The 57671-nt window shown below is 71.2% G+C and carries 47 protein-coding genes and 1 other RNA gene (2 of these 48 running past the window's edge); 16 read left to right on the forward strand and 32 right to left on the reverse strand.

From position 1 onward, the window contains the following. The 6 genes from ACWD4O_RS17810 to ACWD4O_RS17835 all read right to left on the reverse strand — a co-directional run. Window positions 1–858 carry the 5' portion of a beta-N-acetylhexosaminidase gene (locus tag ACWD4O_RS17810; protein ID WP_451280767.1) on the reverse strand. 786 nt of this gene lie to the left of the window's left edge, so the window shows 858 of its 1644 coding nt (coding positions 1–858); the start codon lies at window positions 856–858; the stop codon falls past the left edge of the window. A gap of 1 nt (window position 859) precedes the next feature. Continuing rightward, complete coding sequence (locus ACWD4O_RS17815; RefSeq protein ID WP_450945603.1) at window positions 860–1684, reverse strand: carbohydrate ABC transporter permease; 825 nt, start codon at window positions 1682–1684, stop codon at window positions 860–862. After that, window positions 1681–2625, reverse strand: coding sequence for a carbohydrate ABC transporter permease (locus ACWD4O_RS17820; RefSeq protein WP_451280879.1), 945 nt, complete (start codon window positions 2623–2625; stop codon window positions 1681–1683). The genes ACWD4O_RS17815 and ACWD4O_RS17820 overlap by 4 nt, the downstream gene beginning before the upstream one ends. Window positions 2626–2669: 44 nt before the next feature. Then, on the reverse strand, window positions 2670–3980 hold the full coding sequence (locus tag ACWD4O_RS17825; RefSeq protein ID WP_451280769.1) for an extracellular solute-binding protein: 1311 nt from the start codon (window positions 3978–3980) through the stop codon (window positions 2670–2672). A gap of 262 nt (window positions 3981–4242) precedes the next feature. Beyond that, window positions 4243–4530, reverse strand: a complete 288-nt coding sequence (locus ACWD4O_RS17830; protein ID WP_351911809.1) for a DUF3039 domain-containing protein — start codon at window positions 4528–4530, stop codon at window positions 4243–4245. Between the two features lie 53 nt (window positions 4531–4583). Next, on the reverse strand, window positions 4584–5156 hold the full coding sequence (locus ACWD4O_RS17835) for a YqgE/AlgH family protein (protein ID WP_451280771.1): 573 nt from the start codon (window positions 5154–5156) through the stop codon (window positions 4584–4586). 295 nt (window positions 5157–5451) lie between these two features. On the opposite strand from ACWD4O_RS17835, the gene murA reads away from it, so the two are divergent. Beyond that, window positions 5452–6798, forward strand: a complete 1347-nt coding sequence (gene murA, locus ACWD4O_RS17840; protein ID WP_451280773.1) for a UDP-N-acetylglucosamine 1-carboxyvinyltransferase — start codon at window positions 5452–5454, stop codon at window positions 6796–6798. A gap of 136 nt (window positions 6799–6934) precedes the next feature. On the opposite strand, the gene ACWD4O_RS17845 is transcribed toward murA, so the two are convergent. From ACWD4O_RS17845 to ftsE, 18 genes are all read right to left on the reverse strand, one after another. Beyond that, the gene (locus ACWD4O_RS17845) at window positions 6935–7216 is read right to left on the reverse strand and encodes an HU family DNA-binding protein (RefSeq protein WP_004000874.1); all 282 of its coding nucleotides are present in this window, start codon (window positions 7214–7216) and stop codon (window positions 6935–6937) included. 311 nt (window positions 7217–7527) lie between these two features. Beyond that, window positions 7528–8946: a malic enzyme-like NAD(P)-binding protein gene (locus ACWD4O_RS17850; RefSeq protein WP_451280776.1), complete on the reverse strand. Its 1419-nt coding sequence runs from the start codon at window positions 8944–8946 to the stop codon at window positions 7528–7530. A 307-nt stretch (window positions 8947–9253) separates the two neighbouring features. After that, window positions 9254–11638: a HelD family protein gene (locus tag ACWD4O_RS17855; protein ID WP_451280778.1), complete on the reverse strand. Its 2385-nt coding sequence runs from the start codon at window positions 11636–11638 to the stop codon at window positions 9254–9256. Window positions 11639–11707: 69 nt separating this feature from the next. Beyond that, window positions 11708–12490: an anti-sigma factor family protein gene (locus ACWD4O_RS17860; protein ID WP_358805318.1), complete on the reverse strand. Its 783-nt coding sequence runs from the start codon at window positions 12488–12490 to the stop codon at window positions 11708–11710. 50 nt (window positions 12491–12540) lie between these two features. Next, window positions 12541–13062, reverse strand: coding sequence for a sigma-70 family RNA polymerase sigma factor (locus tag ACWD4O_RS17865; protein ID WP_010039908.1), 522 nt, complete (start codon window positions 13060–13062; stop codon window positions 12541–12543). A gap of 318 nt (window positions 13063–13380) precedes the next feature. Next, entirely contained in the window at window positions 13381–13959 is a 579-nt protein-coding gene (locus tag ACWD4O_RS17870) for a CGNR zinc finger domain-containing protein (RefSeq protein ID WP_451280780.1), read from the reverse strand. 175 nt (window positions 13960–14134) lie between these two features. Then, on the reverse strand, window positions 14135–15310 hold the full coding sequence (locus tag ACWD4O_RS17875; RefSeq protein WP_451280782.1) for a uroporphyrinogen-III synthase: 1176 nt from the start codon (window positions 15308–15310) through the stop codon (window positions 14135–14137). A gap of 101 nt (window positions 15311–15411) precedes the next feature. Then, window positions 15412–16809 (reverse strand): nitrate/nitrite transporter, encoded by a 1398-nt coding sequence (locus tag ACWD4O_RS17880; RefSeq protein WP_451280784.1) that lies wholly within the window; start codon window positions 16807–16809, stop codon window positions 15412–15414. Window positions 16810–16971: 162 nt separating this feature from the next. After that, window positions 16972–17850, reverse strand: coding sequence for a hypothetical protein (locus ACWD4O_RS17885; protein WP_451280786.1), 879 nt, complete (start codon window positions 17848–17850; stop codon window positions 16972–16974). Window positions 17851–18025: 175 nt separating this feature from the next. Then, entirely contained in the window at window positions 18026–19198 is a 1173-nt protein-coding gene (locus tag ACWD4O_RS17890) for an acyltransferase family protein (RefSeq protein WP_451280881.1), read from the reverse strand. 80 nt (window positions 19199–19278) lie between these two features. After that, on the reverse strand, window positions 19279–21408 hold the full coding sequence (locus ACWD4O_RS17895; RefSeq protein WP_451280788.1) for a bifunctional polysaccharide deacetylase/glycosyltransferase family 2 protein: 2130 nt from the start codon (window positions 21406–21408) through the stop codon (window positions 19279–19281). Between the two features lie 596 nt (window positions 21409–22004). Continuing rightward, the gene (locus ACWD4O_RS17900) at window positions 22005–22679 is read right to left on the reverse strand and encodes a hypothetical protein (RefSeq protein ID WP_451280790.1); all 675 of its coding nucleotides are present in this window, start codon (window positions 22677–22679) and stop codon (window positions 22005–22007) included. Window positions 22680–23385: 706 nt separating this feature from the next. Beyond that, on the reverse strand, window positions 23386–23745 hold the full coding sequence (locus ACWD4O_RS17905) for a hypothetical protein (RefSeq protein WP_451280792.1): 360 nt from the start codon (window positions 23743–23745) through the stop codon (window positions 23386–23388). A gap of 69 nt (window positions 23746–23814) precedes the next feature. Further along, window positions 23815–24202, reverse strand: a transfer-messenger RNA (tmRNA) gene (gene ssrA, locus ACWD4O_RS17910). 123 nt (window positions 24203–24325) lie between these two features. Next, window positions 24326–24874, reverse strand: coding sequence for an SsrA-binding protein SmpB (gene smpB / locus ACWD4O_RS17915; RefSeq protein ID WP_451280793.1), 549 nt, complete (start codon window positions 24872–24874; stop codon window positions 24326–24328). 62 nt (window positions 24875–24936) lie between these two features. After that, the gene (locus ACWD4O_RS17920; protein ID WP_451280795.1) at window positions 24937–26127 is read right to left on the reverse strand and encodes a S41 family peptidase; all 1191 of its coding nucleotides are present in this window, start codon (window positions 26125–26127) and stop codon (window positions 24937–24939) included. 67 nt (window positions 26128–26194) lie between these two features. Further along, the gene (gene ftsX, locus ACWD4O_RS17925) at window positions 26195–27112 is read right to left on the reverse strand and encodes a permease-like cell division protein FtsX (protein WP_351917128.1); all 918 of its coding nucleotides are present in this window, start codon (window positions 27110–27112) and stop codon (window positions 26195–26197) included. A gap of 30 nt (window positions 27113–27142) precedes the next feature. Continuing rightward, a complete protein-coding gene (gene ftsE, locus ACWD4O_RS17930; protein ID WP_451280797.1) occupies window positions 27143–27832 on the reverse strand; it encodes a cell division ATP-binding protein FtsE in 690 nt (229 codons plus the stop codon). Window positions 27833–28112: 280 nt separating this feature from the next. Between ftsE and ACWD4O_RS17935 the strand changes: the two genes are divergently transcribed. Further along, window positions 28113–28304 (forward strand): hypothetical protein, encoded by a 192-nt coding sequence (locus tag ACWD4O_RS17935; RefSeq protein WP_351917132.1) that lies wholly within the window; start codon window positions 28113–28115, stop codon window positions 28302–28304. 87 nt (window positions 28305–28391) lie between these two features. Here ACWD4O_RS17935 and ACWD4O_RS17940 read toward each other — a convergent pair whose 3' ends face one another. Beyond that, window positions 28392–28586, reverse strand: a complete 195-nt coding sequence (locus ACWD4O_RS17940; protein WP_451280799.1) for an LPXTG cell wall anchor domain-containing protein — start codon at window positions 28584–28586, stop codon at window positions 28392–28394. Window positions 28587–28608: 22 nt separating this feature from the next. Here ACWD4O_RS17940 and ACWD4O_RS17945 point away from each other — a divergent pair, with 22 nt between their 5' ends. Beyond that, window positions 28609–29346, forward strand: coding sequence for a hypothetical protein (locus tag ACWD4O_RS17945; RefSeq protein ID WP_451280801.1), 738 nt, complete (start codon window positions 28609–28611; stop codon window positions 29344–29346). A gap of 241 nt (window positions 29347–29587) precedes the next feature. Here the strand turns inward: ACWD4O_RS17945 and prfB are convergent, their stop codons facing one another. The 3 genes from prfB to ACWD4O_RS17960 all read right to left on the reverse strand — a co-directional run bounded on the left by prfB (window position 29588) and on the right by ACWD4O_RS17960 (window position 33889). After that, window positions 29588–30694, reverse strand: coding sequence for a peptide chain release factor 2 (gene prfB, locus ACWD4O_RS17950; RefSeq protein WP_451280803.1), 1107 nt, complete (start codon window positions 30692–30694; stop codon window positions 29588–29590). Between the two features lie 78 nt (window positions 30695–30772). Continuing rightward, on the reverse strand, window positions 30773–32014 hold the full coding sequence (locus tag ACWD4O_RS17955; RefSeq protein WP_451280804.1) for a serine/threonine-protein kinase: 1242 nt from the start codon (window positions 32012–32014) through the stop codon (window positions 30773–30775). A 168-nt stretch (window positions 32015–32182) separates the two neighbouring features. Continuing rightward, entirely contained in the window at window positions 32183–33889 is a 1707-nt protein-coding gene (locus ACWD4O_RS17960; protein ID WP_451280806.1) for a serine/threonine-protein kinase, read from the reverse strand. A 338-nt stretch (window positions 33890–34227) separates the two neighbouring features. Here ACWD4O_RS17960 and ACWD4O_RS17965 point away from each other — a divergent pair, with 338 nt between their 5' ends. The 8 genes from ACWD4O_RS17965 to ACWD4O_RS18000 all read left to right on the forward strand — a co-directional run bounded on the left by ACWD4O_RS17965 (window position 34228) and on the right by ACWD4O_RS18000 (window position 49202). Further along, entirely contained in the window at window positions 34228–37698 is a 3471-nt protein-coding gene (locus ACWD4O_RS17965; protein ID WP_451280882.1) for an FHA domain-containing protein, read from the forward strand. A 244-nt stretch (window positions 37699–37942) separates the two neighbouring features. Next, entirely contained in the window at window positions 37943–39325 is a 1383-nt protein-coding gene (locus tag ACWD4O_RS17970; RefSeq protein WP_451280808.1) for an ABC transporter substrate-binding protein, read from the forward strand. 7 nt (window positions 39326–39332) lie between these two features. Continuing rightward, window positions 39333–40685: a carbohydrate ABC transporter permease gene (locus ACWD4O_RS17975; protein ID WP_451280810.1), complete on the forward strand. Its 1353-nt coding sequence runs from the start codon at window positions 39333–39335 to the stop codon at window positions 40683–40685. Further along, on the forward strand, window positions 40682–41554 hold the full coding sequence (locus ACWD4O_RS17980) for a carbohydrate ABC transporter permease (protein ID WP_451280812.1): 873 nt from the start codon (window positions 40682–40684) through the stop codon (window positions 41552–41554). The genes ACWD4O_RS17975 and ACWD4O_RS17980 overlap by 4 nt, the downstream gene beginning before the upstream one ends. 174 nt (window positions 41555–41728) lie before the next feature. After that, complete coding sequence (locus ACWD4O_RS17985) at window positions 41729–43984, forward strand: bifunctional glycosyltransferase/CDP-glycerol:glycerophosphate glycerophosphotransferase (RefSeq protein ID WP_451280814.1); 2256 nt, start codon at window positions 41729–41731, stop codon at window positions 43982–43984. Between the two features lie 17 nt (window positions 43985–44001). After that, window positions 44002–46185 (forward strand): bifunctional glycosyltransferase/CDP-glycerol:glycerophosphate glycerophosphotransferase, encoded by a 2184-nt coding sequence (locus tag ACWD4O_RS17990; RefSeq protein WP_451280815.1) that lies wholly within the window; start codon window positions 44002–44004, stop codon window positions 46183–46185. A 5-nt stretch (window positions 46186–46190) separates the two neighbouring features. Next, window positions 46191–48455 carry a bifunctional glycosyltransferase/CDP-glycerol:glycerophosphate glycerophosphotransferase gene (locus ACWD4O_RS17995; protein WP_451280817.1) on the forward strand — a complete coding sequence of 755 codons (2265 nt, stop codon included), beginning with the start codon at window positions 46191–46193 and terminating at the stop codon, window positions 48453–48455. A gap of 54 nt (window positions 48456–48509) precedes the next feature. Continuing rightward, on the forward strand, window positions 48510–49202 hold the full coding sequence (locus ACWD4O_RS18000; RefSeq protein WP_451280819.1) for a hypothetical protein: 693 nt from the start codon (window positions 48510–48512) through the stop codon (window positions 49200–49202). Between the two features lie 121 nt (window positions 49203–49323). Here ACWD4O_RS18000 and ACWD4O_RS18005 read toward each other — a convergent pair whose 3' ends face one another. Continuing rightward, window positions 49324–49737 (reverse strand): organic hydroperoxide resistance protein, encoded by a 414-nt coding sequence (locus ACWD4O_RS18005; protein ID WP_450945576.1) that lies wholly within the window; start codon window positions 49735–49737, stop codon window positions 49324–49326. 118 nt (window positions 49738–49855) lie between these two features. Here ACWD4O_RS18005 and ACWD4O_RS18010 point away from each other — a divergent pair, with 118 nt between their 5' ends. The 3 genes from ACWD4O_RS18010 (at window position 49856) to ACWD4O_RS18020 (ending at window position 52507) form a co-directional block, all read left to right on the forward strand. Next, window positions 49856–50353 carry a MarR family winged helix-turn-helix transcriptional regulator gene (locus ACWD4O_RS18010; RefSeq protein ID WP_451280820.1) on the forward strand — a complete coding sequence of 166 codons (498 nt, stop codon included), beginning with the start codon at window positions 49856–49858 and terminating at the stop codon, window positions 50351–50353. Window positions 50354–50465: 112 nt separating this feature from the next. Next, the gene (gene galE, locus ACWD4O_RS18015) at window positions 50466–51488 is read left to right on the forward strand and encodes a UDP-glucose 4-epimerase GalE (protein ID WP_451280822.1); all 1023 of its coding nucleotides are present in this window, start codon (window positions 50466–50468) and stop codon (window positions 51486–51488) included. 32 nt (window positions 51489–51520) lie between these two features. Beyond that, window positions 51521–52507: an ADP-ribosylglycohydrolase family protein gene (locus ACWD4O_RS18020; protein ID WP_451280823.1), complete on the forward strand. Its 987-nt coding sequence runs from the start codon at window positions 51521–51523 to the stop codon at window positions 52505–52507. On the opposite strand, the gene ACWD4O_RS18025 is transcribed toward ACWD4O_RS18020, so the two are convergent. Further along, window positions 52489–53133 carry a LuxR C-terminal-related transcriptional regulator gene (locus ACWD4O_RS18025; RefSeq protein ID WP_450945572.1) on the reverse strand — a complete coding sequence of 215 codons (645 nt, stop codon included), beginning with the start codon at window positions 53131–53133 and terminating at the stop codon, window positions 52489–52491. The two genes, ACWD4O_RS18020 and ACWD4O_RS18025, sit on opposite strands and share 19 nt — an antisense overlap. Window positions 53134–53150: 17 nt before the next feature. Continuing rightward, on the reverse strand, window positions 53151–53798 hold the full coding sequence (locus ACWD4O_RS18030) for a TetR/AcrR family transcriptional regulator (protein ID WP_451280825.1): 648 nt from the start codon (window positions 53796–53798) through the stop codon (window positions 53151–53153). Between the two features lie 173 nt (window positions 53799–53971). Here ACWD4O_RS18030 and ACWD4O_RS18035 point away from each other — a divergent pair, with 173 nt between their 5' ends. Together ACWD4O_RS18035 and ACWD4O_RS18040 are read left to right on the forward strand one after the other, a co-directional pair. Next, window positions 53972–54892, forward strand: coding sequence for an ABC transporter permease (locus ACWD4O_RS18035; protein ID WP_450945570.1), 921 nt, complete (start codon window positions 53972–53974; stop codon window positions 54890–54892). Continuing rightward, window positions 54885–55739 (forward strand): ABC transporter ATP-binding protein, encoded by an 855-nt coding sequence (locus tag ACWD4O_RS18040; protein ID WP_451280827.1) that lies wholly within the window; start codon window positions 54885–54887, stop codon window positions 55737–55739. Before ACWD4O_RS18035 ends, ACWD4O_RS18040 begins: the two co-directional genes overlap by 8 nt. A 124-nt stretch (window positions 55740–55863) precedes the next feature. Here the strand turns inward: ACWD4O_RS18040 and ACWD4O_RS18045 are convergent, their stop codons facing one another. Further along, window positions 55864–57671, reverse strand: the 3' portion of a protein-coding gene (locus ACWD4O_RS18045; protein ID WP_451280829.1) for an NAD-glutamate dehydrogenase. The gene runs 3175 nt beyond the window's last position; the window shows 1808 of its 4983 coding nt (coding positions 3176–4983); its start codon lies off the right edge, out of view; its stop codon occupies window positions 55864–55866.

The raw sequence follows: 57671 nt of genomic DNA on the forward strand, positions 1-57671 counted from the left end.
GGGATTGATCCCCCAGGTGTCCCACACGGAGAGGACCGAGGTGTCGATGACGTCGGTGTTGCCGAGTTCCGGGTACGCGGCGATCGCGGCCTGCGAGTGGCCGGGCAGATCGATTTCGGGGACGACGGTGATATGCCGCTCGGCGGCGTAGGCGACGATCTCCCGGATGTCGTCCTGCGTGTAGTAGCCACCGTGCGGCTTGTCGTCCCACAGCGGTGAGGCGCGATGGCCGAATTTCGTGCGCGCCCGCCAGGAACCGACCTCGGCCAGCCGGGGGTGCCTCCTGATCTCGATCCGCCAGCCCTGATCGTCCGTCAGATGGAAGTGGAAGACGTTGAGTTTGTGCGCCGCCATCAGATCCAGGTAGCGCAGAACGCCTTCCTTGGGCATGAAGTGGCGGGCCACGTCGAGCATGAGGCCGCGCCAGCCGAAACGGGGCGTGTCCTCGACGAAAGTCCCGGGTACGAGCCACTGCCGGCCGGGGGCCACGGGGGCACGCCGGAAGGCGTCGGGGCCGAGCAGTTGACGGAGCGTCTGGGCGGCCCAGAACACTCCTGCGGGACCGCCCCCGTGCAGGGTGATGTCGTCGCTGTCGACGTACAGCTTGTAGCCCTCCGGGCCGAGGTGGCCGGCGTCCTCCGGCCGGATCCGCAGCCGGACGGTCCCGCCGTCGTCCCCCGCGCCCGGCGGCAGCGCGAGGCCCGTCGCCGCGCCGAGGGCGCCGCGCAGCCAGCGGGCGGTCGCCTCCGTGCCGGGCCCGGCGTCGATCACCGTGGCCTCGTCGAGCACGAAGCCGCCCGCGGAGGGCAGGTCCCGCAGTGTCGCGGGCGCCGGAATCAGTCCGGTCGTCGAAGTCACGTCAGTCCTTAACCGCTCCGCCCAGCCCGGAGACCAGTCGTCGCTGTACGAGTACGAAGAACACCAGCACCGGAATCGTCATCACCGTGGAGCCGGCCATCACGCCGCCCCAGTCGGGATCGTCCGGCTTGTAGAAGACCAGCAGGGCCATCGGCAGCGTCGACTGCGAGGTGTCGCTGATGATGAAGGACTTGGCGAAGAGGAAGTCGTTCCACGCGGAGATGAAGGAAAACACGCTCGTGGCCACCAGCCCCGGCAGGACGAGCGGAAAAAGGATCTGCCACAGAAAGCGCGTACGGCTCGCCCCGTCGAGGTACGCGGCCTCCTCCAGCGCCTCCGGAACCGCTTTCACGAACCCCCTCAGCATCCAGATCGCGAAGGGCAGCGAGAAGGCGATGTGCGGCAGGATCAGCGACCCCAGGGTGTTCAACTGGCCGAAGTCCCGCATGAGGAAGAACAAGGGGATCGTCAGCGCCTCCACGGGCACCATCTGGGCCACCAGGAACATGATCAGCAAGGTGGTCCGGAAGCGGAACCGGAATCGGGTCACGGCGGTCGCGGCGAGAAACGCGATCACCCCGGAGACGATCACCACCGCGCACGCCACGACAAGACTGTTGAGGAAGTAACGACCGAATTCCTGCTGTCCGAACACGCGCCGGAAAGAATCCAGAGAGGGTGTCAGGGTCCATGGCCGGGGCTCGCTGGACTCGATCTCCCCGGCCGGTTTGAAGGCGCTCAGCACCATCCAGTAGAGCGGGAAGGCGACCACGACGGCGACGAGCAGGGCCACCGCGTCGGAAAGCCATCGCCGGGAACGGTTCACAGTTCCTCCCCCTGCCGCCGCAGCAGCCGCAGGTAGACCAGGGTGACGGCGAGCAGGATCAGCAGCATCACGACGCCGATCGCCGCGCCGAGGCCGTACTGCGAGGACGCGAAGGCCTGTTGGTAGGCGTAGACGTTCAGGACGAGGTTCTGCCCGGCGATGCCGCCGCCGTTCGTCATCACATAGATCTGGGTGAAGACCTTGAAGTCCCAGATGACCGACTGGATGGTGACGACCACGAGGATCGGCCGGAGCATCGGGGCCAGCACGGACCGCCAGACCCGCCACTGCGAGGCGCCGTCCAGTTCGGCGGCCTCCAGCACCTCCGACGGGACGGCGCGGATCCCGGCGTAGACGGTGACCATCACGAACGGAAAGGAGCACCACACCACTTCGAGGAGCACCAGGAGGAAGGCGCTGTAGCGGCCGTACGTCCAGGAGTGGTCGCCGAGTCCCAACAGCCGGTTGACCGGACCGAAGTCGGGGTCGAACAGCAGCAGCCACACCGTGGATCCGGTGACCGCCGGCGTCGCCCAGGCGCCCAGCGCGGCCAGCATCAGCGCGAGCCGGGGCACGGCACGCACGCGCGTGAGCAGCACGGCGAGCGCGCAGCCGACGGCGAGCGTGGAGACGACACAGGCGGCCGCGAACACGACCGTCGAGAGAAGCACCTGCCAGAACTGATCGTCCGAGAACACGTCGGCGTAGTTCCCGAACCCCCGGAACACGGTCGGCTGCCCACCGCTGACCTGCGCCTGGGTGTAACGGAAGAGCGAGATCAGCCCGAGCTGATAGACGGGGTAGGCGAGAAGCGCGGCGAGGACGACGAGAGCGGGGGCGAGATAAAGCCAAGGAGTGCTGGAGCCCGCCAAGGGGCGCGGGGCCGTACTGAACGTGCGGCTGCCGCCGCGTGGGCGCGAGCGGCCCCCACCGGCCCGCAGCCGCAAACGCTCCGCGCCCCCCGAGCTATGAGGCGTACCCGGCGTCACCCGATGGAGCCGAACGCCGCGTCCATCTTCTTCGCCGCCTCCGTCGAAGCCCCCGCCACGTCCTTCTTGCCGCTGATGACCTCCTGGAACATGGTCGGCACGACCAGCTGGGAGTCGATCTGCGACCAGGCGGGCGACGCGGGCACGAACTTGGTGCCGGCGGCCAGCGTCTGCACGAACGGCTTCACGAACGGCTCCTTCGCGGCGGCCGCGTCCCGGACGTCCGTGAAGGTGGGCAGGAAGCCCATCGCGTCGAACAGCGAGGCCTGCGTCTTCTTGCCGGCGAGGGCCTCCATCAGCTGCACCGCGAGCGTGCGGTGCGTCGTGCTCTTCAGCACGCCGATGTTGTTGCCGCCCGCGAACGCCGGAGCGATCGAGCCGGACGTCACACCCGGCAGCGGCACGACGGCGTACTTGCCCTTCACCGCGCCCGCCTCCACGGCCGTGTGGCTGAAGTCGCCGCCGATCACCATGCCCGCCTTGCCGGCCGCGAACGCGGTGACGCTGTCGTTGCCGCCCATGCCCGCGCACTTGGCGGCGGGGCAGTTGTCGTCGGAGAAGAGCGAGGTGTACGCCGTGATGCCCTTCTGGGCGGCCGCGCTGTCGATGGCGGAGGCGTACGAGCCGCTCTTGCCGTTGGCGAGCTCCCCGCCGTTGGCCCAGACGAAGGGCATCGCGCCGTAGGTGTAGGCCCCGCCGACGACCAGGCCGTACAGGTCGGGCTCGGCGGCGCGGATCTTGCGGGCGGTCGTCGCCAGCTCGGCCATGGTCTTCGGGACCGTGAGGCCGAGTTCCTCGAAGACGTCCGTGCGGTAGTAGAGGGCGCGGACGCCCACGTAGAAGGGGGCGCCGTAGAGCTTGCCGTCGACGGTGACGGACTGTTTGGCGGTGGGGTCGGTGTCCTTGGTCTCGCTCCAGTCGCCGAAGTCCTTCGTGACGTCGAGGAGTCCGCCGTCGTGGACGTATCCGGCCGTGTCGGTGTTGCCGTACTCCATGACGTCGGGGGCCGACTTGGGGTCGTTGAAGGCGGCCTTGACGCGCTGGGCGCGGGTGTCGATCGGGATGTACTCGACGGCGACCTTCGTGCCCTTGTGGGCCTTCTCGAAGGCGGTGACGACGGAGTCGACGACCTGTTCCTTCGGCTTGTTGCCGACCTCCTGGAAGAGCCAGACACGCAGGGTGCCCGTCTTCGCGTCCGTGTCGGAAGAGGAGTTGTCGGACGTCTGGGGGGCACATGCGGTGGCGACCAGGGCGGCGGCCGCGAGCACGGCCAGTCTGGTGGGGAGCAGTCTGGTGGGGAGCTTCATGGAGCGATCCTCCGAGCGTTGCAACATATGCAATGGCTGTTTTGCTCTGCACAACACACCGGAGGCTAGGGACTACATGAACACGTCGACAAGAGGTCTCAACCACTCTGTGACCACTTGACGCATCCCGTGCAACGGCAAGCGCCACACCAAACACGCCAAAGGCCCCCGAAGCGCGCCGAAACGCGCCCGAGGGCCTCCGGAAAGGTGAGCCGAGCCAGCCGAGGTGAGCCGACTGCTTCAGGCCGACTACTGAGGTCGACTACTTCTTGTCGCCGCCCTTGCCCTTGTCGTCGCCGCCGCCGGCCATGGACTCGAAGATCTCCTTGCACATGGGGCACACGGGGTACTTCTTCGGGTCGCGGCCGGGCACCCAGACCTTGCCGCACAGCGCCACGACGGGCGTCCCGTCGAGGGCGCTCGCCATGATCTTGTCCTTCTGGACGTAGTGGGCGTAGCGCTCGTGGTCCCCGTCGCCGTGCGACACCTGCGGCGTCGGCTCTACGAGGGTCCCCGTACCAGTCCCGCGCTCGGGCTCAAGAGTGCTCATACCGCCAAGGGTACTGAAGCCGCGCAGCGAAGCTCACGCGCATCACCTGCGCGTCAGTTGAGCGAGGCGTCGTCCGGATACGTCGCCACCATCGCCAGCTCGCTGCGCTGGCGGCGCAGCACCTCGCGCCAGAGTCTCTGCGGGGACGGCGAGGAGACGTCGCCCGGCTCGGACTCCACGACGTACCAGGCGCCCTCCACCAGCTCGTCCTCCAGCTGGCCGGGACCCCAGCCGGCGTACCCGGCGAAGATCCGCAGGGAGCCGAGGGCCGAGGCGAGGAGCTCCGGCGGGGCCTCCAGGTCGACGAGGCCGATGGCGCCGTGCACCCGGCGCCAGCCGAGCGGGGCGCCGTCGAGGCCCGTGCCGCCCGGGATGACGGCGACCCCGAGGGCGGAGTCGAGGGACACCGGGCCGCCCTGGAAGACGACGCCGGGCTCACCGGTGAGGTCCGCCCAGCCCTCCAGGATGTCGCTCACGCCCACCGGGGTGGGCCGGTTGAGGACGACACCTAGGGAGCCCTCCTCGTCGTGGTCGAGAAGGAGCACCACCGCACGGTCGAAGTTCGGGTCCGCCAGGGCGGGCGTTGCCACGAGCAGCCGCCCTGTGAGCGAGGACACCTCGGTCATGCCAGACATGATCCCGCATCTTCCCGTGAATGGGGGAGGCAATCGGAGCTCGGAGAGCAGGCGCAGGTCGGGCACACGGATGCGGTGCGGGCGCACGAACGGAACGGGCCCTGATGGTGACCCCATGTGCCCGGCGGGAAACCGTTCGTGTTGTGACACAGCTATGACGTTGCTGAGCGGTCCTTGGGCTTACGGGACAGGGGTCGACGGCGATTACTCTGTCTCCTCTGGCCCCTTGCCCCGACCCGATGGCCGCTGTCCCCACCCAATCCACCATCCATGGAACGCGAGATACATGACCGTCAACGGCTCTGACGACGTACTGCTTGTCCACGGCGGAACCCCGCTCGAGGGCGAGATCCGTGTCCGCGGTGCGAAGAACCTCGTACCCAAGGCCATGGTCGCCGCCCTGCTGGGCAGTGAGCCGAGTCGGCTGCGCAACGTTCCGGACATCCGAGACGTGCGGGTCGTACGCGGCCTGCTGCAACTGCACGGGGTGACGGTCCGTCCGGGCGAGGAGCCGGGCGAGCTGGTGCTCGACCCGACCTATGTGGAGAGCGCCAACGTCGCCGACATCGACGCCCACGCGGGCTCGAGCCGCATCCCGATCCTGCTGTGCGGTCCGCTGCTGCACCGTCTCGGCCACGCCTTCATCCCCGGCCTCGGCGGCTGCGACATCGGCGGCCGGCCCATCGACTTCCACTTCGAGGTGCTGCGGCAGTTCGGCGCGACGATCGAGAAGCGGGCGGACGGGCAGTACCTGGAGGCGCCGCGGCGGCTGCGCGGCACGAAGATCCGGCTGCCGTACCCGTCCGTCGGCGCGACCGAGCAGGTGCTGCTGACGGCGGTCCTGGCGGAGGGCGTCACCGAGCTCTCGAACGCGGCCGTGGAGCCGGAGATCGAGGACCTCATCTGCGTGCTGCAGAAGATGGGCGCCATCATCGCGATGGACACCGACCGCACGATCCGCGTCACCGGTGTGGACAAGCTCGGCGGTTACAACCACGCGGCCCTGTCGGACCGTCTGGAGGCCGCCTCCTGGGCGAGCGCGGCGCTGGCGACGGAAGGCAACATCTACGTCCGCGGCGCCCAGCAGCGCTCGATGATGACGTTCCTGAACACCTACCGCAAGGTGGGCGGCGCGTTCGAGATCGACGACGAGGGCATCCGCTTCTGGCACCCGGGCGGCCAGTTGAAGTCCATCGCCCTCGAGACGGATGTGCACCCCGGTTTCCAGACGGACTGGCAGCAGCCACTGGTCGTCGCCCTCACGCAGGCCACGGGCCTGTCGATCGTCCACGAGACGGTCTACGAGTCCCGGCTGGGCTTCACCTCGGCGCTCAACCAGATGGGCGCGCACATCCAGCTCTACCGCGAGTGCCTCGGCAGCTCCGACTGCCGCTTCGGACAGCGCAACTTCCTGCACTCCGCGGTCGTGTCGGGCCCCACCAAGCTCCAGGGCGCCGATCTGGTCATCCCCGACCTCCGCGGCGGCTTCTCGTACCTGATCGCCGCCCTCGCGGCCCAGGGCACCTCCCGCGTCCACGGCATCGACCTCATCAACCGCGGCTACGAGAACTTCATGGACAAGCTCATGGAACTGGGCGCAAAGGTCGAACTCCCAGGCAAGGCACTCGGCTAACACCCGTCAGCCAGGGCCGGCCACATCAGCCCGGCCGGCGTTTGAGGCCATTCTTGACGTCAACCACGAGGGGGCGGCACCCGGAGTCCCGGGTGCCGCCCCCTCGTCGTTGACCACGGCGCTCGCAGCGGAGCGCTTACTTACCCTTGGCCGCTTCCTTGAGCTTCGAGCCCGCGGAGACCTTCACGCTGTAGCCGGCCGGGATCTGGATCGGGTCGCCGGTCTGCGGGTTGCGCGCGGTGCGAGCGGCACGGTGGGTGCGCTCGAAGGTCAGGAAGCCGGGGATGGTGACCTTCTCGTCGCCCTTGGAGACGATGTCGCCGACGACCTCGGCGAACGCGGCCAGCACTGCGTCGGCGTCCTTGCGGGTCACCTCGGCGCGGTCGGCCAGCGCGGCCACCAGCTCACTGCGGTTCATGTTGTTACTCCCGTGTTCTTCTTGCCGTTGAGGCGTGCCACGCGGCGGAGCCGCATGTGGGGCACAGCGAAGTCGTTGTGCTCGCGCCCAGAGACGCATCCTGCCCCTACCTGCGGCGGGAAAGCCAATCCGGCACCCGCACGGAGGCGTGAGACAACCCATGTGTGTCACATGGGTGCCACACGAAGGACGCTTAGCTCGGCGCAACCCTAAAGGGCCGCGATCGGCACGAGGTTCCGCGACGCGCCGTTGCGGGGGCCACCGTGGCGATCCTCACAGCCGCACAGCCCCCGCACCTTACGCGACAGAGCCTACGAGGCCGACGCGCCCGCCGCCTTCGCGGCGTCCCGCACCGCGCCCGCCACCGCGCCCGCGACCTTGTCGTTGAAGACGCTCGGGATGATGTAGTTCGCGTTCAGCTCGTCGTCGCTCACGACCTCGGCGAGGGCCTTCGCGGCCGCGAGCATCATCTCGGTGTTGACCGTGCGGGACTGCGCGTCCAGCAGGCCGCGGAAGACACCCGGGAAGACCAGCACGTTGTTGATCTGGTTGGGGAAGTCGGAGCGGCCGGTGGCCACGACGGCGGCCGTCTGACGGGCGATCGTCGGGTCCACCTCGGGGTCCGGGTTCGCGAGCGCGAACACGATCGCGTCCTCGGCCATCGCGGCCACGTCGGTGCCGTCGAGCACGTTCGGGGCGGAGACGCCGATGAAGACGTCGGCGCCGCGCACGGCCTCCTTCAGGGTGCCGGTGAGGCCCTCGGGGTTGGTGTTGTCGGCGATCCAGCGCAGCGCCGAGTCCTGGGCCGCGTCGACGAGGTCGGCGCGGTCCGCGTGGACGACGCCGTGGATGTCGGCGACGACCGCGTTCTTCACGCCGGCCGCGAGCAGCAGCTTGAGGATGGCCGTGCCGGCTGCGCCGGCGCCGGACATGACGACCCGTACGTCCCCTATGCCCTTGCCCACGACACGCAGGGCGTTCGTGAGGGAGGCGAGGACGACGATCGCGGTGCCGTGCTGGTCGTCGTGGAAGACCGGGATGTCGAGGGCCTCGCGCAGCCGGGCCTCGATCTCGAAGCAGCGGGGGGCGGAGATGTCCTCGAGGTTGATGCCCGCGAAGCCGGGGGCGATGGCCTTGACGATCTCGACGATCGCGTCGGTGTCCTGGGTGTCCAGGCACAGCGGCCAGGCGTCGATGCCGGCGAACCGCTTGAAGAGGGCCGCCTTGCCCTCCATGACCGGCAGCGCGGCCTTCGGGCCGATGTTGCCGAGGCCCAGCACGGCCGAGCCGTCCGTCACGACCGCAACGGAGTTGCGCTTGATGGTGAGGCGGCGGGCGTCCTCGGGGTTCTCGGCGATCGCCATGCAGACCCGGGCCACACCCGGGGTGTAGATCATCGAGAGGTCGTCACGGTTGCGGATGGGGTGCTTGGACTGCATCTCGATCTTGCCGCCGAGGTGCATCAGGAACGTACGGTCGGAGACCTTGCCGAGGGTGACGCCCTCGATGCCGCGCAGCTGCTCGACGATCTCGTCGGCGTGCGCGGTGGAGGTGGCGGCGATGGTGACGTCGATGCGGAGCTTCTCGTGGCCGGAGGCGGTGACGTCGAGGCCGGTCACCGAGCCTCCGTGGGACTCCACGGCCGTGGTGATCTGGGAGACCGCCGTTCCGCTCGCGGGCACCTCCAGACGGACCGTGATCGAGTAGGAGACGCTGGGCGCCGTTGCCATGGCCGACTTCCTCTGCACTGCTGGGTGGCGGGATTGCCGTCCGATCGTCGCACCTACCGACGAGTACGTGAAAGCCGCCCTGGATTGCGATCGTTTTGTTCTCAATGACTTCATGGGAGAGGCCCACATCACTGGGTGATGTGGGCCTCTCCGACGTTCATGACACCGACCCGCCATGCTCGCCTCGCGGCAAGTGGTCGCTCGTAGCGACGAAGGTTGGGCCCGGGGGCTTGGATCGAGCCGGTGTCACGACCAGGCTAACAAACGGATGCCCGAACACCATTCCCGTCCGGGGACTTCACAGGAATCAGTCTCTGAGGAGGTCGGGCACTCCGTTCGCGTCCGGGTCGTCGCGGTCCGCCGAGACCACCGTCAGCTGCTGGGTGGCCCGGGTCAGGGCCACGTACAGCACGCGCAGCCCTGCCGGGGACTCGTCCGCGATCTCCGCCGGGGAGACGACGACCGTCGCGTCGTACTCCAGGCCCTTGGCCTCCAGGCTGCCGAGGGCCACCACGCGGTCGCCGAGGCCGGTGAGCCAGCGGCGGGCCTCCTCGCGGCGGTTCATGGCGACGACGACGCCGACGGTGCCGTCGACCCGCTGCAGCAGCCGCTCGGCCTCCGCGCGGACAGTCGCGCCCAGGGTGCCGTGCAGGGCGGTGAAGCGGGGCACGACGCCCGTGGAGCGGACCGCCGACGGGGACTCGGCGCCGGGCATGGCCAGCGCGAGCACCTTGGCGGCCAGCTCGGCGATCTCGGCCGGGTTGCGGTAGTTCACGGTCAGCTGGAAGCGGCGGCGGGGGCGGCTGCCGAGGGCCTCGTCACGGGCCTCGGCCGCCTCGTCGGGGTCGGACCAGGAGGACTGGGCCGGGTCGCCGACCACCGTCCAGGTGGCGTGCCGGCCGCGGCGGCCGACCATCCGCCACTGCATCGGCGTGAGGTCCTGGGCCTCGTCCACGATGACGTGCGCGTACTCGACGCGCTCCTGGGCGAGCCGCTCGGCGCGCTCGCGCTGGGTCTCCTCGCGCACCGGCATCAGCTCCTCCAGGCCGGTGAGCTGGTCCAGCGGGTCCAGCTCGCGCCGTTTGCGCGGGCGGGCCGGGGTGCCGACGATCGCCTGGAGCTCGTCGAGCATGGCGATGTCGTGCACGGAGCGGCCGTCCCGCTTGAGGGAGCGGGCGACCCGGCGGACCTCGCCGGGGTTGAGGATCCGCCGGGCCCAGCGGCCGAGCCGCCGCTCGTCGGCCATGGCGGTGAGGACGGCCTGCGGGGTCAGCTCGGGCCACCAGGCGTCGAGGAAGGCGATGAACGCGTCCTCGGTGGTCACGTCCTCGTCGAAGGACGAGCGCAGTTCGGCGGCGAGCTCGGCGTCGGTGTGCCGGCCCGCCGCGCCGGAGCGCTCCCACAGGGCGTCCAGGAGGAGCTTGCGGGCGCGGGGGCGCAGCAGGTTGACGGGGGCGGTGCCGCTGAGGGCGCTCTGCCGGACGCGGTCCAGGTCGGCGGCCTCCAGCTCCAGCCGGCGGCCGAAGGCGACGACCCGCAGGCGGGTGGGGGTGCCGGCGGGGGCGGCGGGCTCGTCGGGCTCGCCGAAGGACAGCTGCCCGTGGCCACCGCCCCTGCCGCTGCTGCTGCCACTGCCACTGCCGCCGGACTCCAGCGCTCCGCGCGCGGCCTTCCGCAGCACCTTCAGCATCCGGTACGAGCCCTTGGCCCGGGCCACCGCCGGGGAGTCGTACAGGGTGGCCTCGGCGCCGTCGACGAGGGAGCCGATGGCGCGGATGGCGACCTGGCCCTCCTCGCCGAGGGAGGGCAGCACGCCCTCGGTGTAGGCGACCAGCAGGGGTGTGGGCGAGACGATCAGGATGCCGCCCGCGTACCGGCGTCGGTCCTGGTAGAGCAGATAGGCGGCCCGGTGCAGCGCGACGGCGGTCTTCCCGGTGCCCGGGCCGCCCTCGACGTAGGTGACGGAGGCGGCGGGGGCGCGGATGACCAGGTCCTGCTCGGCCTGGATGGAGGCGACGATGTCGCGCATGGTGTGGCTGCGGGCCTGCCCGAGGGCGGCCATGAGAGCGCCGTCGCCGATGACGGCCAGTTCCTCGCCGTCGAGGAGGGCCGTCAGCTCGGGGCGCATCAGGTCGTCCTCGACGCCCAGGACGCGACGTCCCTTGGAGCGGATCACCCGACGGCGCACCACGCGCCCCGGGTCGACCGGGGTGGAGCGGTAGAAGGGCGCGGCGGCGGGCGCCCGCCAGTCGATGACGAGCGGGGCGTACTCGGAGTCGAGGACGCCGATCCGGCCGATGTGGAGGGTTTCGGCGATGTCTGCGGTGTTGTCGGTCCTGACGGTCCCCTCCGCAGGCTCCACGGCGGTGTAGGCGCCGTCCGGGCCCTTCTTGCCGTCCTTCCCGAGGAGGAGGTCGATCCGCCCGAACAAGAAGTCCTCGAACTCGTTGTTGAGCCGGTTGAGATGTACTCCTGCGCGGAAGACCTGCGCGTCCCGTTCGGCGAGCGCGCCGGGTGTGCCGACCTGGCCACGCTTGGCCGCGTCGTTCATGAGGAACTCCGCCTCGTGGATCTTCTCCTCGAGACGCCGGTACACCCGGTCTAGGTGTTCCTGTTCGACGCTGATCTCGCGCTCTCGGACCGAGTCGGACGCGGCGCCGACCGCGGTTTCCTGCTGAGCCTGTGCGGCCACCGGGCCCCCTTCTGACGTGCTGGGCAGCCGTCAACCGTACGCGAAGGGGACCCGGCAAAGCTACGTACGCTACGCCTCGATCTGGACGAGCTTCTTGCCGTCGAAGGTCATGACCTCGAAGTGATCGATCTCATTGGCGCTGAATGCGGCGCCGCCGACGACGTAGAGCGGGTTCTTGGCCTGCTCGGTCTTGGCGTTGGCGATGCCGTAGCCCCACTCCGGAACGGACCAGGAGGAGACCGTCTCGCGCTCGCCGTTCTTGCCGACGGCGATGAGCGAGCACTTCTCCGGACCGGTCACGTTCTTCAGTTCGACGCCGATCTCCGTGCCCCACGCCTTCTCGCCCATGGCGACGGTCGCCGTGACCTTGGAGGCGGAGTCGGTCGCGGAGACCCGGTCGGTGAGGGTCGCGAAGGTGTCCTTGGCGGAGTTGGCCGACTTGGTGGCGCTCGCCTCGGTGCCCTTGGTGCCGTTGTCGCCGCCGGTCGCCGCCAGCACGGTGAGCGGGCCGCCGATGATCAGCGCGGCCGCGGCCGCGACCAGGAAGAAGGAGCGGCGACGTTTCTGCGCGCGGCGGTCCGACACCTCGTCGACCAGCCGTTCCGCGAGGCGCGGGCTGGGACGGGCGGACAGGGACTCGCCGATCGCGGGCGTGCCGGTGCCCGGCAGGTCCGCGAGGGCGGCCAGCATGGGCTCCATGCCGGCGAGCTCGTCGAGTTGCTGAGCGCACCACTCGCAGCCGGCGAGGTGCATCTCGAAGGCGGTCGCCTCGGCGTCGTCGAGGATGCCGAGGGCGTAGGCGCCGACGGTCTCGTGCTCGCTCGGGCTCGGAGATCCCATTGATCCCTGCATGGGGCCAGACATACCCGAACCACCTGCTCCGAATCCCCCGTATACGCTCATCACGCCGTCACCCCCCGCTCCTCCAGAGCCAGCTTCATCGACCGCAGGGCGTAGAACACCCGTGAGCGCACGGTGCCGCTGGGTATGCCCAGCGTCTCGGCCGCCTCGTTGACGGTACGCCCCTTGAAGTACGTCTCGACGAGCACCTCCCGGTGGGCCGGGGTCAGGTCGTCGAGCGCGTCGGACAGCGTCATCAGCCACAGCGCCTTGTCGATCTCGTCCTCCGCAGGAATGACCTCCAGCGGCGACGGGTCGACCTCCTGCGGCCGGGCCTGCCGGCTGCGGTGGCCGTCGATGACGATGCGGCGTGCGACCGTCACCAGCCAGGGGCGTACCGATCCGGTCGCTCGATTGAGCTGACCGGCGTTCTTCCAGGCACGGATGAGCGTCTCCTGCACGACGTCCTCGGCACGCTGCCGATCTCCGGCAACCAGGCGCAGGACATACGCAAGCAGGGGTCCGGCATGCTCCCGATACAGAGCACGCATCAGCTCCTCGTCAGGTTCCGAGGGCTGGGACATGCGATGTCGGGCCCTCGATCCACGTTCATTGGCCACGGCCGCATCCTTGCGCACGCCCACCTCCGGTGTCCGGGGGTTCCCCCAGTCGGTCGCTCGACGACGGGTACGCAAGCGGGGTGTTGAGTGTTCAAACCGCGGGGACACTTTTCTTCCGGGTGTCATGACGAGGGGGACATGGGGGCACATTCCCCCCTTGTTTTCTTTACATTTCCGCCACACAGGCAAGATCGCGACGACTGCCCGACGGGCGACACGAGTAAACGATGTGTAATCGAAATCACTTCGACGCCCGCTCCACAGAAGGGACATAACGCCCCCTCACCTGGGTGTGAGCGCTGCCCTCCGCCGGTGCCGAGCCACCCTTTCCCGGTTCCCGCAGACCTCGCTGGAGCACCAGCGCCGCCGACGTCCCCGGGAGGTGTCGAGGTACACGATCGGGCAGTTGTCCCCCGCACACTGCCTCAGGTCCGCCCGGGCGACGGGATCCGTGAGCAGCTCCACCGTGTCCCGTGCGACGGCCGCGAGCAAGGCGGCGCACCCGGGCGGACGGTCCAAAGCCCGCACGAGCGCCCCGTCTTCGCCGCGCACGGCACGGGGGGTCGGGGGCGCGACCCGGGCGAGGTCGTTGATCCGGGCCAGCGCGAGGTCGTACGGCCCGACGGCATGGTGCACGACCCACCCGTGCACCAACTGCCCGATGTTCCGCCGCAGTTCCCGAAACGCCACCGGCCACGACCCGTCGGCGTGCCCGAGCGGGGTGTCCGGCGGCACCAGCCCGGACCCGTGGATCCAGGCGCACAACGGCGCTACGGCGTCCAGGTGTTCATGGGGATGACTGGTCGCCAGCAGGTCGAGACAACTCCGCCCGGCATCGAACCGCAGCTCATGGAACTCCATACGCCACCACCTCGGGCGTCGTCCGGGAGAACAGTTCCCCTAACAGTGCCAGCGCACGGTGGTTACAACTAGCCCGTCCGGCGATTGAGGACAAGGCCCTTTCGGGGCCGAACGGGGGCCTGGGGGCAGAGCCCCCAGAGACGGCACGGCAAGCGGCGGCGAGGCGAGACCCCGCCTAACCGTCGGAGTACTTCGCGTCGGCCGCCGGATCCAACGCCAGCCGATACCCCCGCTTCACCACCGTCTGGATCAGCTTCGGCGCGCCAAGGGCCGTCCGCAGCCGGGCCATCGCCGTCTCGACGGCATGCTCGTCCCGCCCGGCCCCCGGCAGCGCCCGCAGCAGATCGGACCGCGGCACCACCCACCCCGGCCGCCGCGACAGCGCCCGCAGCAGCGACATCCCCGCCGGAGGCACCGGCTTCAGACAGCCGTCCACCAGTACCGCATGCCCCCGGATCTCCACCCGGTGCCCGGCGACCGGCAGCGCCCGGGCCCGCCCCGGCAGCTCCTTGCACAGCAGCTGCACGAGCGGCCCGAGCCGGAACCGCTCCGGCTGGACGGTGTCCACGCCCCGCGCCTGCAGCGGCAGCGCGGTGACCGGGCCGACGCAGGCCGGCACGACGTCGTGGTGCAGGGCGGCGAGCAGCTCGGACAGCAGCCCGCGCTCCTCCGCCCGGGACAGGAGCGAGGCGGCCGCGGGGGCGCTGGTGAAGGTGATCGCGTCCAGTCCGCGGGTGACGGCGGCGTCGAGGAGCCGGTCGAGCGGCGCGATGTCCTCCGGCGGCATCCACCGGTAGACGGGCACCCCGACGACCTCCGCGCCGGCGGCCCTGAGCGACTCCACGAACCCCGGCAGCGGCTCGCCGTGCAACTGGACGGCGACCCGGCGCCCGTCGACGCCCTCCTCCAGGAGCCGGTCGAGCACCTCGGCCATGGACTCGCTGGACGGCGACCACTCCTCCGTCAGTCCGGCGGCCCGTACCGCGCCCTTGACCTTGGGGCCGCGGGCCAGCAGCTCGACGCCGCCGAGCCGGGCGAGCAGCTGTTCGCCGAGCCCCCAGCCGTCGGCGGCCTCGACCCAGCCGCGGAAGCCGATGGCGGTGGTGGCGACGACGACGTCCGGAGCCTGGTCGATGAGGTCCTTGGTGGCGGCGAGCAGCTCACCGTCGTCCGCGAGCGGCACGATCCGCAGGGCGGGCGCGTGCAGCACCGCCGCCCCGCGCCGCTGGAGCAGCACGCCGAGCTCCTCGGCCCGGCGCGCGGCCGTCACGCCCACGGTGAAACCCGCGAGGGGTCCGTGTTCGACGGCGCTCTGGGGGCTGACGGCCGGTTGTTGCTGTTCCTCGTACATAGCTCTCGTTCCGCACTCGAGTCGCATTAACACCTACATGCCGACGAGCCTGTCAACGGTCCGTGACAGGCTCGGTTCGGCTTCATGTCGCCAGTGTTACGTCACACCTCGGCATAGCTGAGCTGCGGCTTCGCCTCGGAGGAGGAATTCGATGCCGTCACTCGTCCCGCCGGGCGGCGAAGGTATACGGCCCAGGTGACCGCGAAGCAGGCCGCGTAGAAGGCGAGGAAGGCGACGAACGCGCCGGTTCCGGAGCCGTAGGAGAGGAAGGACTGCCGGAAGGCCAGGTTGATGCCGACGCCGCCGAGCGCGCCGACCGCCCCGATGAGCCCCATGGAGGCCCCGGAGAGCCGCCGCCCGTACGCGGCCGCTTCCTCGCCCTCCAGCCCCTTGGCGACGGCCTTCGCCTGGAAGATGCCGGGGATCATCTTGTACGTCGACCCGTTGCCGAGGCCGGTGAGCACGAACAGCACCACGAAGACGGAGACGAACAGCGGCAGCGACTTCTGCATGCTGGCGAAGACCAGGACCGCGGTGGCGGCGGCCATGCCGACGTAGTTGTAGAGCGTGATGCGGGCGCCGCCGTAGCGGTCGGCCAGCCAGCCGCCGACGGGGCGGATCAGCGAGCCGAGCAGCGGGCCGATGAAGGTGAGGTAGGCCGCCTGGAGGGGCGTCCGGCCGAACTGGTTCGTCAGGACCTGGCCGAAGGCGAAGCTGTAGCCGATGAACGACCCGAACGTGCCGATGTAGAGGAAGGACATGATCCAGGTGTGGGCGTCCTTCGCGGAGTCGATCGCCGCGCCGGTGTCGTTCTTCACGGACGCCAGGTTGTCCATGTACAGCGCGGCGAGGGTCGCGGCGATCACGATCAGCGGGATGTAGATCCCGAGGAGCACGCGCGGACCGCCGCTCGCGCCGATGACGGCCAGGCCGGCGATCTGGAGGACCGGCACACCGATGTTGCCGCCGCCCGCGTTCAGGCCGAGCGCCCAGCCCTTCTTACGGAGGGGGAAGAACGCGTTGATGTTGGTCATGGAGGAGGCGAAGTTGCCGCCGCCGATGCCCGCGAGCAGGCCGACCAGCAGGAACGTGTTGAAGGATGTCCCCGGCTCCATCACCGTGAACGCGGCGATCGTGGGGACCAGGAGCAGCGCGGCGGAGACGATCGTCCAGTTCCGGCCGCCGAAGACCGCGACGGCGAAGGTGTACGGCACCCGGACGACCGCTCCGACCAGCGTCACCATCGACGTCAGCAGGAACTTGTCGGCCGGGGTGAGGCCGTACTCCGGGCCCATGAAGAGCACCAGCACGGACCACATGGTCCAGATCGAGAATCCGATGTGCTCGGAGAGGACGGAGAAGAGGAGGTTACGACGGGCGATCTTCTCGCCCTTGTCGTTCCAGAAGGCCTCGTTCTCCGGGTCCCACTCCTCGATCCAGCGGCTCCCCTTTTTCGTCGGGGACGACGCGGGTGCGGGGGCTGTACTCGGGGCTGTCATGACGCCTCCACGGTGCTCCGGGGCTCGGGTGGTTCGGGGGGATGAGCGGTGATGAGTCCCGAAGGTAGGGAGGGCGCGTTTCCGGGCTGTGGCTGTGGGTGACCGGAAAGGAACGTTGCTCTCACCTTGCGTGGGGGCCCGGTGAGAGGTTTTGGGGAGAGCTCAGCGCTGGGGCGCCTGGCCGTAGGGGTTGGGGGGCTGCGGCGGGTACTGGGCCGGGGGCTGCTGAGGATACGGCTGAGCCTGCGGTTGAGGGTACTGCTGGGGATACGCCTGGGGCTGAGCGTACGGCCCGGGCTGACCGTACGGTCCGGGCTGGTGGGGCTGCTGAGGCTGGTGGGGCTGCGGCTGGGGCTGCGGCTGTGCGTAGCCGCCGGGGCCCGCGGGGGCAGCGCCGTAGGGTCCGTACGGGCCCGCGGCCTGCCCCGGGAGACCCCCGCCGTAGGCGCTCGCGCCCGGCGGCAGATACCGCAGCCGGCCCGTCCCGTCCGTCAGCGGGGTGAACCCGGCGGCCTGGAGACGGGCGGCGAACTTGGCGTTGCGGTGCCGGGTGACGACGAGGCCGATGCCGAGAGCGCCCATGAGGACGGCCCAGATGACACCGGCGACGACGAAGTCCGTTCCGGTGGCGCCGAGCCGGATGCCGATGATCGCGCAGCCCGCGGTGGCGCCCAGCGCGCCGTACCCGATCCTCTTCTCGGCGTGTCTGCCGGTGAGGTCGAAGTTGATCCGGGCCTTGAGCAGCTCGAAGGCGTCCGGCACGACGGGCGGCAGGGAGACGCCGTCGGAGGCGTTCGGATACTGCGCCCAGTTCTGCGCGGCACGCGCGCGTGCCTGCGGGCTCGGGTCCGGGAGGATCAGCATCACCAGCGCGGTGTTGCGGCCGCCGCCCTGCCGTACGTCCGCGTACTCGTACCCGAACTGCTGGGCCACGAAGGCCAGTCGGGCCAGCTTCTTCACCGAGGCCATGGCGCTGGTGAGCTCGACGGGCTCGCCTCCCGCCATCAGCCGAAGCATCTTCTGTATCTGCCGCTTGCTCACCGGCACTCACTCCCCCGTCGCCCGTCGCCCGTCGCCCGGACCGCTGTTCACTTACGCAACGCGAGGCAGTCTTCCACACGCTCCCGGCACCAGGAATCGAGGACCGACCCGCTTTGACCTGCCCTTTACGGGCGTCACCTCGGGCAGGTCAGGGGCTTCGGGCAGGTCAGGAGCATCAGGTGCTTCGGGCGCTCCGGGCGCGGTGCGAGGCCTTCGTCGCCCGTCCGTCCGGCCACAGGCGGGGCTTGCGGCGGGCCGCCAGGTCCTCCACCCAGCCGAAGCAGACGACGCAGGCCGCCGTGAGCAGCCAGACCGCCGGCAGTTGCGGCCACGGGCTCTCCAGGAGCCAGCGGGCGTCGGCTTCCAGCCACGCGATGTTCCACAGGTGGTCCCACAGCGCCGACACGACTCCGATGCACACGCTGTGCCACAGGTAGATCGTCACGGCACGGGAGTTGAGCAGGGTGATCAACCGGTCCCAGCGGCGCAGCCGGGCGGGCCACTCGGTCCAGGACGGGCTGAGGTGCAGGAGCAGCAGCACCGCCGCGAAGGACCACAGGGACTGGGCGAACGGCATGTCGTCCAGGTCGTGGCCCTCCCGCAGGTTCTGGCTCAGCGCGTACCAGAGGCCGATCCCGGCGACCGCCGGGGCCAGCGACGGGACGACGTAACGGGGCAGCCGGCGCAGGATGCCCTCCTGGTGCGCCATGCCCAGCAGCCAGCACGCGCCGAACGCGCCGAAGTCGACGACGCCGGACTCCAGCCGCCAGCCCGGCACCGACAGCGCGCCGAACTCCAGGGCGGCGGACAGCGCGATCGGCGCGAGGATCGTCGGCCAGGGCAGTCGGCGCAGGGCGCGCAGCAGGAGCGGGGAGAGCAGGACGAACCAGAGGTAGGCGCGCAGGTACCAGAGGGGCACGCCCATGTCGGCGGCCCAGTCGTCGCCGATCAGCCCGTGCACGCCGGGCACGCTGTCGCCGTAGGGCGGGTCACCCAGCGGCACGATCCAGAAGGCGAGCTGGAGCCACCACCACGTCGAGTTCCCGTCGTCGTCCGGGCCCCAGCCCCCGGCCAGCATGCCCGTGAGGCCGACGGCGCCCAGCAGCCACAGCGGGGGCAGCAGCCGGCGCAGCCGGCCTCGGGCGACCTCCAGCGCGGGGCGCCTGGCCAGCGAGCGGGCCATGAGGTTGCCGGCGAGCGCGAACATCACGCCCATGGAGGGGAAGACGACGGGGAGCCAGGCCCAGCCCATCAGGTGGTAGAAGACGACGCGGAAGAGGGCGATCGCACGGAGCAGATCGAAGTAGCGGTCACGCCCACCGCCCTTCTTCGCCTTCTTGGCCTTCATTTCGAGGCCGGAGAGGTCAAGGGCGGCCGTCGTCTCCGTCGGCTCGGTCGATTCCGTCGGCTCGGTGCTCTGGGTGCTCATCAGGCCGCGCCTCCGTCCGCGCTCGCCGCTGCCGGTGCGCCCGGCGGCGCCGCCACCTGCCCCTTGCGGCGCAGCTTCTGCCAGCGCAGGCGGCCGCCGGTGAGGGCGGTGATCCAGGACTGGAGCAGGACCATGTACATCAACTGTCGGTAGAGGAGTTGCTGGAGCGGGAGCGAGATGAGCGGGGTGAGGCGTTCACGGTCCAGGACGAAGGCGTAGGCCGCGCAGCCCGCCTGGACGGCGAGGACGCCGAACCAGGCCGCGATCGTCTTGCCGATCGGGCCGAAGAGCAGGCCGTAGACGAGGAAGAGGTCGATGAGCGGGGCGAGGAGCGGCGCGACGACCATGAAGAGGGAGACGAGCGGCAGCCCGACACGGCCGAAGCGCCCGGAGGGACCGCTCTCGACCAGCGCCCGGCGGTGCTTCCAGATCGCCTGCATGGTGCCGTAGCACCAGCGGTAGCGCTGGGACCACAGCTGCTGGACGGACTCGGGCGCCTCGGTCCAGGCCCGCGCCTTCTCCGCGTACACGACGTGCCAGCCGTCGCGGTGGATGGCCATGGTGATGTCGGTGTCCTCGGCGAGGGTGTCGTCGCTCATGCCGCCGACCCGGTCCAGCGCGGAGCGGCGGAAGGCCCCCACCGCGCCGGGGATGGTCGGCATGCAGCGCAGGACGTCGTACATACGGCGGTCCAGGTTGAAGCCCATCACGTACTCGATGTGCTGCCAGGCGCCGATGAGGGTGTCCTTGTTGCCGACCTTGGCGTTGCCGGCGACGGCCCCGACCTTCGGGTCGGCGAAGGGCTGGACGAGCTCGCCGACCGTGGAGGGCTCGAAGACCGTGTCGCCGTCCATCATCACGATGAGGTCGTGCCTGGCGTTGGCGATGCCCCGGTTGAGGGCGGCGGGCTTGCCCGCGTTGAGCTGCCGGACGACGCGCACGCCGGGCAGTCCGAGGTCCTCGACGATCCGGGCGGTGCCGTCGCTGGAGCCGTCGTCGATGACGAGGATCTCGATCGGGTGCTCGCTCTTCATCAGCGAACGCACCGTGTTCTCGATGCACTTGGCCTCGTTGTAGGCCGGGACCAGCACCGAGGCCGGTTCGGTGACCGGCGCGTCGGGACCCCAGACGAAGCCTTTGCGGCGGGTACGGCGGGTGTGCATCGCGGAGAGCAGCAGCATCAGGCCGAAGCGGGCGAAGACGAGGACGCCGATCACGGCGAGGCCGACGACCAGGACGGCGGTGATGTCGTCGGAGGCCGCGACCAGGAAGACCCAGGCCTTGCCCTTCCACAGGTCGAGCCCGCCGACCGGGGTGTGCGCGCTCGGCGCGTTCAGGGCCTCGGTGAGGTTCTCGAACTCGTAGCCCTTCTGGCGGAGTTCGGGCAGATAGACGTCGAGGGCCTTGACGGTCTGGGACCGGTCGCCGCCGGAGTCGTGCATCAGGACGATCGCGCCCTTGCCCTCCGCCGGAGTGGAGTTGCGGATGATCTCCCGCACGCCCGGCCTGCGCCAGTCCTCGCTGTCGGCGGTGGTGAAGACGGTGAGGTAGCCGCGGCTGCCGACGAACTCGGTGACCGGCCAGGTCTCGTCGTCGAGGGCGTCCGTGCTGGAGGAGTAGGGCGGCCGGAAGAGGGAGGTGCGGATGCCCGCCGCGCCCTCCAGGGCCAGCTGGTTCTGGGTGAGCTCCCAGTCGATGCGCTTGTTCGACTGGTAGGAGAGGTCGGGGTGGTTGAAGGTGTGCAGCCCGATCTCGTGGCCCTCGTCCACCATCCGCCGGACCAGGTCCGGGTAGCGGGAGGCCATGGTGCCGGTGATGAAGAAGACGGCGTGCGCGTGGTGCTTCTTGAGGACGTCGAGGACCACGGGGGTCCACTTCGGGTCGGGCCCGTCGTCGAAGGTGAGCACGATCCGGCCGTCGGGCACGTCCAGGCTGGTCTGCCGTCCGCCGCGGGTGTCGACGACCGGCCCGCCCTCGCGGATCAGCTCCGGCACCTTCTCGGCGGCGGCCTCGGGGCGGACGCGGTGGTCGGCGAGGATCTCGCTGTGCACGTAGCCGCGCAGCATCAGCATCGCCATCATCGCGAGCAGCACGAGCATCGGCAGCAGATGCCGCAGCCGCAGAGGCATCGACCGGCGGCGTTCAGGGGGCGGCGCCGATCCGTGCCCGGAACCGCCGGCGGCGTGCCCCGGGGCCCGGCCCCGCCCCTGTCGCCGGCCGGACCGCCGCCCGTGGCTGTGCACTGTGCCGGCCGGCTCACCTCCCGATGCCCCTCCCGAGGAGCCTCCCGATGAGCCTCCCGACGACGAGGAGGACGACGAGTGCGCGGGCTGCCCGACGGCGGACCGTCGGGCCGAACGCCGGCTGGTGTGTGGTGCCATGAGAGGTGGTTTCTCCGGGGACGAGGTTGGACGAAAGGGACCCACGCCGCGGGATCGGGCGGCGCGGAGTGAAGAGCGTGATGATGAGCGAGAAGTGATGAGCGATGAGCGTGGCGCGCAGAGCGCGCGCTGAAAGGGCGCGGAACGAACGGGCATAGAGCCAACGGGTCAGAGCCGATCCGGTCGCCGCGGCAATGCGGAGGTCGGCCGTGAAGGGCGGACATCCGGTCCGACACCGACCGCCGGCATCGGCCGGCATCGATACGTCGGCCTACGCGGGCCCGGCCCCCTCAGGGGCCGGCAGACCGGGCGCCGCTGTCGGCGACCCGCACGCGAAGGCCCGTTCAGGCCGCCGGGCTCGAGGCGGCCGGGGCCGGTTCCGGCGGGCCGTCGGCGACCGTGTTGGAGGCTCCTCCGGCCGGGGACGGCGAGGAGACGGCCGACGGCGACGCGGCGGGCGAGGACGGCGCGGGCGGCGGCGAGGACGCCGGCGGCACGACCGGCGCGCTCGGGCCGGGCACCGAAGGAGCCGAGGCCGTCGGCCCGGTACTGGGCCGGGCGCTGACGCTCGCCGAGGGCGGGGCCGCGGCGGACGGCCCGCCCGACGGAGCCGCGCTCCCCGAAGCACCCGGCGCCATGCTCACACCCGGCTTGCCCGGTACCGCGCCCGGCGTGGACGCGGTGATCCCCGCGCCGCCCGGAAGCAGCTCCCCCGGCGCCCCGGGTCGCGAGGTCGCGGAGTCCTCGGGCGTCTCGGAGTCGTCCACCTTGCCGGCCGCCGGCTTGTCGTCGGCCTTGCCCGGCACCGGTACCGGCAGCCAGGGCGCACCGGCGTTGCCCGACAGCAGCGTGGCCACGATGACGACGGCGTAGGCCCCGCACGCGGTGCCCACGAGGATGCCGATGCGGCGGAACGTCCGGCTGCGGCGGCCCGACTCGTCGACGAACACCGGGACGTCGGAGGCGGCGTCCGGGCCGTCGGCCCGTCCCTTCTTCAGGGGGTCGAGCTGGACGGTCACCTCGCCCGGATCGTTGCCCTTGGCGTCAGCACCGCCGGGCTCCTCTCCCCAGGGATCCCGGAGATCGCTCGACCGTTCGTTTTCGGAAAGGCTGTTCGAGGCGTTCGAGGTCGCCGATGAACCGCTTTCCGGCAGTACGTCCAGCAATGATCGGTACCTCTGGGATCCTGCTCCCACGACCGGAACATCCCTGGTCGGCGGTGCCGCCTCCGGCCACTCCGGTTGGGCGTCTTCTCGCCAATTCTTCACGTGTGCTCTTCCCCCCACGGAACTGTTCTGGGTGCACCTACGACCCCGAGCACACGTCGACGGAACCGGGCCCCCACCCAGTTCTCGCGCCCCATTTACCCCATTGTGCTCAGGTCGACGAATCTAGCGCAGGCGTGGGCCCTGTGTTTGCGATGTGTCATATATGGACAGAAGTCATGTTCATGCCTATGTCCGAAAACAGCCCCTTGACGCAGCGCCGAGGAGCGGGGAGGCAGGCATCTTTCGCCACACCAGTGACACAGGAGGACCCAGGAAGCGGGCCCGGAGGGGCGCGGAGCGCGGCCTCAGGCATGGCCGGAAATTTCACCGACACGACCTGCGAGTTGCCCTACTTTGTCCGCGATTGAATAAAACTTTCAGCGCGGGTGAATTCCGGCACGCCAAGTTGACGCACGCCGCACGCCGCACGGCGCACGGCAGCCACCGGGTCAGCGGGTCACGGGGTCACCGGATTGGTGAGCCGGGTCCCGTAGACCCCACAGGACACCCCCTGGACGCCCTCATAGCTCACGGTCCGGCCGGGGCCGAGCTCGCCGGCGAGGCGTTCGGCCAGCGTCTCGCCCGCCTCGTGGAGACGCCGGAACGCGGTGTCCTGGCGGTCGTCGTCGCGGTCGCGCAGCCAGGCGTCCATCGCCGCGTCGATGTCCCTCGCCCAGACGGAGAGGTCGGCGACCAGAGCGCCGGACAGCCCGAGGGCGGCCGCGGGGTCGTCCGGGGCGAAGTCGTCATAGGCACCCGTGCGGAGCGGGTGGGCGCGGTACTCGCCGAGCAGGGTGATGTGCAGCGGGCGGTTCATGAAGACCCTCCGAAACGGCAGAGAACCCCGCCCCTCGAAAGGGGCGGGGTTCTCTGTCACATGGGATATGAGTGGAGATGGCGGGAATCGAACCCGCGTCCAACGGTGCAGAATCAGGGCTTCTCCGTGTGCAGTTCGCTGTGATTTTCTCGGCCCCGGTGATCACGCGAACAAGTCGCCGACGGGCCCAGTCACTGTTTGTTTTCCCTCTTCACCCCGTGACCGAGATCAAGGTTTAGTTCCCTAGATTATGCCAGGATCCGGATCGGGAACACTCCCGGGCTGACACCCAATAAGGGTCCTACACTCACTGCTTATTAGGCAGCGAGGGCGTAGGACTGGGAATCGCTCTTGGTATTGGCGATTATTTTTTGCGACATATGGTTTACGAGATCATTGCCGCTTCCTCGACACGCTTCCCCTGCTTCGACAGCCGCTGTCGAAACCGATCATCCCCATGTTGATTTTTCAATGCGCACACCGGTTGCCCGGTGCTGATGCCATCGTACGTGACCAACGCCCGACGATGCCACCGTATTCCCCGCGGCCACACGCGCGTGGGGCCGCGACGGGCGGGCGACTACGCGTGCCGCTGCTTCCGCTTGGCCGCCGCGATCGCCCGGTCCGTCTCCCGGCGGTCCTGCTGCTCGCGCAGGGTCTGCCGCTTGTCGTACTCCTTCTTGCCGCGCGCCAGCGCGATCTCGGCCTTCGCCCGGCCGTCCTTGAAGTAGATGGCGAGGGGCACGATCGTGTGACCCGTCTCCTCCGACTTCACCGCCAGCTTGTCGATCTCCTCCCGGTGCAGCAGCAGCTTGCGCTTGCGGCGCGCCGAGTGGTTGGTCCAGCTGCCCTGGCTGTACTCGGGGATGTGCGCGGCGTGCAGCCACGCCTCGTTCCCCTCGATCTGGACGAAGCCGTCGGTCAGCGAGGCGCGGCCCTGGCGCAGCGACTTCACCTCGGTGCCGGTGAGCACGAGGCCCGCCTCGTAGACGTCGATGATCGCGTAGTCGTGCCGGGCCTTCTTGTTCTGCGCGACGATCTTCCGCTTGCCGTCCTTGGCCTTGGCCGTGGCGGCCGCCCCGCCCTGCTTCGGCTGGGACTCCTTCGGTACGTACATTCCCTTGCTCATAGTTCCGCCATTTTCGCACCTGGAGGGGCCCGGAGGGAAAGCCGATTACCGAGGGGACCGTTTTACTCGGCCGACGCGTCCCCGAGTCCGCTCAGTACGGTCTCGGCCCGCTCCAGCGCCTGCTCGTCGGCCTCCAGGTCGGGGGTGATGCCCCGGCCGTCGACGCTGTGGCCGGAGGGGGTGCGGTAGTGGCCGACGGTCAGTTCGGCGACGGAGCCGTCGGGCAGCCGGCTCGGCATCTGGACCGAGCCCTTGCCGAAGGTGCGCGAGCCCACGACGACCGCGCGACCGCGGTCCTGGAGGGCGCCGGTGAGCAGTTCGGCCGCGCTCATCGTGCCGCCGTCGACCAGCGCGACCAGGGGTCTGGCGGTGTCGCCGCCGGCCTCGGCGTGCAGGGCGTGCTGCGCGCCCTCGACGTCGTAGGTGGCGACGAGACCGCCGTCGAGGAAGGCGGAGGCGGCCGCGACGGCCTCGGTGACCAGTCCGCCGGAGTTGCCGCGCAGGTCCAGGACGATCCCCGCGCCGACCGGCGCCTGCCGGACGGCGGTCCGCACGCTGTCGCCGACGCCCTTGGTGAACGCGGCGACGGTGATGACGGTGATGCCCTCGGAGACGCTGCGGGCGGTGACGGAGTCCGTGGAGAGGAGGGCCCGGCGCATGGTCTCGGTCCACGCGCGCGTGCCGCGCTCCAGGCCGAGCCGGACGGTGGTGCCGGCGGACGCGTCCTCGCCCTCGCCGTCACCGCGCAGTAAGGAGACGACCTCGGTGACCGGGAGCCCGTCGACGCTGCGGCCGTCGACCGTGCGCAGCCGGTCGCCGGAACGGATCCCCGCGGCGGCCGCGGGCGATCCCGACTGCACCTTGGTCACCTCGATCCGGCCGTCCCGCTCGCTGCGCGCCTCCAGGCCGACGCCGGTGTAGCGGCCGTCCAGGGAGTCCTCGAACTCCTGGTACTCGCCCTCGGAGTAGACGGCCGCCCAGCGGTCCCCGCTGCGGCTGACGGCGCGCTCGGCGGCCTCCATCGGGGACTTGCCGCTCGCTGCGGCCTCCTCGGCGGCCCGGGTGACGTCCTCCGAGTGACCGGCGGGGGCGGCGGCGGGAGCGGCGCCCGAGGCGTTGCCCCGCCCCTCGCCCGGCTCCCGCGGCAGCGCTCCGGTCGCCGCACCGGCGACGAGCACGCTCGCGAACACCAATGTCAGGGCGGCCCCGCGGCCGAAACGGCGGGGCTGACAGAACAGGTCACGGCCTGACATGGCGGTGAGTCTAGGGGAACGCGAAGGGCCGCACGGTCGGTTGACCGTACGGCCCTCGGGGCGTGCGTCACACCTTGAGGTACTTGCGCAGCGCGAAGAAAGCAGCCAGCGCGGGCATCAGCAGACTGGTGGCGAGGATGAGCGGAAGCTTCGTCAACACGGCGTCCCAGCCGATGAAGTTGATCAGATTCAGCTTCTCGGACAGGGCCAGTCCGTGGTCGATGATGAAGTAGCGGGCGATCACCAGGAATCCGCAGGCGACCGTGCCGCCGATGAGCCCGGCGACCGCGGCCTCGGCGATGAACGGCGCCTGGATGTAGAAGCCGGAGGCGCCGACGAGCCGCATGATCCCGGTCTCCCGCCGACGGCTGAAGGCCGAGACGCGCACGGTGTTGACGATCAGCATCAGCGCGACGACGAGCATCAGCGCCATCACCGCCCGCGCCGCCCAGTTCATGCCGTTGAGCAGTCCGAAGAGGTTGTCCAGGATGCCCTTCTGGTCCTGCACGGACTGCACGCCGTCCCGGCCGTCGAAGGCGGTCGCGATGACCTGGTACTTCTCCGGGTCCTTCAGCTTGATGCGGTACGACTCCTGCATCTGGTCCGGCGTGAGGGAGCTGGCCAGCGGGGAGTCGCCGAACTGCTCCTTGTAGTGCTTGTACGCGTCGTCCTGCGACTCGTACGTCACCGAGTCGACGACCCCCATCTTGTCGAGGTCGGACTTGATCTGCTTCTTCTGGTCCGCGGTGACCGCGCCCTTGGCGCAGTTCGGGTCGGACTCGGCGTCGCTCTTGTTGCAGAGGAAGACCGAGACGTTGACCTTGTCGTACCAGTAGCCCTTCATCGTGGTGACCTGGTCGCTCATCAGGAGCGACCCGCCGAAGAGCGCCAGGGACAGGGCGACGGAGACGATGACGGCGAAGGTCATCGTCAGGTTGCGGCGGAGACCGACGCCGATCTCCGACAGTACGAACTGGGCGCGCATGGCGTGTTGTTCAGGCCTTTCCGGGGACGGTCAGTGCTGGTAGCCGTAGACGCCGCGCGCCTGGTCGCGGACGAGCCGGCCCTGCTCCAGCTCGATGACGCGCTTGCGCATCTGGTCCACGATGTTCTGGTCGTGCGTCGCCATCACGACGGTCGTGCCGGTCCGGTTGATCCGGTCCAGCAGCTTCATGATGCCGACGGAGGTCTGCGGGTCGAGGTTGCCGGTGGGCTCGTCCGCGATCAGCAGCTTGGGCCGGTTCACGAAGGCCCGCGCGATGGCCACGCGCTGCTGCTCACCGCCGGAGAGCTCGCCCGGTCTGCGGTCCTCCTTGCCGCCGAGCCCGACGAGATCGAGCACCTGCGGCACGGACTTGCGGATCTCGCCCTTGGACTTGCCGATGACCTCCTGCGCGAAGGCCACGTTCTCGGCGACCGTCTTGTTGGGCAGGAGACGGAAGTCCTGGAAGACGGTCCCCAGCTGGCGGCGCATCTGCGGCACCTTCCAGTTGGAGATGCGGGCGAGGTCCTTGCCCAGCACGTGCACCTGGCCCTGGCTGCACCGCTCCTCGCGGAGGACCAGCCTCAGGAAGGTGGACTTTCCGGAGCCGGAGGACCCCACGAGGAACACGAACTCGCCCTTCTCCACCTCGAGGGAGACATCCCTGAGTGCGGGGCGGGTCTGCTTGGGGTAGACCTTGGAGACGTTGTCGAATCGGATCACGGATGCACCACGGGTCGCCGGGGGTAGATGAGCGTGACCATACGCGAACCGGGGAGGGCGGCGCAGGCGTCGGGAGGGGTTGGGTGCGGCTTGTGCGTTTTTGTACGCGACTTTGTACGACGCTCGCTCTCCGCTCGCGCTCCGGGCGCGCTCCGGTGGGTCTCCGGCCGCTCTCCGGGGGAGCCGCGCACCCTCCGGAGGAACCTGGCACAGTGGAGGGGGAACGTTCCCGTTCCCGTAGGCGTTGTGTACGTGGAACCGGTGCAAGGAGGGCGAGCGCATGACGTACGACCGGCTGGTGTGCGCTAACTGCGCGGCGCCCGTGAGCGAGGGCCGGTGCCATGTGTGCCGTGCCAACCGCGAGCGGCTGCAGCAGGAGAACTTCTTCGCGGGCCTGAACCCCATGACACTGATCGCGCTGCTGGTGGTGCTGGTGGCAGCGGTGGCGCTGCTCGCCCACCAGACCGCGTAACCGCGAGGCACGTACGACGAGGGGCCCGGAGCGAAAAGCTCCGGGCCCCTGTCTGTGTACGTCATGTACAGCTGCGACTACCTACCGTCAGGCAGCGGCTCCGCCGCGGCCCGCGACGAGACGCGGCAGCACACGGAAGCCGACGCCGCCGGCGATCATCGTGGCGGCGCCGATGACCAGGAACATGGTCTGACCGGCACCGGTCTCGGCCAGCTCCTTGCCGCCGCCCTGGGCGACCGCGTCGGAGTTGTCCGAGGTGTCGGTCAGCGCGGAGCTGCCCACCTCCTGGGTGGAGGTGCCGTCGGTGTCGGTACCGGTACCGGCGGAGCTGCTGCCGGACGAGGACGAACCGGAGGACGAGCTGCCCGACGAGGTGTTGCCTTCGGAGGACGAGCCGGAGGACGTGTTGCCCTCCGAGGAACCCGAAGAGGTGCTGCCGGACGAGGTGCCGGACGACGTACCGGTCGAGGTACCCGTGGACGTGCCCGTGGACGTGCCCGTCGAGGTACCGGTGGAGGTACCCGTCGAGGTGCCCGTGGACGTGCCCGTCGACGTACCGGTGGAGGTACCCGTCGACGTGCCTTCCGACGTGCCGGTGGACGTACCGGTCGAGGTGCCCGTCGAGGTACCCGTGGACGTGCCCGTCGAAGTACCGGTGGACGTGCCTTCCGAAGTACCCGTCGAAGTACCGGTGGACGTGCCTTCCGAAGTGCCCGTCGAGGTACCCGTGGACGTGCCCGTCGAAGTGCCGGTGGACGTGCCTTCCGACGTGCCTTCCGACGTTCCGGCGGACGTGCCCGTCGAAGTGCCGGCGGAGGTGCAGACCCCGACCGGGCAGGGCTCCTCGCCCGTCTGTACGGAGACTTCGCCCTCGGTGGACACCAGGCCGCTCAGGCCACCCTCGTCACCGGCGGCCGAGGCGACCCCGGCGACCGTCAGCGAGGCGCCCGCGGCGATCACGGCGCCGGCGGCTATGCGCGCGACCCTGATCCGCGTCTTCTTGGTCATATGGTTGCTACCCCCAGTAGCTGATCGTCGATGAGGCCGCGCTCGGGACTGTGATCGACGGAGGCAGCTGAGATGTAGCTGAAGCCAAGTCCCCCGGTTCACATGCGTCCCGGAGATACGCATGCCACACTGCACCCTCCCCATTTTTCAAAGCAACGTCAAGGTCGTTGCGGGCGCAATGTCCAGGTCGGGGGGCTTTGCGAGATGATGGTGCTGTGAATGTGATGTAAAAGGCAACCGCCCCCGATTCGGGGGCGGTTGCCTTGTCGACAAACCTACTTCTCCTGCTGCTTGCGCCAGCGAATTCCGGCTTCGAGGAAACCGTCGATCTCACCGTTGAACACGGCCTCGGGGTTGCCCACTTCGAACTCGGTGCGCAGGTCCTTCACCATCTGGTACGGGTGCAGGACGTACGAACGCATCTGGTTGCCCCAGGAGTTGCCGCCGTCGCCCTTGAGGGCGTCCATCTTGGCCTGCTCCTCCTGCCGGCGCCGGTCGAGGAGCTTCGCCTGCAGCACGTTCATCGCGGACGCCTTGTTCTGGATCTGCGACCGCTCGTTCTGGCAGGAGACGACGATGCCGGTGGGGAGGTGGGTGAGGCGCACCGCGGAGTCGGTGGTGTTGACGCCCTGACCGCCGGGCCCGGAGGACCGGTAGACGTCCACCCGCAGCTCGGACTCGTCGATCTCGATGTGGTCGGTCTGCTCGACCACGGGAAGGATCTCGACGCCCGCGAACGAGGTCTGCCGACGCCCCTGGTTGTCGAAGGGCGAGATGCGCACGAGACGGTGCGTGCCCTGCTCCACGGAGAGCGTCCCGTAGGCGTACGGCACCTGCACGGCGAAGGTGGTCGACTTGATGCCGGCCTCTTCGGCGTAGGACGTCTCGTAGACCTCGGTCTTGTAGCCCTTCTGCTCGGCCCACCGCAGGTACATCCGCTGCAGCTTCTCGGCGAAGTCCGCCGCGTCGACGCCGCCGGCCTCGGCCCGGATGTTCACGAGCGCCTCACGGGAGTCGTACTCCCCGCTGAGCAGCGTGCGGACCTCCATCTCGTCCAGCGCCTTCTTGACGGCGGTGAGCTCGGACTCGGCCTCGGCACGGGTGTCCGGGTCGTCCTCCTCCTCGGCCATCTCGAACAGCACGGAGAGATCGTCGATCCGGCTGCGCAGCGCGTCCGCCTTCCTGACCTCGGCCTGGAGGTGGGACAGCTTGCTGGTGATCTTCTGCGCCTCGTCCGGGTTGTCCCACAGGGACGGCGCGGCCGCCTGCTCCTCGAGCACGGCGATGTCTGCCCTCAGCTTGTCGAGGTCCAGAACGGCCTCGATCGACTCCATGGTCGAGGAGAGGGACTTGAGCTCTTCGGATACATCGACGACTGCCACGCCTCCAGCGTAACGGCTCCGCCAACCGGGGAGTGCCGGAGACCGCTCCTTGCCTGCTCACCGGCCTCGCCGGGCGGCTCAGGGCGTCGCCGGCGTCGAGTTCTTGGTGTCCTGCGGGGACGCGTCCTCGCCCGAGGTGGCCGCCCACGTCCCGGCGCCCACCGCGGCGACCAGAGCCACCGCCGCGACGCCCAGCGTGATGCGGCGGCGTCGGGTGGCGGAACGGTTCCGTGCCGAGCCGGGGCGCGGGGCGCCGGCCGCGCGGGGAACCCGCGCCGTGCCGTGCGCGCCGCCCGCGAGCTCGTCCGGCGCGGGCACCCGCATCGATGTGTGGGTGTCCCGGTTGGAGTCCGGCTTGGCGCCCGGCACCAGCGGGACCGAGCCCCGCCGCACCCGCCCGGAGGGGGCCGCCGGGGCGGACGCGGCGGGCGCGACCTCGGTCGGCTCGCCCCCGTCCTCCTCGGTGTCGGGCTCGTCCACGTCCAGCGGCGGCATCCCCGCGAGCGTCGGCAGCTGCTCGCGCAGCCGGGCCGCCAGCTCGGAGGCCCGCAGCCGGGACGCCGGGGCCTTCGCCAGGCACTGCACGATCAACTGCCACAGCTCGTCCGGAATGCCGGGCAGCGGCGCGACGGACTCCGTGACATGGCGGCGCAGCACCGCGCCCGGGTGGCCGCCGCCGAACGGCGTGAAGCCCGCGAGCAGCTCGTAGAGCACCGTCGCCAGGGCGTAGATGTCGACCGAGGCGCGCGGCGGCAGGCCCTCCACGATCTCCGGCGCCAGATAGTCGGGGGTGCCGATGATCTTCGTGGCGCGGGTCCGCTTGGGGGTGTCGATCAGTTTCGCGATGCCGAAGTCGGTCAGCAGGGCGCGGTGCGAGCCGCCGGGGCCGAGCGGGCCCTGCATGTCGAGGAGCACGTTCTCCGGCTTGACGTCGCGGTGCACGACCCCGGCCGCGTGCGCGGCGGCCAGTCCCTCGGCGATGTCCGCGACGATCGCCACGGCGGCCTCGGGGGCGAGCCGCCGGTCCCGTTCGAGCCGGGTGCGCAGGTCGGTGCCGCGGACCAGGTCCATGACGAGGGCGAGGTCGTTGCCGTCGACCACCAGGTCCCGGACGGACACCACATGCGGGTGCTCCAGGCCGAGCAGTGCCGTGCGCTCCTGCACGAAGCGGCCCACCAGCTCCTCGTCGGAGGCGAGATCCTCGCGCAGCAGCTTGACGGCGACGGGCCCGTCCGGTCCCTCGCCCAGCCACACCGTGCCGGCGCTGCCCCGTCCCAGGATCTGGTGGGCGGTGTACCGGCTGCCGATCTTCCGTGCCAAGACTGCTCCTACAGACGCGTGTTGCCCATCAAAGTACGCGTCCGAAGAGCCAACCTTCACCGCGGAGACGGAAATCACCCGCCAGATGTCGACAAGTCCATAAACTCGCGGTCGTCCGGGCCGGTCCGCCCGCCTCTCGGCGGGTCGGCGGGCGGGCCGGTGGGCGGGTCAGTTCCCGGGGGTGCCCGAGCCGCTGCCCGAGTCGCCGCCGAGGTCGCCGATCCAGCCGGTGACGTCCCCGATCCAGCCGGTGACCAGGTCCCAGTAGCTCTTGCCCGTGCCGATCCACCCCTGCAGCGGGCTGAACTCCCAGATCAGCCACCCGGCCACGAACAGGATGACGATCGTGAACAGGCAGCCCTTCAGACAGCCGAGACCGGGGATCCGCATCGGGTTGGCGGTGCGCTGCCTCGGCTCGCGCGGCTGCCTGGGCTCCGGCGCGGGCCGCTGGCTCGGCTGCTGCTGGGGCGGCGGCGTGTACCGCTGAGGCTGCTGGGGCTGCGGAGGCGCGTACTGCTGTTGCTGCGGCGGTGGGGGCCCCTGATACCCGTATCCGGGCTGCTGCTGGGGCTGCGGGCGCTGCTGAGGCCGCTGCTGCGGACGCTGCTGGTGCTGCGGCGGGTACGGCTGCTGTTGCTGCGGCGGCTGCTGCGGACGGGCGACCTGCCGCTGGGGGCGGCGGCGCAGCGGGTCCTCGCCGGGGTCCAGGTACTGCTGGACCTGGGTCTGCTCGTTGCGGTCGCGGGCGCCCTGCATCTGGGTCGCCCACGGGTGCGGCTGCTCGGGCTGCCCCGGCTGCCCCGGCGGCACCGGTGGCAGGACGGCCGTCGCGTCGGCCGCGCCCGGAGCGCCCGTGTGCGGCAGGACGGTGGTGGGGTCGGCGGCGCCCACCGGGCCGGACGTGTGCGGCAGGACGCTGGTCGCGGCGTTCGGGTCGAAGGCGCCGCCCGGCACGGTCGCGGGCGCCGGGTCGGGCGCGAGCACATGGCCGACGCCGTCCGCCGCGGCGATCTGCATCGAGTTCGCGTGCACCCCGATGCCCTCGGCGACGATCCGCAGCCCGCGCGCGAGGTTCTCGGCGCTGGGCCGGTCCTCGGGGCTCTTGCGCAGGCAGCGCTCGATGACCGTCCACAGCGGGTCGGGGACCGTGGACGGGCGGCGCGGCTCGGCGCTGAGGTGCTGGTGGAGGACCTCCAGGGCGGAGCCGCCGGAGAACGGCGGACGGCCGGTGACCAGCTCGTAGAGCAGGATGCCGGCCCCGTAGATGTCCACGGCGGAGGTCTGCGGGCGGCCCTCGGCGGACTCCGGGGCGATGTACGCGGGCGTGCCGACGAACTCGCTGGTCCGGGTCAGGCCCGGGGAGTCGGCGAGACGCGCGATGCCGAAGTCGGTGAGCAGCGGGTGCATCTGCCCGTCGTTCTGCATCAGCAGGACGTTGGCCGGCTTCAGGTCCCGGTGCACGACGCCGTCGGCGTGGCTGGCGGCGAGCGCGTCGGCGATCTGGGCGGTGAGCAGGGAGGCGGCGACGGGCGTCAGGGGGCCGTTCTCGCGCAGATAGCGATGCAGGTCGGGGCCCTCGACGAGGTCCATGACCAGCGCCAGCAGATCGCCCTCGACGACCAGGTCGCGGACCCGGACGATGTTCGGGTGGGTCAGGCGCAGCAGCACGGACCGCTCGCGCAGGAAGCGCATGACGACGTCGGGGTCGCCCGCGAGCTCCTCCTTGAGGACCTTGATCGCAACGGTCTCTCCGGGCTGACCCGGCACGGCCGCCTCGGCGCCCGCGGTCTCGCGCTGGCGGGCTCGCCAGACGGTGCCCGTGGCGCCGCGTCCGAGCGGCTCCTCGAGCAGGTACTTGCTGCCGACTGGCCGCACGTCACGCGCTCCCTGCTGCTTGCTTGCCTGTTCCTGTCCGATGTTCCGCCCCACTGTAGTGCGGCTGTGCGGACACCGGGCTGTCGTCTTTATTCGAAGGAAAGACGCTTCGCGCTGTCTTCTTGGTTGCCGGAGCCGGACGTGACCGATCTCAACTGATCGCCGGTGACGCACTTGTCCGGCACTTTTGCGGGCAGAGCCGACCAATCAAGATCACTTGTCCCCCGGTGTGGGGCGCGTTGTCAGTGACAGGTGCGAGGATGCCTTCAGTACTGGCCGCTGTACTCGTGTGGGGTGGGGGGAAGTCCGCGCCCGTGCAGAAGGGACCGCTGACGGCGATGCAGATCCGGCTGACCGTCGTAGACCCGCAGGGTGCGCACCCCGATGCGCGGACCCGCGCCGCGGCTTGCGACGTGCTGGTCACGGCACCCGCCGGCACCGCCCTGGCCGCGGTGGCCTCCGCGCTGGCCGCGGCGGTCTCCGGGGAGGGCGCCCCGTCGTCCTCGTCCGCGGCGGCGATCGTGCTCTACGCGGGCGTGGAGCGGCTCGACTCCCAGCGCTGCACCCTCGGCGAACCTCCGCTGATCGACGGCGCGGTGCTGTCGCTGGGCGCCCCGGCCGACCCCGAGCCGCACCCGGAGGTCGACGAGGCCCCGGCCCGGCTGCACGTGGTGGCCGGACCTGACGCGGGCGGGGTCCACCTGCTGCACGGCGGTCAGGTCCGCGTGGGCCGCTCCGCCGACGCCGACGTGCCGCTCGACGATCCGGACGTCTCACGGCTGCACTGCGCGGTGACGCTCTCCCCCGAGGGCCGCGTCACGGTCGCCGACCTCGGCTCCACCAACGGCACCACGCTGGACGGCACGCGCGTGCAGACGCGCCCCGTCCGGCTCGCCCCCGGCGCCCTTCTGCGCGTCGGCGAGTCGGCCCTGCGGCTGGCCCCGCCCGGCGGCCCGGGCCCCCGGGTGCCGACGACCCCGGACGGCGAGGGCCATGTACGGGTGCCCTGCGGGGGGACGACGGCGCAGGACCCGGAGGCGGACTCCGCCGCGGGCCCGCCCCCGGCGAAGGACACGGACCACGCGCGCGTGACGGGCGCCGCGCCGAACGGCCCCACCGGCCACGCCTACGGCACCGTCGACTGGAGCGGCTCGGCGGAGACCCGGGGCGAGCGGTTGCGCGGATCCAGGGAGATTCCGCTGCCGCCTCCCGTGGTCCCCGGCCAGGGCACGGCACCGCGCATCGAGAGCACGCCCGGCACCGGAGCGGGAACAGGTGCGGGGGCAGCTGCGCGTACGGGGTCGGGCACGGGCTCCATGAACACCCACGCCGGGAACACCCATGCCGGCCGCTCGGGCCTCGGCTCGTTCACCGCGCCGCACGACGAGGACGAGGACGTCCGCGGCCCGCACACCTCGCACAGCGCGCAGGACGACTCCCCCTACGAGCCGTCCGCCCGCCGCAAGGGCACCCCGCTGCGCGGCACCGACGTCCCCCCGGGCGTGCGCAAGCGCGGCGGAGGGCTGTCCGCGTGGGCGCGGCGGCTGGCCGGCGGGCGCGGCGGCGCCGAGGACATGGTCGTCCCCGGGACCCACGACGAAGAGGCCGTCGGAGCCGAGGCGCAGCCGATCGCCGGTCCGCCCGCCGCACCCGAGACCTGGCCGGACCCGGCGGCGCTGCTGCTCACCGCGCTGGGCCCGGGCCCCCGGCTGTGGGAGCGCGCCCCCGGACACCCGGAGGCGCTCACCGTGCGGCTCGGCACGGCCGACCGGGCGGCGCCCGACGGCTCGGGTCTGCTGCCCGCCGTACCGGTGACGGCGGGGCTGCGCGAGGTCGGCGCGCTCGGCCTGGCCGGGCCGCGCCCCCGGCTGGCCGGGCTGGCGCGCGCGGTGCTGGCCCAACTCGCCGCGCTGCACTCCCCCGACGCCCTGGAAGTCGTCCTGATCAGCACGGACCGCGCGCGTTCCGAGGAGGAGCGGACCGCCGAGTGGTCCTGGCTGGGCTGGCTCCCCCATCTGCGCCCGGGACACGGCCAGGACTGCCGGCTCCTCCTGGCCTACGACCGCGACCAGGCCGCCGCCCGCGCGGACGAACTCCTGCGCCGCCTGGAGGACCACCTGACCGACAGCGCGGGCGGTACGGGCGACACGACCGGTCCGGCACCGATCCCGGCGCCCCGGGGCTCCGCCCGCCGGCCCTCCTGGGCGGTGGCCGAGGACCCGGCGGACGGCGGTTTCCCCGGCCCGTACACGGTGGTCGTCGTGGACGGCGACCCGGGCGGCGCCGATCTGCGCACAGCGGTGGCCCGGCTGGCGGTGGCCGGTCCGCGGGCCGGGATACATGTCGTCTGCCTGGCCGAGACGCCCGCCGCCTCTCCCTCCTCGCCGGTGACGCAGACATACGAGGCGGCCTGTGCGGCGGTGCCCACGTTCCGCGCGTGCGGGGCGGTCGCGCTGCTCAGCGGGGACGTGGCGACGGCGCTGCGGCTGGTGCGGGTCGCGTCGGCCGGGGCGGAGCCGGAGCGGCCCGGCCCGGTGGGACCGGGCACGCTGGGCGCGGTGGACGCCGTCTCGCTCGCCTGGGCGGAACGCTTCGCGCGGGCGCTCGCCCCCCTGCGGCCGGACGGCGCGGGCGGCGGGGAGCGGCACACGCGTGTGTCCGCACCGCTGCCCCAGTCGGCCCGGCTGCTGGACGAACTGGGCCTGGCCCGGGCCACGCCCGCCTCCCTGCTGGCCCGCTGGGCGGACGCGGCCGACGACGCCGAGGCGCTCGGCGGACGGGCGTGGGCCGTGCTGGGCGCGGGGCCGCGCGGCCCGGTCGGCGTGGACCTCGTCGCCGAGGGCCCCCATCTGCTGATAGAGGGCCCGACCGGCAGCGGGCGTTCGGAGCTGCTGCGGGCGGTCGTCGCCTCGCTGGCCGCCGCCGAACGACCGGACCGGCTGAGCATCATCCTGCTGGACGGCCGCGACACCGTCGGCAAGAGCGGCGGCCACGGCGACGGACTGCGGGTCTGTACGGACGTACCGCATGTCACCACCCATCTCACCGCCAACGACCCGGTCCGCATGCGGGAGTTCGCGCAGTCGCTGAGCGCCGAGCTGAAGCGGCGGGCCGAACTGCTGGGCCGCGCCGGCTTCGCGGAGTGGCACACGCACCGCGCGGTGTCGGGCCGCATAGTCCCGCAGCGGACGCCGAGCACCCCGTCCACGCCGGGAGCGGGCGCCGCCGACCTCGACGCCCCGCCCAGCACCACCCTCCGGCTGCGGCCGGGGGCCGCCGCCCGTCAGCGGGCCGAGGCGGAGCCCCCGCTGCCCCGCCTGATCGTGGTGGTCGACGACCTGGACGCCCTCGTCTCCCCCGCCCTCGGCTCCCCCGGCCGGCCCGCCGCGGGCTCGGTCATGCGCGCGCTGGAGGCGGTGGCCCGCGAGGGCGAGCGGCTCGGCGTGCACCTGGTGGCGGCGGCCGGTCCGGGAGGCCGTACGGCGGAGTCGGAGCCGGCCCGGATGTCCACCGTTCGGATCAGCCTCGACCCCCCGGGTTCCGGCACGGACGAACCGGCGCCGGGCCGTGGCCGCCTCCGGGGCGCGGACGGCCGCCTCACCCTCTTCCAGGGCGGCCGGGTCACCGGCCGCATCCCCCGCACGGCGACCCAGCGCCCCACGGTGGTCCCCCTGGAATGGCACCGCATGGGCGACCCCCCGACCCGCCGCCCGGTACGAGAACTCGGCAACGGCCCCACAGACCTGGCCCTCCTGGCCAGCGCCCTGGACCGAGCCTCCCGCCAATCCAGCCCGTCCGGCGTCCACTGACAAGCACCGGTCAGGCCAATCCAGCCCGTCCGGCGTTTGAGGACAAGGCCCTTTCAGGGCCGAAGCGGGGGCCTGGGGGCGCAGCCCCCAGTGACGCTCACACCAACACCCTCACCCATCACGACGCGATCACGATCCCCCTCTTGACAGCGCGGGCGCTCTTGCCGAGCTGTGACACCCGGCGTAGACCAGTGCCACGGGACAGCGCTCGAACGTTCGACGAGGAACGAAGAACGGGGCAGTGATGCGTAGCACAAGCAGCACCATCCGGACACGCAGGACCGTGAACGCGGCCGCCGCACTCCTGGCGGGAGCCCTCGCGCTCTCGCTCACCGCGTGCGGCAGCGACGACGACAAGAGCAGCGGAACCGGGAGCGGAACCGGAACCAAGGACTCCGGCAGCACCCTCACCCTCCCGAAGCTCGACGGCACCAGCCTGGAGGTCGCAGCCGTCTGGACCGGGCCCGAGCAGGCCAACTTCAAGAAGGTCCTGGCGGAGTTCGAGAAGCGCACCGGCGCGAAGGTCACCTTCGTCCCGGCGCAGGACCCGATCATCAACTTCCTCGGGTCGAAGATCGCGGGCGGTCAGCCCCCGGACATCGCGATGCTCCCGCAGCCGGGCGCGATCAAGCAGGCGGTGGAGAAGAACTGGGCGAAGCCGCTCGGCGCCACCGCGCTCAAGGAACTCCAGAAGAACTACTCCAAGGGCTGGCAGGACATCGGCGCGGTCGACGGCAAGCAGTACGGCGTCTATTACAAGGCCGCCAACAAGTCGCTGGTCTGGTACAACGCGAAGGTCTTCGAGAACGCGGGCGCCACCGAGCCCAAGACCTGGGACGAGCTGCTCACGACCGCGCAGACCGTCTACGACTCCGGCGTCACCCCCTTCTCCATCCCGGGTGCCGACGGCTGGCCGCTGACCGACTGGTTCGAGAACGTGTATCTGTCCCAGGCGGGTCCGGAGAAGTACGACCAGCTGGCGAAGCACGAGATCAAGTGGACGGATCCGACCGTCAAGACCGCTCTCACCACCCTCGCCCAGATCTGGGGCAAGAAGGACTACGTGGCGGGCGGCGCCGACGGAGCCCTCCAGACGCAGTTCCCGAACTCGGTCACCCAGGTCTTCACCGGCGGCGACCAGCCCAAGGCCGCCATGGTCTACGAGGGCGACTTCGTGCAGGTCAACATCGGGCAGACGGACGCGAAGATCGGCACGGACGCCAAGGTGTTCCCGTTCCCGAAGGTCGGTGACACCGCGCCGGTGGTCTCCGGCGGCGACGCGGCCGTCATCCTGAAGGACTCCGAGGGCGCACAGGCGCTGGCCACCTTCCTGGCCTCGCCGGACGCGGCGGAGATCCAGGCCAAGCTGGGCGGCTATCTCTCGCCGAACAAGAACGTTGACTTCGCCGTGTATCCGAACGACGTCCAGCGCAAGATCGCCCAGTCGCTGATCGCGGCGGGCGACGACTTCCGCTTCGACATGTCCGACCAGGCCCCGCAGGCGTTCGGCGGCACTCCGGGCAAGGGCGAGTGGAAGGACCTGCAGGACTTCCTGAAGAACCCGACGGACGTGGCCGGCATCCAGCAGAAACTGGAGTCGGACGCGGCGACGGCGTACGGGAACTGATCCGGCGATGACATCGCCAGCGGCGGCGGGGGCTTCCGAAGCCCCCGCCCCTCCCCGTTCGCACAAGAGCGTGACCGGCACCCGGAGGACCGTGGCGGCGCTGTTCCTGCTGCCCGCCCTGGTGCTGCTCGGCGCGCTCGTGGTCTACCCGATCGGGTACTCGGTCGTGCGCAGTTTCTACGACCAGTCCGGCGACGGATTCGCCGGCGTCGACAACTACAAGGCCCTCTTCACCGACGACGGCATCCGCACCGCGCTGAAGAACAACGTGATCTGGGTGGTGTTCGCGCCGACGATCGCGACCGCGCTCGGTCTGATCTTCGCGGTGCTGACCGAACGGGTGCGCTGGGGCACCGCGTTCAAGCTGGTCGTCTTCATGCCGATGGCGATCTCGATGCTCGCCGCCGGCATCATCTTCCGGCTGGTCTACGACCAGGACCCGGACAAGGGCGTGGCGAACGCGGTGTGGGTGGGCGTGCACGACACGTTCGCCGAGGCGTCCGCGTTCCCGAAGGCGCACCCGGGCCGCGACTCACCGCTGAAGCCCGATCCGGGCGACCGGGGCGGCTTCATCACCGAGGCCCCCGTGCAGCTGGGCGACAGCGTCGCCCTCCCGCTGGTCGGCGTCGCCCCGGACCAGCTGCCCGACAGCGCGAAGCGGGCCGTGCAGGCACAGCCCGAGCTCGGGAAGGTCACCGGCACCGCCTGGCAGGACTTCACCCGCGGCAAGGGCGTCGGCCTCCTCGGTTCCCCCGACGCGACCGAGCTCGGGTACGCGGGGATGAGGATCGAGGCGGTCAAGGACGGCAAGGTCGTCGCGTCGACGAAGGCCGCCGACGACGGCACGTTCACGCTGCCCGAATCGGCCGACGGGGCTCAACTCCGGCTGCCCGCGAGCAACTTCAAGGAGGCGTACAACGGGCTGGACTGGCTGGGCCCGTCGCTGGTCACACCGGCGATCATCGGCTCGTACATCTGGATGTGGGCGGGCTTCGCGATGGTGCTGATCGCGGCCGGTCTCGCCGGGATGCCGAGGGAACTCCTCGAAGCGGCGCGCGTCGACGGGGCCAACGAGTGGCAGGTGTTCCGCAGAATCACCGTGCCGCTGCTCGCGCCGGTCCTCGCGGTCGTCGCCGTCACCCTGATGATCAACGTGCTGAAGGTCTTCGACCTGGTCTTCATCATCGCCCCGGGGTCCTCGCAGGACGACGCGAACGTGCTCGCCCTGGAGCTGTACCGCAAGGGCTTCTCCGAGGACCAGCCGGGCATCGCCAGCGCGATCGCGGTGTTCCTGCTGCTCCTGGTGATCCCGGTGATGTGGTTCAACGTGCGTCGGCTGAGGCGGGAGGTCAGGCGATGAGCGCCGGAGGTGCGGCGATGACGACGGCGGGCAAGTGGTTGATCGAGAAGCTCAACGGCGGTCTGGTGCGGGCGTTCCTCATCATCGTCGGACTGTTCTGGCTGGTGCCGACCGTCGGTCTGCTCGTCTCCTCGCTCCGCTCCCCCGAGGACATGAGCGCCACCGGCTGGTGGGAGGTGTTCAGCAAGCCCTCCCAACTCACCTTCGACAGCTACCGGAAGCTGCTGGAGAACGGCGACATCACCGACTCCCTCGTCAACACCGTGCTGATCACGGTGCCGGCGACGGTGCTGGTCGTGGTCATCGGCTCGCTCGCGGGCTATGCGTTCGCGTGGATGGAGTTCCCGGGCCGGGACTGGTGGTTCCTCGGCGTCGTGGGGCTGCTGGTCGTGCCCGTGCAGGTGGCGCTGATCCCGATCGCCGAACTGTTCGGCAAGATCGGCCTGTTCGGGAACATCCTGGGCGTGATCGTGTTCCACGTCGGGTTCGGACTGCCCTTCGCGGTGTTCCTGCTGCGGAACTTCTTCGCGGAGATCCCCCGCGAACTGCTGGAGGCGGCCCGGCTCGACGGGGCCGGTGAACTGCGGCTGTTCGCCCGGGTCGTGATGCCGCTGGGCGGCCCGGCGATCGCGTCCCTGGGCATCTTCCAGTTCCTGTGGGTGTGGAACGACATGCTGGTCGCGCTGGTGTTCACCAACGCCGACAGCCAGCCGATCACGGTCGCCCTGCAGACCCAGGTACGGCAGTTCGGCAACAACATCGACGTGCTCGCGCCCGGCGCGTTCATCTCGATGGTGATCCCGCTGGCCGTGTTCTTCGCGTTCCAGCGGCAGTTCGTGTCCGGGGTGATGGCGGGCGCGGTCAAGTAACCGCGCGCCGCGACGCCGAAGCACGGGGGCGGGCCGAGTCATCGGCCCGCCCCTTCGCGTTCACCGGAAATCCCCCGTATGCCTCGAAAACCGTAACCGATTCACTCCATCGGCCGTTCCCGGGCAAGGCCCTGTCCACCGCCTCTACCGCCCGCGCCGACCCATGGATGTCCCTTGCCCAGGTTCAGTGTCATCGTCCCCGCGTACCAGGTTCAGGCGTACCTGCACGAGTGCCTCGAATCGGTGCTGTCCCAGTCGTACGGCGATCTCGAGCTGATCGCCGTCGACGACCGTTCGCCGGACTCCTGCGGCGAGATCATCGACGAGTTCGCGGCCCGGGACGCGCGGGTGCGCGCCGTGCACCTGCCGGAGAACGTCGGCCTGGGGCGGGCCCGCAACGCGGGGATGGCGGAGGCGACCGGCGACTACCTGCTGTTCCTCGACTCCGACGACACGCTCACCCCGGACGCGCTGCGCACGATCGCCGACCGGCTGCGGGAGACGGGCGAGCCGGACGTCCTGGTCTACGACTACGCGCGGACGTACTGGACGGGCCAGACCGTGCCCAACAAGTTCGCGGCGCAGCTCAGCGAGGACGGCCCGGCGCCGTTCCGGCTCCAGGACCGTCCGGGGCTGCTCAGGGTGCTGATGGTGGCCTGGAACAAGGCCTACCGGCGGGAGTTCGTCGAGCGCGAGGGCCTGCGCTTCCCGCCCGGCTACTACGAGGACACGCCGTGGACGTACCCGGCGCTGATGGCGGCCAAGACCCTCGCGACGCTGGACCGGGTCTGTGTGCACTACCGCCAGCGCCGCCGGGGCAACATCCTGTCCACCACCAGCCGCGGCCACTTCGACGTCTTCGAGCAGTACGACCGGGTCTTCGCGTTCGTCGAACAGCGGCCCGAACTCGCCGAATGGCGGCCGGTGTTGTTCCGCCGCATGGTCGACCACCTGTCGACGGTGTTCACCAAGCGCGACCGGCTCCCGCGCGGCACACGCGCCGAGTTCCTGCGCATGGCCCGCGCCCACTACCGCCGTTACCGCACCCCGGGCGCCTCGGTCTCGCTGCGCTGCCATCTGCGTCACACGCTGATCCACTTCGGCGTGCACCGCACCTACCGGGCGCTGCAGGGGTTCATCACCCTGCTCCGGCGCGCGCACAAGGCGGCCTCGAAGCTCACCCGGGCGCTGCGGGCGGGCGTCCTGCAGGCCCACTACCGGATCCAGCTGCGGCTGCCGCTGCGCGCCGACCGGGCCGTGTTCGCCGCGTACTGGGGCCGCGGGCACGGCTGCAACCCAGGCGCGCTGGAGGCCGCGTTCCGCACCTTCGCGCCGCAGGTGCGCACGGCGTGGATCGCCCGCCCCGAGCACCAGCCGGCCGTCCCGCCGGGACCGCGCCGGGTGCGCCCCGGCACGGCCGCCTACTGGACGGCGCTGGCCCGCTCCAAGTACCTGGTGAACAACGTCAACTTCGACCGGCGGCTGGTCAAGCGCCCCGGTCAGGTCTTTGTGCAGACCCAGCACGGCACTCCGCTCAAGCACATGGGCCTCGACCTCCAGGAACGCCCGGCGGCCGCCCGCGACATGGACTTCGCCAGGCTGCTGGGCGGCGTCGACAAGTGGGACTACGTGCTGTCCGCGAACCGCCACACCACGCTCACCTGGGAGCGCGTCTACCCGGGCCGCTACGAGACCCTCGAGTACGGCTATCCCCGCAACGACGTGTTCCAGCAGGCGACTTCGGCGGACGTGGCCCGGCTGCGCGAGTCGCTCGGCATCCCCCGCGACACGATCGCCGTCCTCTACGCGCCCACCCACCGCGACTACCGCCGCGTCCAGCGCTCCCACCTCGACCTGGAGCGGCTGCTGCGCCGGCTGGGCCCGCGCTTCGTGATCCTGGCCCGCGCCCACTACTGGCAGGAGGCCCCGCCCCTGCGGGAGGTGCCGGGGGTCATCGACGTCAGCGACCACCCGAGCGTGGAGTCCCTGTGCCTGGCCTCGGACGCGCTGGTCACCGACTACTCGTCCCTCATGTTCGACTACGCCAACCTGGACCGGCCGATCGTGATCCACGCCGACGACTGGGAGGCGTACGAGGCGGCCCGCGGCACCTACTTCGACCTGCGGGCCTTTCCGCCCGGCGCGGTCGCGCGCAGCGAGGACGAGCTGATCGACATCTTCGCGACCGGCCACTGGCGCGGCTCCCGCTCGGCCCAGCTGCGCGCCGCGTTCCGGGAGCGGTTCTGCCCCCACGACGACGGCCGCGCCGCCGAGCGGGTCGTCCGGCGGGTGGTGCTGGGCGAGACGGAGCTGCCCGCGATCGTGCCGCTCGCCGAGCGCCGCCCGGTTCCGTCGGCGGCCCGCGCGCCGATCGCCGTCGTGCCGCGGCCGTCCCCCGGCAGTCAGCCCGTCGCCGACACCACCGTCTGAGAAAGAGAAAGAGCAGCATGCCCCGCTTCAGCATCATCGTCCCGTCGGCGCCCCGGCGGGGCACGCTGGACTCCGTCCTCGCCCAGTCCTTCGGCGACTTCGAGCTGATCCCGGTCGGCGAGGAGCCCGATGCGTGCGCCGTGCGGGACTCCCGGGTGGTCCCGGTGCAGTCCCCCCCGTCGGCGGGCCCCGCCGGGGCGCGCAACGCCGGGCTGCGGGCGGCGACCGGCACGTATCTGCTGTTCCTCGACGGCGACGACTCGCTGGCCCCGGGCGCGCTCGCGGCGCTGGACGCCCGGCTGGCCGAGACCGGCGACGTGGACGTCCTGTACGCCGAGCACGAGCGCGTCCCCTGGTGGGAGGGCGAGTCGGCCAACCCGGCGGCGACGCTGCTGGCGACGACCCCGCGAGGCGCCTTCTCCCCCGCCGAGGCCCCGCAGCTGACCGGGGTGCGGCTGCCCGCGTGGGGCACGCTCTACCGGCGGTCCTTCCTCGCCGAGCACCGGCTCGTCTTCCCCGACGGGCACTTCACGGACGTCGGCTTCGGCGGGCTGGCCACCGTGCACGCCGAACGGGTCGCGGTGCTGCGCTCGGTCGTCGTACGGCATCTGCTGCGGCGGCAGGGCGACCCGGAGAACGGGCCGGGCGGGCATCACACGGAGCTGCTGGACCGGGCCGAGCTGGTGCTGGACCGGGCGGCCGAGCTCGGGCTGTCCGAGGACCGGTCGGGGCCGCTGTTCGAGCAGCTCTTCGCGGCCGTCCTGAAGACCGCCGCGCATCCGACCCGGCTGCCGCGCCTGCGCCGCCGGGCCTTCTTCCGGCGCGCAGGCCGGCTGTACCGGCGCCATCGCCCGGCCGGTTTCCGCAGGCCGGGCGGGAGCCTGGGGGTGCAGCACCGGCTGCTGGCGGCCGGCGCGTACACGGCGTTCCACGCGCTGCACAGCGCCCACCGGAAGGCGTCGGCGGCCGGCCGGCGCGTCCCGCGCGCCGAAGGAGCGCGCAGCCGCCTGCACTACCGGCGTCAGCTGCGCCGCCGGATCGATCCCGACCTGGCGGTGTACTGCGCCTACTGGGGCCGCGGCTATGCGTGCAACCCGGCCGCGATCCACGCCAAGGCGGCCGAACTCGCCCCGCACATCCGCTCGGTGTTCCTCGTGACGGCCGACCAGGTGCATGCCCTGCCGGAGGGGATCGACCACGCCGTCATCGGCAGCCGCCGCTACTGGCAGGTCCTGGCCCGCGCCAAGTACCTCGTCAACAACGCCAACTTCGAGGGGGCCGTCGTCAAACGCCCCGGCAGCGTGCATCTGTCCACGCAGCACGGCACCCCGCTGAAGAAGATGGGCGTCGAGCAGGCCGCGTACCCGGTGATCGCCGCCGCCACCGGAAGCTTCGACCGGCTGCTCGGCCGGGTCGACCGCTGGGACTACAACCTCAGCTCGAACCGGCTCTCCACCGAGGTGTGGGAGCGGTCCTTCCCGGCCCACTACGAGATGCTCGAATACGGGTATCCGCGCAACGACGTCTACTACACGGCGACCGCGGACGACGTCCGGCGCGTCCGCGAGCGGCTCGGCGTACCCGAGGGCCGTACCGCGCTGCTGTACGCGCCGACGCACCGCGACCACGACACCGGGTTCGACGCCCGGCTCGACGTGGAGGCGCTGTGCGAGGCCCTCGGCGACGACTTCGTGATCCTGCTGCGCGCCCACTACTTCTACGACGACGAGCGCGCCCGTCCGCGCGACGAGCGGATCATCGACGTCACCGGGCACCGCTCGTCCGAGGACGTGTGTCTGGCCGCGGACGCCCTCATCACCGACTACTCGTCGATCGTCTTCGACTACGCCAACCTCGACCGGCCCATCGTCGTGTACGCCGACGACTGGGACGTCTACCGCGAGACGCGCGGAGTCACCTTCGACTTCCTGGGCGCGCCGCCCGGCCCGGTCGCCCGTACCCCCGACGAGCTGGCCGCCGTCTTCCGCTCCGGCCGCTGGGCGGACGCGGAGGCGGCCGAGCTGCGCGCCCGGTTCCGGGCCCGGTTCTGCGAGTTCGACGACGGACGCGCCGCCGAGCGCGTCGTACGCCGGGTGCTGCTCGGGGAACCGGCCGAGCGGATCGAGCCCGTCGTGCCGCTCGCCCGCCGCACGCCCGCGCCCGCCGCCGTGCCGACCGCCGCCGCCGCTACGAGGAGCTGACCTTCGTGCCCCGCTTCAGCGTCATCGTCCCTGTCTTCAAGGTGCAGGGCTTCCTGCGCGAATGCCTCGACTCCGTCCTCGAGCAGTCGTTCGACGACCTCGAGGTGATCGCGGTCGACGACTGCTCGCCCGACGGCTGCGGAGCGATCCTCGACGAGTACGCGGCCCGCGACCCGCGGGTGCAGGCCGTCCACCTGCCGGAGAACGTGGGCCTGGGCCGCGCCCGCAACGCCGGCCTGCCGCACGCCACCGGCGACTACGTCCTCTTCCTCGACAGCGACGACCGGTACACGCCGGGGCTGCTGCGGGCGGTCGCCGACCGGCTCGACGCGACCCGCGACCCCGACATCCTGGTCTTCGACCACGTCCGCACCCACTGGTGGGGCCGCGCGGGCCGCAGCGACGCCGCCGACCTCCTCGAACAGGCCGGCGCCGACACGTTCGCGCTGCGCGAGCGCCCCGAGTTCCTGCATCTGTTCCTGGTCGCCTGGAACAAGGCCTACCGCCGGGACTTCTTCCTGGGGCACGGCTTCCAGTACCGGCCGGGGCTGTACGAGGACGCGCCCGTCACCTACCAGACGATGGTCACGGCGGAGCGGATCGCCTGTCTGGACCGGGTGGGCGTGGAGTACCGGCAGCGGCGGCAGGGCGCGATCACCCGCACCCCCGGGCGCAAGCACTTCGACATCTTCGAGCAGTACGAGGGGCTCTTCGCCTTCCTCGCCGAGCGGCCCGGCCTCGACTGGGCCCGACCGCTGCTGTTCGAACGGGCGCTGGACCACATGCTGTTCGCCGTGGCCCGCCCGGAACGGGTCCTGCGCGGCGACCGCAGGGAGTTCCACCGGCGGATCCGGGCCTTCTACCGCAGGCACGTTCCGCCGGGCTTCGTCGCGCCCCGGGAGTCCCGCCGTACGGAGATCCGGCTGCTGGCCGCCGCCCCCTACAGCGCCCATCTCGCCCTCGGCGCGGCGCGACGCGGCCGCCGGGCGGTCGGGCGGAAGGCGCGGCGGATGCGCGACCTGGTCGTGCGGCGCCTCAAGCGGTCCTGGTACCGGCTGCAGCTGCGGCGGCCCCTCGACCCGGAGCTCGCCGTGTACTCCGCCGGTCACAGCCGCGCCGTGAACGGCGATCCCCACGCGATCCGCCTGCGGGCCGCCGAGCTGGCGCCGCAGCTGCGGGGCGTGTGGGTGGTGCGGCCAGAGGCGGCGGGGCTGGTGCCCCCGGGCACGGAGTACGTGACGACGGGCTCCTGGCGCTACTACCGGGTGATGGCGCGCGCGAAGCACTGGATCAACGACTGCAACTGGGCCGGTGACCTGGTGAAACGTCCCGGTTCGGTGCATGTGCAGACGCACCGGGGCACGCCGCTCAAGTACATGGCGCTGGACCTCCGGAGCCGTCCGGGGGCCCGGCACGGCACCGACCTGCGGGGCATGCTGCGGCGCAGCGACCGATGGGACGTCAGCCTGGTGGCCAACCGGCACTCGGAGGAGGTCTGGCAGCAGGCCTACCCCTGTCACTTCACCTCGCTGCGCAGCGGGAGTCCCCGCAACGACGTCCTGGTCGGGGGCGGGGCCGGGCGCGGCGCGGAGCTGCGCGAGCGGCTGGGCGTCGAACCGGCCGAGACGGCGGTGCTGTACGCGCCGACGCTGCGCGACTACCGCAAGGGCCGCCATGTGCAGCGGGTCGACCTGGAGGCGCTGGCCGGTTCGCTCGGCCCGGGGTTCCGGCTGCTGGTCCGGCTCCATCCGAGTCTGGCGCGTCATCCCGAACGGGCGCTGCTGCTGCGTGATCTGCACCGGCGCGGTGCGCTGACCGACGTCACGGACGAGCCGCACGTCGAGGACGTCCTGCTGGCCTGCGACGCCCTGATCACCGACTATTCGGCGCTGATGTTCGACTACGCCAACCTGGACCGGCCGATCGTCGTGCACGCCGACGACTGGGCCGCCTACCGGGCGAGTCGGGGCGCGTACTTCGACATCACCGCCGAGCCGCCGGGGCATGTGACGCGCTCGGACGCGGAACTGGCGGAGGCGTTCCGCTCCGGCGCGTGGCAGGACGCCGAGTCGACCCGGCTGCGGGCGGCGTTTCGGGAGCGCTTCTGCGAGTACGACGACGGCCGGGCCGCGGAACGCGTCGTGCGAGGGATCCTGCTGGGCGAAGCGCAGGACGTGCAGGACGCGCAGGACGCGCCGGCCGGTGAGGGCCGTGCCGTCCGCATCCCCGCGCCCGTGGACCGCTCGGCGCGGCTTCCCGAGTACCGCTGACCCGTGCGGCCTAGCTTTCGGGAGCGCGGCGCCGCGACAGGGAAAGCGTGACGAATGCGCCCCTGTGCCCGCACCTCCTGGCAGCCGACGCCGTACCGGTTCTGCGGAACTCTGGTCTGGTCGGCGATGTCGCTCGTGTACTGGATCGACCCGCTCGGCCGCGCCGCGGTAGCCGATCCCGTCGGCCTGCTGGTGCTGCTGACCGGGATCGGCCGCTTCACGCGCGTGCTGACGGACCGCCGCTGGGCGCCGGTCCTGGGCTGTCTGTCCGCCGTGGCGCTGCTCTGGGCCGGCGACCTGGGCCAGCGGCCGGCGTTCGCCGTCGGACTGACCTTCTGGGCGTGGGCGTCGACGGGCACACGCGCGGGGGCGGTCCGCCGCACGGTCCGCCATGTCGGCCCGAGCGGGCTCGAAAGCTGCTGGGGGTATGCGTGGCTCGGCACGCTGTACGGGCTGATCCTGCTCGTGGACGCGGTCACGTTCGGCGTGGCGGCGGTCGGGGCGGTGGTGATCGTCGCCGTGTGGGAACGCGACGGGCGGGCCGCCGTGCTGGGCCGGTGGGCGCTCACCGCGGCGGTGCCGCTGGCGGTCCTGTACCTGCGTCCGCATCTGGCCGGCCGGGCCCTGAGCCTGCCCGGGTACTTCTGGCTGGTACTGCTCGGGGTGCCCGCGCTGTGGCTGCGGGCCCGCCGGACGAGACGGGCGGCGGCTCGGCCGGCGCCCGCCGAGACGCACTCGATGCGATGAGGGCCGGGGGCAGGGGACAGAGGGCCGGGGACCGAGGACCGGCAGGTCACTCGGTCCCCGGGGAACCGCTCTTCGAAGTCCGCGCACTGACGACTGCGCGCTGACGAGTGCTCGACGACTACTACTCGACGACGAGGTCGACCTCGATGTTGCCGCGGGTGGCGTTGGAGTAGGGGCAGACCTGGTGGGCCTGCTCGACGAGCTTGCGGCCGGTCGCCTCGTCCACCGCGTCGGGCAGCTCCACGCGCAGGGTCACCTTCAGGCCGAAGCCCTCGCCCTGCTTGCCGATGCCGACCTCGGCGGTCACCGCGGCGTCGCTGACGTCGACCTTCGCCGCGCGGCCGACGAGGCCCAGGGCGCTGCCGAAACAGGCGGCGTAACCGGCGGCGAACAGCTGCTCGGGGTTGGTGCCCTCGCCGTTGCCGCCCATCTCCACCGGGAAGCCCAGTGCGAGGTCGATCTTGCCGTCGGAGGAGACGGCGCGTCCTTCGCGGCCGTGGGTGGCGGTGGCGACAGCGGTGTAGAGCGCTTCCATGGAAAACCATCCCTCTCAGGTCGTTCCGGCGGCCCGGTCCGGCCGCCTCACGGAGATAAGTAGAGCACACAATTCAATTGGGCACAATCAAATGGCGCGTAAGGGCTACTCTGGAGTCATGAACGCCCCGCTGCCCTCCGTCGGCCAGGAGAACGCCACCGAGAACTGGCTCCGCCTGGACCGCCAGATCTGCTTCTCCCTGCACGCCGCGTCGCGCGCCTTCAACGGCGTCTACCGCGTGATCCTCAAGGACCTCGGGCTCACCTATCCGCAGTACCTGGTGATGCTGGTCCTCTGGGAGGAGGGCCCGCTGCCCGTCAAGAGCCTGGGCGAACACCTGCGCCTGGACTCCGGCACGCTCTCGCCGCTGCTCAAGCGTCTGGAGGCGGCCGGCCTGGTCCGACGCGAGCGCAGCGCCCGCGACGAGCGCTCGGTGGAGGTACGGCTGACCGAGGAGGGCGCGGCGATGCGCGACCGGGCCCTGGAGGTGCCGCGCAGGATCGTCGGCGCCACCGGCTTCGAACTCGGCGAGATCGGCGACCTGCGCGAGCGCCTGGACCAGCTCACCGCGGCACTGGACGCGGCGGTGACGGAGGAGGCGCCGGGGAACCGGTAGCGGGAAGCCCGCCTCCTCCGCGAAGGCATCAAAATGCACCAACACACCCCATGGCACGCAATGGGGTGCTAAGACATGCCATCACGGGCAATCGACGAGGGGGCGGTCTCGAATGACCTGGCTGATCACGGGCGGCGCCGGCTACATCGGGGCGCACATCGCACGGGCGATGACCGAGGCGGGCGAGCGGGCGGTGGTCTACGACGACCTGTCCACGGGCATCGCCGAGCGCGTGCCGGACGACGTGCCGCTGGTGGTGGGCTCGACGCTGGACGGGGAGCGGGTCGCGCGCACCCTGGCCGAGCACTCCGTCACCGGTGTCGTGCACCTCGCGGCGAAGAAGCAGGTCGGGGAGTCGGTGCAGCGGCCGCTGCACTACTACCGGGAGAACATGGAGGGCCTCAGAGTCCTCCTGGAGGCGGTGACCGCCGCCGGCGTGGCGTCCTTCGTGTTCTCCTCCTCGGCCGCGGTGTACGGCATGCCGGACGTGGACCTGGTCACCGAGGACACCCCGTGCGTCCCGATGTCGCCGTACGGGGAGACGAAGCTGGCCGGCGAGTGGCTGGTGCGGGCGACCGGCCGGGCCACGGGCCTGTCCACGGCCGCGCTGCGCTACTTCAACGTGGCCGGGGCGGCACGCGCGGACCTCGCGGACGTGGGCGTGTCCAACCTCGTCCCCATGGTTTTCGAGAGGCTCACCGAGAACGCGCCGCCGCGCATCTTCGGCGACGACTACCCGACCCCCGACGGCACCTGCGTCCGCGACTACATCCACGTCGTCGACCTGGCGGAGGCCCATGTCGCCACGGCCCGCGCGCTGGCGGCCGACCCCGGCCGTGAGCTGATCCTCAACATCGGGCGCGGACAGGGCGTCTCGGTACGGGAGATGATCGACCGCGTCAACGCGGTCACCGGCCACGACCGGCCGCCCACGGTCACCCCGCGCCGCCCCGGCGACCCCGCCCGCGTCGTCGCCGCCGCCGACCGCATCGCCGGCGAACTGGGCTGGAAGGCCACACACGACGTCCAGGACATGATCGCCTCGGCGTGGGAGGGCTGGGTACGCCTGCATCCGCAGGCGGCGCAGGCACAGGAAGACACGAGCCGACCGCATCCGCAGGCGGCGCAGGCATAGGGAGACGCACGCGGTCCTCGTAGGCTGCCCGCATGATCGACTCCGCCGCCTTCCCCGACCGCCCGGGCCCGCACCCCCTGCACCGAGCCGTCGGCTGCGTCATCGGCTCCGCCGTCGGGGACGCGCTGGGCGCACCCTTCGAGTTCGGGCCGGAGGGCGCATTCTCCGAGCGCTTCCCGTCCGCCGGGCACGGGGGCGAGATGTGCGGGGGCGGCGGCTGGGACCCGGGGGAGGCGACCGACGACACGCAGATGGCCGTCCTCGTCGGGGAGTCGCTGCTGGAGTGCGGCGGACTGGAACCCGCAGACGTCTTCCGGCGGTTCCGGCGCTGGGCCGCCGCCGACCCCAAGGACATCGGCCTCCAGACCGAGGCGGTCCTGACCAGCGGCGACCCCTGGGACACCGCGGCCGCCCTGCACTTCCAGACCAGTCAACGCGGCGCGGGCAACGGCTCGTTGATGCGGGCCGCCACCTCCGCGGTGTACTTCGCGCCGCAGGGCCGCACGGCGACCATGGACGCGGCCCGCAGGCTCGCCGCGCTCACCCACGGGGACCGCGCGGCCTGGGAGGGCACGGCCGTCCTCCACGAGCTGGTGCGGATCGCCCTCACGGGAGCCGACCCGCTGCCCGCGCTCCCGGAGATCCTCGCCGAGGTCCACCCCGACCACCGGGAGCGCTACGCGGTCGTCCTGGCCCCGGACTGGCATCCCGACCTCGCCACCGAGTTCAACGGGGCGGTGTGGCCCTGTCTCGGTTCCGCGGTCTGGGCGCTGCGCACGACCTCCGGCTTCGAGGACGCCGTCCGGGCCGCCGTCGATCTCGGCGGCGACACCGACACCGTCGCGGCGGTGACGGGCGCGCTCGCCGGGGCCGTCCACGGGATCGACGACGTTCCGCGGGGGTGGACGGCCGCGCTGCACGTGCCGCTGCCCGGGTCCGGCGACCGGGTGCTGTGGCTGCCCGAACTCGCCGAGTTGGCCGGGCGGTTGGCGCAGGCGGGTCAGGCGTTGTTGAGGTAGGCCAGCACGGCCAGCACCCGCCGGTGTCCGGTGTCGCTCGCCGGGAGGCCCAGCTTCAGGAACACGTTGCCGATGTGCTTGCTGACGGACCGCTCGGTGATGACGAGGGTGTCGGCGATGGTCGTGTTGTCGCGGCCCTCCGCCATCAGCTTCAGCACCTCGCGCTCGCGCGGGGTGAGCGAGTCCAGCGGCGAGTCGCGGCGGCGGGTCATCAGCTCGGTGACGACCTCGGGGTCGAGAGCCGTGCCGCCGGAGGCGACCCGCTCCAGGGCGTCGAGGAACTCGTCCACCCGGCCCACGCGGTCCTTCAGCAGATAGCCGACCCCGCTCGCGCCCCCGCCCAGCAACTCGGCGGCATAGGACTCCTCGACGTACTGGGAGAGCACCAGCACCGGCAGCCCGGGGATCTTCTCGCGGGCCTCCAGCGCGGCCCGCAGCCCCTCGTCGCGGAAGCCCGGCGGCATCCGCACATCGAGCACCGCCACGTCCGGCCGGTGCTCGAGCAGTGCCGGAAGGACCTCGGGGCCGGAGCCGGCGACGGCCGCCACCTCGTGCCCGGCCGACGTCAGCAACAGGACCAGGCCCTCCCTCAGCAGGGCGTTGTCCTCGGCCAGGACGACTCTCATAACCGGCTCGACTCCCCTCACAGCGCCTTGATGGCCTCGGCGGTCGCCCGCGCCAGCGCGCCCAGGTACCCCTTGGGCAGCTTCGGGCTGCGGATCACCACCGAACGCCAGTAAAGCGGACCGGAGATCAGATCGAGTGCCAGCTCCTGATTCAGCCCCTCGCGGATCTCGCCGCGCTCGGCCGCCGCCGCCACGATCTTCAGGGCGACGCCCTCCTGACCCTCCTTCAGCACCTTCTGCAGGGCCTCGGCGATCTCGGGGTTGCGGGCCGCCTCGGCCTGCAGGTCCGGGATGATCTGCGAGGCCACCGGGTGCCGCAGCGCCCGCGAGGTCACCTCGTAGAGCATCCGCAGATCACCCTCCAGGCTGCCCGTCTCCGGGGCCGGCAGCCCCTGCACGGCGATCACCGAGACGATGTCGAGGACGAGGTGCAGCTTGGAGCGCCAGCGCCGGTACACCGCCGTCTTGCCCACGCCGGCCCGACGGGCGATGCCCTCGATGGACATCCGGGCGTAGCCGACGGTCGCGAGCTCCTCGAACACGGCGGCCCGGATGGCCTCCGTCACATCCTCGCGGAGCACGGCCGCACCCGCGGGCGCCCGGCGGCGCGGGCGCACCTGGGGTCCATCGGCGTTCGTCGCGTTCGTCGTCATGCCGACCAGCATAGGGCGTTACGACGAAACGGTTGCGTTCCGGCGTCAACTCGGCCTACTCTCACGTTGCGACGATACGGTCCCGTCCCGACGTAAGAAAACGTAAAGAAAAGCGTAAGGAAAACGTCGGGAGCACGGGGCGCCGGACGCCCGCACCCCCTCCCCCCCGAGTGAAAGCAGCGGATGTGAGTCAGGTCCTCCACACACCGCCCCGGACGACGGCCGCCGTGCCCGACGGCGACCTCGCGGCCCTCGCCGCCCGTCACGGCCTCACGGTCAGCGGCGCCCGCCCCTCCCTGCCGGAGTACATCGGCCAGCTCTGGGCGCGCCGCCACTTCATCACCGCCTTCGCCACCGCCAAGCTCACCACGACGTACAGCCAGGCGAAGCTGGGCCAGGTCTGGCAGGTGATGACCCCCCTGCTGAACGCGGCGGTCTACTACTTCATCTTCGGCGTCCTGCTGGACACCAAGCGAGGCGTGGCGGACTTCATCCCGTTCCTGGTCACGGGCGTGTTCGTGTGGACCTTCACGCAGACCTCGATCATGACGGGCACCCGGGCCATCTCCGGCAACATCGGCCTGGTCCGGGCCCTGCACTTCCCGCGGGCCGCGCTGCCGATCTCGTTCTGTCTGCAGCAACTGCAGCAACTGCTGTTCTCGATGGCCGCCCTGGTGTTCATCCTGCTCGCCGTCGGCGTGCCGCCGGCCCCCTCCTGGATCCTCGTGATCCCGGCGCTGACGCTACAGTTCGTCTTCAACGCGGGCGTCTCGATGATCATGGCCCGGCTGGGCGCCAAGACGCCGGACGTCGCCCAGTTGATGCCGTTCCTCCTGCGCACCTGGATGTACATCTCGGGAGTGATGTGGAGCATCGACAACCTGATCGACAAGCACGCCGGCATGCCGCCCTGGGTCGCCGACCTGCTGAGGGCCAACCCCGCCGCCGTCTACATCGACCTGATGCGCTTCGCCCTGATCGACACGTTCCACGCGAGCCAGCTGCCACCCCACGTGTGGCTGGTCGCGACCGGCTGGGCGGTGCTCGCCGGCGTCGGCGGGTTCATCTACTTCTGGAAGGCTGAGGAGACGTACGGCCGTGGCTGACAACGCAAACCGCACCGCCCCGCAGGACATCGCCGACATCACCGCCGAGCGTGCCCCCACCGTCATCGCCGACAGCGTCGACATCGTCTACCGCGTCAACGGCACCGTCGGCGGCAAGGGCAGCGCGACCGCCGCCCTCAACCGGATCGTGCGCCGCAAGCAGGCCGACAAGGTGTCCGGCGTCCGCACCGTGCACGCCGTCAAGAACGTCTCCTTCGTCGCCTACAAGGGCGAGGCGATCGGCCTGATCGGCACCAACGGCTCCGGCAAGTCGACCCTGCTCAAGGCGATCGCCGGGCTGCTCCCGGTGGAGCGCGGCAGGATCTACACCGACGGGCAGCCCTCCCTCCTCGGCGTCAACGCCGCCCTGATGAGCGACCTGACGGGCGAGCGCAACGTCTACCTCGGCGGTCTGGCCATGGGCATGACCCGGGAGCAGATCAAGGAGCGCTACCAGGAGATCGTCGACTTCTCCGGCATCAACGAGAAGGGCGACTTCATCTCCCTGCCGATGCGCACGTATTCCTCCGGCATGGGCTCCCGGCTGCGCTTCTCCATCGCCGCCGCCAAGGACCACGACGTCCTGCTCATCGACGAGGCCCTGGCCACCGGCGACGCCAAGTTCCGCAACCGCTCCGCGGAGCGCATCCGTCAGATGCGCGAGCACGCGGGCACGGTGTTCCTCGTCAGCCACAGCAACAGCTCGATCCTCGACACCTGCGAGCGGGCGCTGTGGCTGGAGCGCGGCGAACTGATGATGGACGGGACCGCGCAAGAGGTCATCAAGGCGTACGAGGCCTTCACCGACCCCAAGGCCAAGAAGAAGCCGGCGCCCGCGGCCAAGTAGCCCGGACGGACCGACCTGGTCGACGTCGACGTCGACGGCTCGACACGCGAGAAGGGCGCCCCCCGACGGATCGGGGGGCGCCCTTCTGCTGTCAGCGGTCAGGCCCGGGCCTACGCGTGACGGCCTACGAGTGCGACCGCAGCAGCGTGCGCATCGTCCGCATGGCCACCGACAGGTTGGCCAGGTCGAACGTCTCCGAGCCCTGGATCTCGTCCAGCGTGGCCCGCGCGCGGCCCAGGATCGCCGCGTTCTTCTCCTCCCACGCCTTGAAGCGCTGCTCGGGCGTCGAGCTGCCGTTGCCGACGGCCAGGACGTCCGCGGCCACCGCCGAGTGCGCCGCGTACAGGTCCTCGCGGATGGAGGCGCGGGCCATGGACTGCCAGCGGTCCGCCCGCGGCAGCTCGATGATGCGGTCCATCAGCTGGGTGATGTGCAGCCGGTCGGCGAGGTCGTAGTAGACGTCGGCGACCTCCAGCGGGTCACGGCCCATACGGTCGGCCACCGAGACGATGTCCAGCGCCGGGAACGCCGAGGAGAACCCGGCCACCCGGGTGGCCAGCTCGTCCGGGACCCCGGCGGCGGTCAGCTCGTCGTAGATCCGCTGCCACCACTCCAGGTCCGCGCCGCGCAGCAGCTTCGTCAGCTGCGACCACACCTGCTCGACGCGCTCGGCGAAGAAGTCGACCGTCTCGGCGAGCTGCAACGGCTGCGGCCGGTTGTTCAGCAGCCAGCGCGTACCGCGTTCGACGAGCCGCCGCGAGTGCAGCCGGATCCGGGTCTGGACGGCGGCCTCGACCCGGTTGTCCAGGCCTTCCACCCCGTCCCACACCGGGCCCGCGCGGAAGATCGCCCGGGCCGCGGTCTGGGCCCGCACGATCTCCTCCAGCGACGCGCCGGTCTCCTCGCGCAGCCGGTGCAGATACGTCGTGCCGCCCGTGTTGACCGTGTCGTTGACCAGCACGGTCGTGGTGATCTCGCGGCGCAGCGGGTGGCTGTCGATGCCCTCGGGGAACCGCTCGCGCAGCGCCGTCGGGAAGTACGCGTGCAGCAGGCTGCGCAGGTAGTCGTCGTCGGGCAGCGAGGTGGCCAGCAGCTCGTCCGACACCGTGATCTTCGTGTAGGCGAGCAGGACGGCCGTCTCCGGGCTGGTCAGGCCCTGGCCGGAGCCGAGACGCTCACGGATCTGCCGGTCGGTGGGCAGGAACTCCAGCGCCCGGTCCAGATGGCCCGCCCGCACCAGGTGACGCATGAAGCGCTGCTGGGCGTGGAGCATGTCCTTGGACTGGGCGAGCGCGTTCGCGATCGCCGTGTTCTGCGCGTAGTTGTTGCGCAGGACGAGCGCGCCCACCTCGTCGGTCATCTCCGCGAGCAGCTTGTTGCGCTGCTTGACGGTCATGTCGCCCTCGGCGACCAGCCCGTTGAGCAGGATCTTGATGTTCACCTCGTGGTCGGAGGTGTCCACGCCCGCGCTGTTGTCGATGGCGTCCGAGTTGATCCCGCCGCCGCGCAGCGCGAACTCGATCCGGCCGAGCTGGGTCAGGCCCAGGTTGCCGCCCTCGCCGACGACCTTGACGCGCAGGTCGGCGCCGTCCACCCGGATCGGGTCGTTGGCCTTGTCGCCGACGTCGGCGTTCGACTCCGTGCCGGACTTCACGTACGTGCCGATGCCGCCGTTCCACAGCAGGTCCACCGGCGCCCGCAGGATCGCCTTCATCAGGTCGGCCGGGGTCAGCTTGGCGACGCCCGGCTCGATGCCGAGGGCCTCCCGGATGTGCCCGTTGACCGGGATCGACTTCGCCGTGCGCGGGAAGACGCCGCCGCCCGCCGACAGCAGGCCGGTGTCGTAGTCGGCCCAGCTGGAGCGGGGCAGCTCGAACAGCCGGCGGCGCTCGGCGTAGGAGGTCGCCGCGTCCGGGGTCGGGTCGAGGAAGA

Source organism: Streptomyces sp. NPDC002623 (genome assembly GCF_053592635.1).

What these genes read in the sequence shown, in the direction of transcription:
- ACWD4O_RS17905 (WP_451280792.1), bottom strand. Translation starts at nt 23,745, where the DNA reads ATGAACCGCCCGCTGCACATCACCCTGCTCGGCGAGTACCGCGCCCAC.
- ACWD4O_RS17825 (WP_451280769.1), bottom strand. Translation starts at nt 3,980, where the DNA reads ATGAAGCTCCCCACCAGACTGCTCCCCACCAGACTGGCCGTGCTCGCG.
- ACWD4O_RS17980 (WP_451280812.1), top strand. Translation starts at nt 40,682, where the DNA reads ATGAGCGCCGGAGGTGCGGCGATGACGACGGCGGGCAAGTGGTTGATC.
- ACWD4O_RS17860 (WP_358805318.1), bottom strand. Translation starts at nt 12,490, where the DNA reads ATGCAGGGATCAATGGGATCTCCGAGCCCGAGCGAGCACGAGACCGTC.
- ACWD4O_RS18020 (WP_451280823.1), top strand. Translation starts at nt 51,521, where the DNA reads ATGATCGACTCCGCCGCCTTCCCCGACCGCCCGGGCCCGCACCCCCTG.
- ACWD4O_RS17975 (WP_451280810.1), top strand. Translation starts at nt 39,333, where the DNA reads ATGACATCGCCAGCGGCGGCGGGGGCTTCCGAAGCCCCCGCCCCTCCC.
- ACWD4O_RS18000 (WP_451280819.1), top strand. Translation starts at nt 48,510, where the DNA reads ATGCGCCCCTGTGCCCGCACCTCCTGGCAGCCGACGCCGTACCGGTTC.
- ACWD4O_RS17875 (WP_451280782.1), bottom strand. Translation starts at nt 15,310, where the DNA reads ATGTACGAGGAACAGCAACAACCGGCCGTCAGCCCCCAGAGCGCCGTC.
- ACWD4O_RS17830 (WP_351911809.1), bottom strand. Translation starts at nt 4,530, where the DNA reads ATGAGCACTCTTGAGCCCGAGCGCGGGACTGGTACGGGGACCCTCGTA.
- ACWD4O_RS18005 (WP_450945576.1), bottom strand. Translation starts at nt 49,737, where the DNA reads ATGGAAGCGCTCTACACCGCTGTCGCCACCGCCACCCACGGCCGCGAA.
- ACWD4O_RS17920 (WP_451280795.1), bottom strand. Translation starts at nt 26,127, where the DNA reads ATGTCAGGCCGTGACCTGTTCTGTCAGCCCCGCCGTTTCGGCCGCGGG.
- ACWD4O_RS17880 (WP_451280784.1), bottom strand. Translation starts at nt 16,809, where the DNA reads ATGACAGCCCCGAGTACAGCCCCCGCACCCGCGTCGTCCCCGACGAAA.
- ACWD4O_RS17870 (WP_451280780.1), bottom strand. Translation starts at nt 13,959, where the DNA reads ATGGAGTTCCATGAGCTGCGGTTCGATGCCGGGCGGAGTTGTCTCGAC.
- ACWD4O_RS17935 (WP_351917132.1), top strand. Translation starts at nt 28,113, where the DNA reads ATGACGTACGACCGGCTGGTGTGCGCTAACTGCGCGGCGCCCGTGAGC.
- ACWD4O_RS18010 (WP_451280820.1), top strand. Translation starts at nt 49,856, where the DNA reads ATGAACGCCCCGCTGCCCTCCGTCGGCCAGGAGAACGCCACCGAGAAC.
- ACWD4O_RS17850 (WP_451280776.1), bottom strand. Translation starts at nt 8,946, where the DNA reads ATGGCAACGGCGCCCAGCGTCTCCTACTCGATCACGGTCCGTCTGGAG.
- ACWD4O_RS17845 (WP_004000874.1), bottom strand. Translation starts at nt 7,216, where the DNA reads ATGAACCGCAGTGAGCTGGTGGCCGCGCTGGCCGACCGCGCCGAGGTG.
- murA (WP_451280773.1), top strand. Translation starts at nt 5,452, where the DNA reads ATGACCGTCAACGGCTCTGACGACGTACTGCTTGTCCACGGCGGAACC.
- ACWD4O_RS17835 (WP_451280771.1), bottom strand. Translation starts at nt 5,156, where the DNA reads ATGACCGAGGTGTCCTCGCTCACAGGGCGGCTGCTCGTGGCAACGCCC.
- ACWD4O_RS18030 (WP_451280825.1), bottom strand. Translation starts at nt 53,798, where the DNA reads ATGCTGGTCGGCATGACGACGAACGCGACGAACGCCGATGGACCCCAG.
- ACWD4O_RS17895 (WP_451280788.1), bottom strand. Translation starts at nt 21,408, where the DNA reads ATGCCTCTGCGGCTGCGGCATCTGCTGCCGATGCTCGTGCTGCTCGCG.
- galE (WP_451280822.1), top strand. Translation starts at nt 50,466, where the DNA reads ATGACCTGGCTGATCACGGGCGGCGCCGGCTACATCGGGGCGCACATC.
- ACWD4O_RS17990 (WP_451280815.1), top strand. Translation starts at nt 44,002, where the DNA reads ATGCCCCGCTTCAGCATCATCGTCCCGTCGGCGCCCCGGCGGGGCACG.
- ACWD4O_RS17890 (WP_451280881.1), bottom strand. Translation starts at nt 19,198, where the DNA reads ATGAAGGCCAAGAAGGCGAAGAAGGGCGGTGGGCGTGACCGCTACTTC.
- ACWD4O_RS17965 (WP_451280882.1), top strand. Translation starts at nt 34,228, where the DNA reads ATGCAGATCCGGCTGACCGTCGTAGACCCGCAGGGTGCGCACCCCGAT.
- ACWD4O_RS18025 (WP_450945572.1), bottom strand. Translation starts at nt 53,133, where the DNA reads ATGAGAGTCGTCCTGGCCGAGGACAACGCCCTGCTGAGGGAGGGCCTG.
- ACWD4O_RS17970 (WP_451280808.1), top strand. Translation starts at nt 37,943, where the DNA reads ATGCGTAGCACAAGCAGCACCATCCGGACACGCAGGACCGTGAACGCG.
- ftsX (WP_351917128.1), bottom strand. Translation starts at nt 27,112, where the DNA reads ATGCGCGCCCAGTTCGTACTGTCGGAGATCGGCGTCGGTCTCCGCCGC.
- ACWD4O_RS17865 (WP_010039908.1), bottom strand. Translation starts at nt 13,062, where the DNA reads ATGTCCCAGCCCTCGGAACCTGACGAGGAGCTGATGCGTGCTCTGTAT.
- smpB (WP_451280793.1), bottom strand. Translation starts at nt 24,874, where the DNA reads ATGAGCAAGGGAATGTACGTACCGAAGGAGTCCCAGCCGAAGCAGGGC.